The 55,794-nt window shown below is 66.8% G+C and carries 53 protein-coding genes and 2 tRNA genes (1 of these 55 only partly in view); 26 read left to right on the top strand and 29 right to left on the bottom strand.

The genetic code is table 11. The annotated features are described in order from the left end of the window. From MF270_RS07395 to MF270_RS07385, 3 genes are all read right to left on the bottom strand, one after another. Positions 1-367: the 5' portion of an MmcB family DNA repair protein gene (locus tag MF270_RS07395; RefSeq protein ID WP_238365237.1), read on the bottom strand. The gene continues 77 nt to the left of window position 1, outside the view; only the first 367 of its 444 coding nucleotides appear in the window; it begins with the start codon at positions 365-367; its stop codon lies beyond the left edge, outside the window. A 384-nt stretch (positions 368-751) separates the two neighbouring features. Beyond that, positions 752-1,084, bottom strand: a complete 333-nt coding sequence (locus tag MF270_RS07390; RefSeq protein WP_238365236.1) for a hypothetical protein — start codon at positions 1,082-1,084, stop codon at positions 752-754. Positions 1,085-1,180: 96 nt separating this feature from the next. Beyond that, positions 1,181-1,816: a DUF2238 domain-containing protein gene (locus MF270_RS07385; RefSeq protein WP_238365235.1), complete on the bottom strand. Its 636-nt coding sequence runs from the start codon at positions 1,814-1,816 to the stop codon at positions 1,181-1,183. Between the two features lie 74 nt (positions 1,817-1,890). Between MF270_RS07385 and MF270_RS07380 the strand changes: the two genes are divergently transcribed. Next, positions 1,891-2,628: an endonuclease/exonuclease/phosphatase family protein gene (locus tag MF270_RS07380; RefSeq protein ID WP_238365234.1), complete on the top strand. Its 738-nt coding sequence runs from the start codon at positions 1,891-1,893 to the stop codon at positions 2,626-2,628. A 126-nt stretch (positions 2,629-2,754) separates the two neighbouring features. Here MF270_RS07380 and MF270_RS07375 read toward each other — a convergent pair whose 3' ends face one another. Continuing rightward, complete coding sequence (locus tag MF270_RS07375) at positions 2,755-3,360, bottom strand: HdeD family acid-resistance protein (RefSeq protein ID WP_238365233.1); 606 nt, start codon at positions 3,358-3,360, stop codon at positions 2,755-2,757. Between the two features lie 162 nt (positions 3,361-3,522). On the opposite strand from MF270_RS07375, the gene MF270_RS07370 reads away from it, so the two are divergent. Beyond that, positions 3,523-4,017 (top strand): hypothetical protein, encoded by a 495-nt coding sequence (locus MF270_RS07370; protein WP_238365232.1) that lies wholly within the window; start codon positions 3,523-3,525, stop codon positions 4,015-4,017. 18 nt (positions 4,018-4,035) lie between these two features. On the opposite strand, the gene nusB is transcribed toward MF270_RS07370, so the two are convergent. The 5 genes from nusB to MF270_RS07345 all read right to left on the bottom strand — a co-directional run bounded on the left by nusB (position 4,036) and on the right by MF270_RS07345 (position 8,473). Then, positions 4,036-4,530: a transcription antitermination factor NusB gene (gene nusB, locus MF270_RS07365; protein ID WP_238365231.1), complete on the bottom strand. Its 495-nt coding sequence runs from the start codon at positions 4,528-4,530 to the stop codon at positions 4,036-4,038. Beyond that, positions 4,527-5,078 (bottom strand): 6,7-dimethyl-8-ribityllumazine synthase, encoded by a 552-nt coding sequence (locus tag MF270_RS07360; RefSeq protein ID WP_238365230.1) that lies wholly within the window; start codon positions 5,076-5,078, stop codon positions 4,527-4,529. Before MF270_RS07360 ends, nusB begins: the two co-directional genes overlap by 4 nt. Continuing rightward, a complete protein-coding gene (gene ribB / locus MF270_RS07355; protein ID WP_238365229.1) occupies positions 5,079-6,197 on the bottom strand; it encodes a 3,4-dihydroxy-2-butanone-4-phosphate synthase in 1,119 nt (372 codons plus the stop codon). Positions 6,198-6,266: 69 nt separating this feature from the next. Beyond that, the gene (locus tag MF270_RS07350; protein WP_238365228.1) at positions 6,267-7,217 is read right to left on the bottom strand and encodes a hydrogen peroxide-inducible genes activator; all 951 of its coding nucleotides are present in this window, start codon (positions 7,215-7,217) and stop codon (positions 6,267-6,269) included. A 197-nt stretch (positions 7,218-7,414) separates the two neighbouring features. Beyond that, the gene (locus MF270_RS07345) at positions 7,415-8,473 is read right to left on the bottom strand and encodes a DUF6456 domain-containing protein (RefSeq protein ID WP_238365227.1); all 1,059 of its coding nucleotides are present in this window, start codon (positions 8,471-8,473) and stop codon (positions 7,415-7,417) included. A gap of 231 nt (positions 8,474-8,704) precedes the next feature. Between MF270_RS07345 and MF270_RS07340 the strand changes: the two genes are divergently transcribed. Beyond that, positions 8,705-9,034: a DUF6477 family protein gene (locus MF270_RS07340; RefSeq protein WP_238365226.1), complete on the top strand. Its 330-nt coding sequence runs from the start codon at positions 8,705-8,707 to the stop codon at positions 9,032-9,034. Here the strand turns inward: MF270_RS07340 and MF270_RS07335 are convergent, their stop codons facing one another. Then, positions 9,035-10,573, bottom strand: a complete 1,539-nt coding sequence (locus MF270_RS07335) for a trimethylamine methyltransferase family protein (RefSeq protein ID WP_238365225.1) — start codon at positions 10,571-10,573, stop codon at positions 9,035-9,037. It abuts the gene before it with no gap. 195 nt (positions 10,574-10,768) lie between these two features. Between MF270_RS07335 and MF270_RS07330 the strand changes: the two genes are divergently transcribed. From MF270_RS07330 to MF270_RS07295, 8 genes are all read left to right on the top strand, one after another. After that, the gene (locus tag MF270_RS07330) at positions 10,769-11,680 is read left to right on the top strand and encodes a delta-class carbonic anhydrase (protein WP_238365224.1); all 912 of its coding nucleotides are present in this window, start codon (positions 10,769-10,771) and stop codon (positions 11,678-11,680) included. 73 nt (positions 11,681-11,753) lie between these two features. Beyond that, entirely contained in the window at positions 11,754-11,924 is a 171-nt protein-coding gene (locus MF270_RS07325; protein ID WP_238365223.1) for a hypothetical protein, read from the top strand. Positions 11,925-11,969: 45 nt separating this feature from the next. Further along, positions 11,970-13,535, top strand: a complete 1,566-nt coding sequence (gene guaA, locus MF270_RS07320) for a glutamine-hydrolyzing GMP synthase (protein ID WP_238365222.1) — start codon at positions 11,970-11,972, stop codon at positions 13,533-13,535. 63 nt (positions 13,536-13,598) lie between these two features. Further along, positions 13,599-15,563 carry an acyltransferase family protein gene (locus MF270_RS07315; RefSeq protein WP_238365221.1) on the top strand — a complete coding sequence of 655 codons (1,965 nt, stop codon included), beginning with the start codon at positions 13,599-13,601 and terminating at the stop codon, positions 15,561-15,563. Between the two features lie 95 nt (positions 15,564-15,658). Continuing rightward, on the top strand, positions 15,659-17,617 hold the full coding sequence (locus MF270_RS07310; RefSeq protein ID WP_238365220.1) for an acyltransferase family protein: 1,959 nt from the start codon (positions 15,659-15,661) through the stop codon (positions 17,615-17,617). 72 nt (positions 17,618-17,689) lie between these two features. Then, complete coding sequence (locus MF270_RS07305) at positions 17,690-18,571, top strand: DMT family transporter (RefSeq protein ID WP_238365219.1); 882 nt, start codon at positions 17,690-17,692, stop codon at positions 18,569-18,571. A gap of 15 nt (positions 18,572-18,586) precedes the next feature. Continuing rightward, positions 18,587-19,495 carry a DMT family transporter gene (locus MF270_RS07300; protein ID WP_238365218.1) on the top strand — a complete coding sequence of 303 codons (909 nt, stop codon included), beginning with the start codon at positions 18,587-18,589 and terminating at the stop codon, positions 19,493-19,495. 54 nt (positions 19,496-19,549) lie between these two features. Further along, positions 19,550-21,370, top strand: a complete 1,821-nt coding sequence (locus tag MF270_RS07295; RefSeq protein WP_238365217.1) for a M3 family oligoendopeptidase — start codon at positions 19,550-19,552, stop codon at positions 21,368-21,370. Positions 21,371-21,616: 246 nt separating this feature from the next. Here MF270_RS07295 and MF270_RS07290 read toward each other — a convergent pair. Beyond that, positions 21,617-21,693: transfer RNA gene (locus MF270_RS07290), tRNA-Arg, on the bottom strand. 176 nt (positions 21,694-21,869) lie between these two features. Between MF270_RS07290 and MF270_RS07285 the strand changes: the two genes are divergently transcribed. Next, positions 21,870-23,426 (top strand): class I adenylate-forming enzyme family protein, encoded by a 1,557-nt coding sequence (locus MF270_RS07285; RefSeq protein ID WP_238365216.1) that lies wholly within the window; start codon positions 21,870-21,872, stop codon positions 23,424-23,426. A 247-nt stretch (positions 23,427-23,673) separates the two neighbouring features. Continuing rightward, on the top strand, positions 23,674-24,069 hold the full coding sequence (locus MF270_RS07280) for a RidA family protein (RefSeq protein ID WP_238365215.1): 396 nt from the start codon (positions 23,674-23,676) through the stop codon (positions 24,067-24,069). A 127-nt stretch (positions 24,070-24,196) separates the two neighbouring features. Here MF270_RS07280 and MF270_RS07275 read toward each other — a convergent pair whose 3' ends face one another. From MF270_RS07275 to iscR, 11 genes are all read right to left on the bottom strand, one after another. Next, entirely contained in the window at positions 24,197-24,436 is a 240-nt protein-coding gene (locus MF270_RS07275) for an acyl carrier protein (protein ID WP_238365214.1), read from the bottom strand. Positions 24,437-24,580: 144 nt separating this feature from the next. Then, positions 24,581-25,801 (bottom strand): cysteine desulfurase, encoded by a 1,221-nt coding sequence (locus tag MF270_RS07270; protein ID WP_238365213.1) that lies wholly within the window; start codon positions 25,799-25,801, stop codon positions 24,581-24,583. Continuing rightward, positions 25,794-26,372 (bottom strand): Yip1 family protein, encoded by a 579-nt coding sequence (locus MF270_RS07265; protein ID WP_238365212.1) that lies wholly within the window; start codon positions 26,370-26,372, stop codon positions 25,794-25,796. Before MF270_RS07265 ends, MF270_RS07270 begins: the two co-directional genes overlap by 8 nt. After that, on the bottom strand, positions 26,369-26,869 hold the full coding sequence (locus MF270_RS07260; protein ID WP_238365211.1) for a YIP1 family protein: 501 nt from the start codon (positions 26,867-26,869) through the stop codon (positions 26,369-26,371). Before MF270_RS07260 ends, MF270_RS07265 begins: the two co-directional genes overlap by 4 nt. Then, positions 26,869-28,152 (bottom strand): SufB/SufD family protein, encoded by a 1,284-nt coding sequence (locus MF270_RS07255; RefSeq protein WP_238365210.1) that lies wholly within the window; start codon positions 28,150-28,152, stop codon positions 26,869-26,871. Before MF270_RS07255 ends, MF270_RS07260 begins: the two co-directional genes overlap by 1 nt. Then, entirely contained in the window at positions 28,152-28,907 is a 756-nt protein-coding gene (gene sufC / locus MF270_RS07250; RefSeq protein ID WP_238365209.1) for a Fe-S cluster assembly ATPase SufC, read from the bottom strand. The genes MF270_RS07255 and sufC overlap by 1 nt, the downstream gene beginning before the upstream one ends. A 44-nt stretch (positions 28,908-28,951) precedes the next feature. Then, positions 28,952-29,266 (bottom strand): heavy metal-binding domain-containing protein, encoded by a 315-nt coding sequence (locus MF270_RS07245; protein ID WP_238365208.1) that lies wholly within the window; start codon positions 29,264-29,266, stop codon positions 28,952-28,954. Further along, positions 29,263-30,048, bottom strand: coding sequence for an FkbM family methyltransferase (locus MF270_RS07240; RefSeq protein WP_238365207.1), 786 nt, complete (start codon positions 30,046-30,048; stop codon positions 29,263-29,265). The genes MF270_RS07245 and MF270_RS07240 overlap by 4 nt, the downstream gene beginning before the upstream one ends. Before the next feature lie 25 nt (positions 30,049-30,073). Further along, on the bottom strand, positions 30,074-31,597 hold the full coding sequence (gene sufB / locus MF270_RS07235; protein ID WP_238365206.1) for a Fe-S cluster assembly protein SufB: 1,524 nt from the start codon (positions 31,595-31,597) through the stop codon (positions 30,074-30,076). A 160-nt stretch (positions 31,598-31,757) separates the two neighbouring features. Continuing rightward, complete coding sequence (locus MF270_RS07230) at positions 31,758-32,804, bottom strand: cysteine desulfurase family protein (protein WP_238365205.1); 1,047 nt, start codon at positions 32,802-32,804, stop codon at positions 31,758-31,760. Positions 32,805-32,924: 120 nt separating this feature from the next. Further along, entirely contained in the window at positions 32,925-33,422 is a 498-nt protein-coding gene (iscR, locus tag MF270_RS07225) for a Fe-S cluster assembly transcriptional regulator IscR (protein WP_238365204.1), read from the bottom strand. A gap of 155 nt (positions 33,423-33,577) precedes the next feature. Here iscR and MF270_RS07220 point away from each other — a divergent pair, with 155 nt between their 5' ends. The 4 genes from MF270_RS07220 to MF270_RS07205 are packed head-to-tail and all read left to right on the top strand — an operon-like array spanning position 33,578 to position 35,513. Beyond that, entirely contained in the window at positions 33,578-34,231 is a 654-nt protein-coding gene (locus MF270_RS07220) for an alpha/beta hydrolase (protein ID WP_238365203.1), read from the top strand. Between the two features lie 19 nt (positions 34,232-34,250). After that, positions 34,251-34,508, top strand: coding sequence for a hypothetical protein (locus tag MF270_RS07215; RefSeq protein ID WP_238365202.1), 258 nt, complete (start codon positions 34,251-34,253; stop codon positions 34,506-34,508). Further along, complete coding sequence (locus tag MF270_RS07210; RefSeq protein ID WP_238365201.1) at positions 34,505-34,951, top strand: hypothetical protein; 447 nt, start codon at positions 34,505-34,507, stop codon at positions 34,949-34,951. The genes MF270_RS07215 and MF270_RS07210 overlap by 4 nt, the downstream gene beginning before the upstream one ends. Beyond that, on the top strand, positions 34,935-35,513 hold the full coding sequence (locus MF270_RS07205) for an HD domain-containing protein (RefSeq protein ID WP_238365200.1): 579 nt from the start codon (positions 34,935-34,937) through the stop codon (positions 35,511-35,513). Before MF270_RS07210 ends, MF270_RS07205 begins: the two co-directional genes overlap by 17 nt. A gap of 71 nt (positions 35,514-35,584) precedes the next feature. Here MF270_RS07205 and mfd read toward each other — a convergent pair whose 3' ends face one another. Together mfd and MF270_RS07195 are read right to left on the bottom strand one after the other, a co-directional pair. Then, positions 35,585-39,031, bottom strand: a complete 3,447-nt coding sequence (mfd, locus tag MF270_RS07200; protein WP_238365199.1) for a transcription-repair coupling factor — start codon at positions 39,029-39,031, stop codon at positions 35,585-35,587. A gap of 4 nt (positions 39,032-39,035) precedes the next feature. Continuing rightward, the gene (locus MF270_RS07195) at positions 39,036-39,563 is read right to left on the bottom strand and encodes a component of SufBCD complex (RefSeq protein ID WP_238365198.1); all 528 of its coding nucleotides are present in this window, start codon (positions 39,561-39,563) and stop codon (positions 39,036-39,038) included. 124 nt (positions 39,564-39,687) lie between these two features. On the opposite strand from MF270_RS07195, the gene hemB reads away from it, so the two are divergent. Both hemB and MF270_RS07185 read left to right on the top strand, forming a co-directional pair. Then, on the top strand, positions 39,688-40,683 hold the full coding sequence (gene hemB, locus MF270_RS07190) for a porphobilinogen synthase (protein WP_238365197.1): 996 nt from the start codon (positions 39,688-39,690) through the stop codon (positions 40,681-40,683). A gap of 128 nt (positions 40,684-40,811) precedes the next feature. Then, positions 40,812-41,372, top strand: coding sequence for a lipid-binding SYLF domain-containing protein (locus tag MF270_RS07185; RefSeq protein WP_238365196.1), 561 nt, complete (start codon positions 40,812-40,814; stop codon positions 41,370-41,372). Between the two features lie 136 nt (positions 41,373-41,508). Here MF270_RS07185 and MF270_RS07180 read toward each other — a convergent pair whose 3' ends face one another. Beyond that, on the bottom strand, positions 41,509-41,754 hold the full coding sequence (locus MF270_RS07180; RefSeq protein WP_238365516.1) for an usg protein: 246 nt from the start codon (positions 41,752-41,754) through the stop codon (positions 41,509-41,511). 216 nt (positions 41,755-41,970) lie between these two features. Here MF270_RS07180 and gyrA point away from each other — a divergent pair, with 216 nt between their 5' ends. Together gyrA and MF270_RS07170 are read left to right on the top strand one after the other, a co-directional pair. Next, positions 41,971-44,715: a DNA gyrase subunit A gene (gene gyrA / locus MF270_RS07175; RefSeq protein ID WP_238365195.1), complete on the top strand. Its 2,745-nt coding sequence runs from the start codon at positions 41,971-41,973 to the stop codon at positions 44,713-44,715. 127 nt (positions 44,716-44,842) lie between these two features. Next, positions 44,843-45,193, top strand: coding sequence for a DUF6614 family protein (locus MF270_RS07170; RefSeq protein WP_238365515.1), 351 nt, complete (start codon positions 44,843-44,845; stop codon positions 45,191-45,193). A gap of 95 nt (positions 45,194-45,288) precedes the next feature. Here MF270_RS07170 and MF270_RS07165 read toward each other — a convergent pair whose 3' ends face one another. Genes MF270_RS07165 through MF270_RS07150 form a run of 4 tightly spaced genes read right to left on the bottom strand, consistent with a single transcriptional unit; the run spans position 45,289 to position 50,780 of the window. After that, positions 45,289-46,764 carry a carboxypeptidase M32 gene (locus tag MF270_RS07165; protein WP_238365194.1) on the bottom strand — a complete coding sequence of 492 codons (1,476 nt, stop codon included), beginning with the start codon at positions 46,762-46,764 and terminating at the stop codon, positions 45,289-45,291. Between the two features lies 1 nt (position 46,765). Further along, positions 46,766-47,905 carry a heme A synthase gene (ctaA, locus tag MF270_RS07160; protein WP_238365193.1) on the bottom strand — a complete coding sequence of 380 codons (1,140 nt, stop codon included), beginning with the start codon at positions 47,903-47,905 and terminating at the stop codon, positions 46,766-46,768. A 57-nt stretch (positions 47,906-47,962) separates the two neighbouring features. Further along, entirely contained in the window at positions 47,963-48,694 is a 732-nt protein-coding gene (locus MF270_RS07155) for an RNA methyltransferase (protein WP_238365192.1), read from the bottom strand. 52 nt (positions 48,695-48,746) lie between these two features. Further along, a complete protein-coding gene (locus MF270_RS07150; protein WP_238365191.1) occupies positions 48,747-50,780 on the bottom strand; it encodes a ComEC/Rec2 family competence protein in 2,034 nt (677 codons plus the stop codon). A gap of 115 nt (positions 50,781-50,895) precedes the next feature. On the opposite strand from MF270_RS07150, the gene gltX reads away from it, so the two are divergent. The 5 genes from gltX (at position 50,896) to MF270_RS07125 (ending at position 55,758) form a co-directional block, all read left to right on the top strand. Next, positions 50,896-52,314 carry a glutamate--tRNA ligase gene (gene gltX / locus MF270_RS07145; RefSeq protein ID WP_238365190.1) on the top strand — a complete coding sequence of 473 codons (1,419 nt, stop codon included), beginning with the start codon at positions 50,896-50,898 and terminating at the stop codon, positions 52,312-52,314. 81 nt (positions 52,315-52,395) lie between these two features. Next, positions 52,396-53,694: a citrate synthase gene (gene gltA / locus MF270_RS07140; protein WP_238365189.1), complete on the top strand. Its 1,299-nt coding sequence runs from the start codon at positions 52,396-52,398 to the stop codon at positions 53,692-53,694. 360 nt (positions 53,695-54,054) lie between these two features. Next, entirely contained in the window at positions 54,055-55,104 is a 1,050-nt protein-coding gene (locus MF270_RS07135; RefSeq protein WP_238365188.1) for a hypothetical protein, read from the top strand. A gap of 212 nt (positions 55,105-55,316) precedes the next feature. Further along, positions 55,317-55,406 (top strand) — tRNA-Ser (locus MF270_RS07130). 40 nt (positions 55,407-55,446) lie between these two features. Further along, positions 55,447-55,758: a hypothetical protein gene (locus tag MF270_RS07125; RefSeq protein ID WP_238365187.1), complete on the top strand. Its 312-nt coding sequence runs from the start codon at positions 55,447-55,449 to the stop codon at positions 55,756-55,758. Positions 55,759-55,794 lie beyond the last annotated feature (36 nt).

Raw genomic sequence — 55,794 nt, 5'->3', positions numbered from 1 at the left:
GCACCTTGCGGCGGGCACCGGGCAGCTTGTCCTCGGGCGCCATGCGGATGACCTCTCCGTCATAGGCGTCGGCGAGGATCAGGCCAGTCTGCTCGGGCAAGAGCTCGCTCGGGAACTCGGGATCGACGGCCCAGAAGTAGCGGTCGCACCAGTCGAGATAGCCTTGCCATTTAAAATCGCTCATGAAATCGGCGCGACTGGATTTGCACTCGACGATCCAGAGCTCGCCCTTGGGCCCCAGCGCCATGACGTCGACGCGCAGGCCCCGGGTGGGCACGAATTCCTCGACCGTGACGAACCCCATGTGCGACAGGGCACGGCAGGTGCCGCGGGCGATCAGCTGTCCAGGGGCGAGGCTCTCCAACATGCGCCAAATATGAACGAAAGGTGAACGTCTTGACAAGGGGGTCGGCATCGCCGCTTGAGGAAAACTTGCCATGAGTGTCCGAAGAAACTTCGGACCGCCCCCCTTGTCAGCGGCCCTTCGCGCCTCTAGATCACGACAAGGCGGGTTTCTGCTCTTCCCGTACACGGTTGCATTCCGGTGGCCTTAAGCAATTCCGAGGGAGCTGGCTCTGCCTGGATCCTGGTCCAGGTACCTGGCGCCCACCTGTACATACAGGTCCTCGGGAATGAGATAACCCCACGGTTGCTGCGGTTCCCGCCACTTTACCCGTTCTCTTTCAGTACCCCAGACAGGAAAAAGCCCGCAACAGGCGCGGGCTTCGGTCGATTGCCTATCGGCAGGATCTCAGCGGCGGCGGTGCAGCTGGCGGTCGCGGCGGCTTTCGGCGCGGACGGGGACAAGCACCGGTTCGCGCAGGCGGACAGGCAGGCCCGGGCCGCGCGGCATGTCGTCGTCCTCCTCGGCCATGCGCATCACGCTGATCGCGAATTGCACGCCGGCAAAGACGATCCCGTTGGACACCCAGAGCATCACGACGGCCAGGATGCCGGCCGGATCATGGCTGACCAAGTGCCACAGCCCCGCCACGTCAAACCACAGCAGTCCGGCGACAAACACGGCAGAGATGCCGAACCCGATGGCGACCTGGGTGACGTAGAGCTTGATCAACGCTGGCATGGCAGATTCTCCTTGCTTCATCCTCTACATTAGACCGTTACAATCGGGTTAAAAGAGGGCGGGACGAAAAATCGCGCCCTCGGCCATTTCCGGCCGTCACCGCGCCTTTCGAAAGAGCCGCCGGTTCATGCGCACGAACTGGTCGATGACCCGGGCCGGTGTGCCTTCGCGGTGACCGCCCAGGTAAAGCCAGCCCGCGCTGGCGCCGACGGCCCCGCCGATCACATCGACGATCAGGTCCCACATCGTGTCCTGCAGCCCGCTTTTCTGCATGTTGGTGCCGAAGGTCTGGTCCATCGTGTACTCGAAGATCTCCCAGATCGCGCCGATGGTGACGGCAAAGCAGAAGGCGATCAGCGCCATCGCCCAGGGCGGCGCGGCATAGCGGTCGCCCTCGAACAGGTAGAAGACGAACAGGAACCCGACCATGCCGAAGGTCACCGCCGAGGCGCCGTGCAGCGCCACGTCCCACCACCAGTAGCGATTGTAGAAATCCAGCACCTCGCCCAGGAACAGCGTGCCGAAGACAAAGGCGACGATGGCCACGACGAAAGGCACCGGCAGGCGCAGGTTCAGCCGCTCGGCCAGCAGCGTGGGGGCGACCGACAGGCCCAGGGTCGCCAGCGCGACGAAGGCCACGGTCCAGCGCTGGCTCAGCAGCGAGCTGACCAGTTCGAAGACGAGGAAGGCCCAGATGAGCAGGACCGGCCAGGGATGGTTGCGAAGGCTCATGTATACCTATCTGAGGCGCCATGACGCTCTCGACAAGGGGTGACTTTGCCGGGTCGTCCCTTCAGATTGCCGCCATGACCCAGGCCATGCCACGAAAATCGGGCCTTCGGCTCGCCTCCTACAACGTCCGCAAGGCGCTTGGCCTCGACCGGCGGCGCGACCCGGCGCGCACGCTTGACGTGGTGGCGGGGCTCGAGGCGGACGTGATCGCGTTGCAGGAGGCGGACCTGCGGCTGGGCCGCCGCCCCTCGGCCTTCGACGCGGAGGAGATTGCCCGGCGCACCGGCCTTGTCCCCCTGCCCCTGGGCGGCACCGACGTCAGCCTTGGCTGGCACGGCAACGCGATCCTGGCCCGGCCCGGGATCAAGGTGGGCGAGACGCGGCGTATCGACCTGCCGGGGACCGAGCCGCGCGGCGCCGTGCTGACCCATCTGGAAACGACCCAGGGCGGGCTGATCCTGGTGGGCACGCATCTGGGCCTCTTGCGCCGCGACCGCGCCCGGCAGACCCGCGCCTTGCAGGAGGCGCTGAAGCAGATGCCCGACGCGCCGGCCGTGATCCTTGGCGATTTCAACGAATGGCGCGCGGTGGGCGGGCTGGCCCCGCTTGACCGCGACTTTCACCTGCTGGCCCCGGGCCGCAGCTATCACGCCGCCCGACCCATCGCCCACCTGGACCGTTTCGCGCTGTCGAAAGGGGTCACGGCAAGCAATGCCGGCGTGCGCCAGGACCTGCTGTCGCGCAAGGCCTCCGACCACCTGCCCATCTGGGCCGACATCGCCCTGCCGCCCGGCGGTCTTCACCAGGACTGATCCAGCTTCATTGTGCCGCTAAACTCCGGGGAGCGCGAGGGGCTGGCCCCTCGCCTTTTCCAACCGCCGCGCCTCCGGCACGAGGGGGGCTGCCGCGCCTCCGACCTGGCCTGACGGGTCGCGCGCTCACATCCTTCCGCCCATCGACGCCAGGGCCAGGAACGACACGCCCGAGGTCAGCAGGTTGATGCCCAGCAGCAGCCCGATCGCCCAAAGCGCCGTCCCCGGCAGGCCCGCCAGCAGCATCGCCGCCAGCACGAGGCTCACCGCACCCGAGAGGCCCATCCAGACCCAGCCCGGCCCCTCGTTGCCATGGCCCGGCCGGTGCTGCCAGCCAAGCGCGATCTCTCCCGCCCCCTGCAGCGCGAAGACCAGGGCGACCAGCACAGTCAACCCGATCAGCCCGGTCAGCGGGAAGAACGCCAGGTAGACGCCCACGGCCAGGTGCAACACGCCGATCAGGCCCGACAGGATCGCCGGCTGCCAGTCGCGGGCCTGGAAGGCGTGCCAAAGCACCAGCGCCCCGGCCACGAGGAACACCCAGCCGATCATCAGCTTGGCCGCGACCGAGGCGACCAGCGGGAACAGGATCGCCAGCACGCCGACGACGACCAGGGCGATCCCCAGCCAGCGGAACCGCCCGGCATTGTCACGGATCGCCTGCTGGAGGCGGGACTCGAGCGTCGAAAGGCCCTCGGGATCGGTCGGGATATGGGGATCGGGATCGGACATTGTCACATCGCCTTTCACGCGGCGGGCATGCCGCTGGTTCTCCTGACATATGCCCCCGCCGAAGCCGTTTCAACTTTTCACGAGTCCCCCCGCGCCACCGCTGCGATTGACCCGCTCCCGGCGCCTCGCTACCGTCGGCGCTTTGGTTTCAGGGATCGTCTCATGGTGCGGAAACTCGTTTTTCTACTTGCCCTCTGCCTGCTGTCCCTGCCCGTGCAGGCCGGGCCACGCGACGACAGGCTGCGGGCAGCGCTTGGCGCATGCCTGGCGGCCTACCCCGATGCGCGGGCGGCGCGGCAGGCGATCCTTGGCCTCGGGTTCACCAAGGCAGGCGAACGGGCGACCAGCGCCTTCTTCCAGTCGAGCAATTACACGGTCATGGCCATCGTGCTGACCAACCCGGCCGGGCGGATGACCGGCTGCGAGGCGGGGATCCGGTCGATGTCGACCTCGGCCGCGACGGGCCATGCGCAATGGCTGCAGAGCCAGGGCTTTTCCGGCACGCCCAAGCGGGGCCCCGGCCCGGCATCGCTGCGCATGACGGAGCAATGGACCGAGCTGACCTTCAAGGGCAAATCGGCCGCCATCGGCATCTTTGAACAGCAGAATTTCGGCCAGGTCTCGCTGGCGCGGCTCGGGTTCATCGTCGGACCCTGAGAGGGTCCGAAAGCCCTCTCAGAACGCCTCGGGCTTCAGCTCGCGCGCCATGTGGTCGAGCACGGCGTTGACGAATTTCGTCTCTTTCCCCTCGGGGAAGAAGGCCCGCGCCACGTCCACGTATTCGGTGATCGCCACCTTGGGCGGGGTGCCGCCATGGGCGATCTCGGCCCCGGCGGCGCGGAAGAGCGCGCGCAGGGTCGGGTCGATCCGGCCGATGGGCCACTTGGCCACCAGCGCCCGGTCGGTCGCCTGGTCCAGCATGGCCTGGTAGTTCACCGCGTCCTCGATGATCTTGCCAAAGAGCTCGGGATCGCCCTCCTGCATCTCGTCGCCCTCGTAGACCGCGCCGAACCGGTGATCGAGGAATTCCTTGATCACCGACCGCGTCGTCTGGCCCGAATGCTCCATCTGGAACAGCGCCTGCACGGCGTAAAGCCGGCTGGCCGAGCGCATCTTGCGTTTCTGGTTGCCCGAAGGGCCGGTCTTGGGGGTCGAGGCGTCGGTGGTCATCGAGAGGCGGAATCCTTGCCCAGGCCCGCCACCTGGTATTCGTCGGATGCGGGGCGGAATCCCACCCCCTTGCGGGAAGCGCCCCACTTACGGCCCAACGCGATCAGATGCAAGGCCGCCGCGGCCGCGCCGCCGCCCTTGTTCTGACCGGCCGCTTCGGCGCGCACTTCGGCCTGGCCGCGGGTCTCGACCGTGAGGATGCCGTTGCCGATGCAAAGCCCCTGCAGGCCCAGCAACTGCAGGGCGCGCGAGCTGTCGTTACACACCGTTTCGTAATGGGTCGTCTCGCCCCGGATCACGCAGCCAAGCGCCACGTAGCCGTCGAAATTGCTCAACCGCTCGGCGATGCCGATGGCCGTGGGCACCTCGAGCGCGCCGGGCACCTCGACCAGCTCCCAGGTCCCGCCCGCCGCCTCGATCTCGGCCTTGGCGCCGCCGACCAGCTGGTCGGCGATGTCCTTGTAGTAGGGCGCGACGACGATCAGCAGCTTGACCGGCTTGTCGAAGCTCGGGCGTTCGAGCACGTAATGCTGTTCATTGGCGGCCATTCATGCGCCCTCCGTGATGCGGCGCGTGCCGGTGATGGACAGCCCGTAGGCGTCAAGCCCGACCACCTTGGGCAGCGGGCTGTCGGTCAACAGGACCAGGTCATGCAGGCCCAGCCCGGCGAGGATCTGCGCGCCAAGGCCATATTGCCGCAACGTCTCGGGCGAGGCCTTGCCCTCGGACAGGCGCATGAGCGGGTCGCGCAGCATGACGACGACGCCGCGGCCTTCCTCGGCGATGATCTTCATCGCGTCGCGCAGCTCATCCGCCCGCGACGGGCCAAGGCCCAGCGCATCCTCGAGCGGGTTCAGCGCATGCATCCGCGCCAGGACCGGCTCTGGCGTGCTCAGGTCGCCCTTGGACAGCACGATATGCTCGGCATGCTCGGTCTCGTCGGTGTAGATCCGCATCATCCAGTCGCCACCGAACTCGGAATGCACCGACCGCGCGGCGGTTTCCTTGACCAGGTTGTCGTGGCGGCGGCGGTAGGCGATCAGGTCGGAAATCGTGCCGATCTTGAGCCCGTGCTTCTGCGCAAAGGCCACCAGCTCGGGCAGGCGCGCCATGGTGCCGTCCTCGTTCATGATCTCGCAGATCACACCCGAGGGGTTCAGCCCGGCCAGCCGGCTCACGTCCACGGCGGCCTCGGTGTGCCCCGCGCGGACCAGCACGCCGCCGTCACGGGCGCGCAGCGGAAAGACGTGGCCCGGGGTCGCGATGTCCTGCGCGCCCTTCGCTGAATCGATGGCCACCGCGACGGTGCGCGCGCGGTCATGGGCCGAAATCCCGGTCGAGACCCCTTCGCGCGCCTCGATCGACACGGTAAAGGCCGTCTCGTGGCGCGAGGAATTGTTGGTCGCCATGAGTGGCAGGCCCAACTGCTCGATCCGCGCGGCGGGCAGTGACAGGCAGATCAGGCCCCGGCCGTGCGTGGCCATGAAGTTGATCGCGTCGGGCGTGGCCATCTGCGCCGGGATCACCAGGTCGCCCTCGTTCTCGCGGTCCTCGTGATCGACCAGGATGAACATGCGCCCATTGCGCGCGTCGTCGATGATTTCCTCGATGGACGAGATCGCGTCGCGCAGGGAATCTTCGACCGGTCCGGGGGATTCATAAGTCATGGCAGGCCTCGTTTGCTTGCCTGCCAGATAACGCCTGTGCGCCCGCTTGACCAGTCAAAGCGTGCGGGATCAGCCCGCGTCACCGCCGCGCATCAGCACGCCTTCGGCCTCGGCGATGCGGCGCCGGCCCGAGCGGGTGAGAATCTCGGCCAGCTCGTCCAGCCAGGCGCCGGGGGCGGACCCCGCGCGGCGCACAAGGCCGATGCGGCGGCTGGGCTGCTCACCGCTGAACCGGCAGACGCGCAGCCCGGGGGCGCCCGTCACTTCCGATGCGGCGGCGAGTTCCGGGATCAGGGTCAGGCCGAACCCCGCCTCGACCAGCCGCGACAGGGTGGCCAGCGAGGTGGCGCCCATGTTGATCTTGGCATGGTCGCGCTTGCGCCCGCAGACTTCGAGCGCCTGGTCGGTCAGGCAATGGCCGTCCTCGAGCAGCAGAAGCTGGCCATTGCCCAGCTCGGTCGGGCGCAGGGCCGAGGTGTCGCGGCGCAGCCCCTCGATCCGTGCCTCGGTGCCGGCCAGCAGGAAGCGGTCCTCGAACAGCGGCAGCTCGACCATCGTGTCATCGCCGCAGGGCAGAGCCATGACGGCGACGTCCAGCTCTCCGCGCCGAAGCATGTCCAGCAGGCGCTCAGTCTTGCCCTCGCGCACCTGCACGTCAAGCGAGATGTCGCGGGCGCGCAGGTCCGACAGGGCGTCGGGCAGGATATAGGGCGCGATGGTGGGAATCACCCCCAGCGCCAGGTGCCCCGAGAGCCCGTCGCGCCACCGGGCCACCTGCCCCAGCGCATCCACCTCGGCCAGGATGCGCTGCGCATGGGCCAGCACCTGGCGGCCGAAGCCGGTCAGCACCACGTCGCGCGCCTGCCGCTCGACCAGGGGCGCGCCGAGGCTCGCCTCGAGATCGCGGATCTGGACAGACAGGGCCGGCTGCGACACGTGGCAGGTCTGGGCCGCGCGACCAAAGTTGCGCTGTTCGGCGAGGGCCTTGAAATAGGTGAGCTGGCGAAGGGTCACGTTCATAAGGCGAGCCTATGCGTTCTTCGGCAAAGCGCAAGGTTTACGTTATAACAACCTCGGCCGCGAAACGGACCCGGGGGGTCCGGTCCCCGGGTCCGCCGAGGCACCGGGCCGCCCGAGCCCGTTGCGCCTTGACGGCACGGTCCCCGACCTGCCGCCCGGCCGCCCTCCCCTTTGCGTAGCTGGGGCGGCCGTTGGTCCTAGCCGATCAGCACCGGGATATGTGCTGCCGTCGTCTCGTAATGGCGTTTGAGGCGCTGCAAGGCGATGCGCAGCACCACCTTGCCCGAGCGCGAGGCCCAGCCGAGGTTCCTTTCGGCGGTCGAGAGCCCCTCCATCAGGCAGCAACAGCGCAGAAGCACGCAGCCAAGGCCCGGCCCAAGTTCGCGCAGCGCCAGTTCGACCCGGTAACGCGCGGCGGCGGGGCCGGAGCGGGTGTCACCCGGCATCTGCTCGACCTCGTCGCCGTTGATGATGAGCGAAAAGTACAGCTCCCACCCCCGGCCGGGGGCCGCGTCGGCCATCCGCGCCAGCTCGAAATCCTCGCGCAGGCGTTCACCGGCAGCGACCAGGTCCTTGGAGAGGAACGGTTTTCCATCCTGGTCCCGGCGCCGCGCCAGCCCCTTGATCGGCGGCTCGGCCGGGGCATAGCGGGTGCGGCGGGGGATCAGGTCATCTTCGTCCCCGTCCGTACCATGGCGTCCGGAGAAATCGAACCGCGCGGCGCCCTCGGCCAGGCCCGGCACGCCCCCGGGCGCGCCCATGAGGCGCTGCAACTCGGCCCGCCCCGCGGCGGTCAGTCCATAGCGTGATACCCGCCCCGCCTTGCGGCAGGCAATCCACTCCATCAGCGCCAGCGCCTGGGCGCTCGCCGCCTCGACGATCAGCCGCGGATGGCCCGCGTCGCCCTCGACCTCGTGGACCACCACGGCCTTTTCGTGGTCGGGCGAGACGGCCAGCACCGCGCCGGGATGATCCAGCCGGCGCAACACGCGCCGCGCCTCGGCTTCGATCGCGGCGGCGGTCAGCGGCGGGCCGTCTCCCTCGCTCAGCCGCCGCAGACCGGCATCGACCAGCGGGTCGTCCCGCCGGCTCTCGGTGCGTCGCACCTGCCGCATCACGGTCGAGGCATGGTTGCCCGCCCGTCGCGCCAGTTCCCGTATCGGGATCCCGGAAGTTGTATGCGCAAGGTAGTTGCGCACGGCCTCGGGCAGCCAGCTTGGCCAGTAATCCATGTTGTCGCGCCCATTTCCAGTCATTGTCGCGCTTCCCTTCCCCCGGGCCCATTCGCTGCCCCCACAGCAAACAGGACCGAGTTATCAACACAACCATTGCTTGCACTGGTTAATTCAACATTAACGGAGCAGATAAAATTAGAGCTTTCCACCAAAAGGATAACCAAAAAGTTTACACGCGGGGCGGTATCTATAACGGCGCAACACCCGAAAAAAGGAGTCATCTTACCCACAGAATCGAAGAGGAGAGATCCGATGCAAGATGTCCTGAGCCTGCTTGCCAGCCTGCGCCGCCCCGGCCTGCTGATCCGCGCCGCCCGTCACGGGCAGGACGACTACAACCGCAAGGCACATCTGCCGCGCCACCTGGGCTACGGGGTGCTGCCGCGGCACGGCGCGGCACTGCTCAGGTTGATGGAGCTCGAGGCGGACCAGAACGCGAAACGCGCAGCGGGCGATGCCGGCTACGCGCTGTCCACCCACGTGGACCTGCTGATCGCGATGATGGGCGAGGCCCGGTTGTTGCGCCAGGCGCAGGCCGAGGCCCGGGCCGGGGGCGATTCCCTTGCCGCCCCCGGGGCCTGATCACATGAAGCTGTCGGGCATCTCGGCCTTGCGGCGCGCCATGTAGTCGACCAGCGCCTCGCGCACGGCCGGGTCCATCGGCGGCTCGCGGTACTCGGCAAGCAGCTTGTCGACCCGGGCTGCGGCCAGGGCGACGGTGTCGCGCGCGCCTTCCTCGGACCAGGTCTCGTAGGGCTTGTAGTCCAGCAGGTCGGATTTCCAGAAGGCGGATTTGAAATTCGCCTGCGTATGGGCGCAGCCAAGGTAGTGACCGCCCGGGCCGACCTCGCGGATCGCGTCCATCGCCTGGGCGTTTTCGTCGAAGGCCACGCCCCGCGCCATGTGGTGCAGCGTGCCCAGCTGGTCCGCATCCATCACGAATTTCTCGAAGCTCGAGACCAGCCCGCCCTCGAGCCAGCCGCAGGCGTGCAACATGAAGTTCACGCCCGACAAGAGGCCCATGTTGAGCGAGTTCGCAGTCTCGTAGGCCGCCTGCGCATCGGGCAGCTTGGAGCCGTTGAACGAGCCCGCCGAGCGGAAGGGCAGCCCCATGCGCCGCGCCAGCTGACCGGCGCCGTAGGTGATCTGGCTTGCCTCGGGCGTGCCGAAGGTGGGCGCGCCCGAATTCATGTCGATCGAGGTCACGAAGGCGCCGAAGATCACCGGCGCGCCTGGGCGGACCAACTGGCTGTAGGCGATGCCGGCCATGACCTCGGCCAGCACCTGGGTCAGCGTGCCGACGACGCTCACCGGCGCCATGGCCCCGCCCACGATGAACGGAGAGACGATGGACGCCTGGTTGTTGCGCGCGAAGACCTCGAGCGCGCCCATCATGACGTCGTCGAAGGTCAGCGGCGAGTTGATGTTGATGAGCGAGGTCATCACCGTGTTCTGCTGCACGAACTCTTCGCCGAAGAGGATGGAGCACATGTCGACGCTGTCCTGGGCCCGGCTGGGTTCGGTCACGGACCCCATGAAGGGCTTGTCCGACAGGGTCATGTGGGCGAACAGCATGTCGAAATGACGCTTGTTCACGGGGATGTCCGTCGGTTCGCAGACCGTGCCGCCCGAATGGTGCAGCCACTTGGACATGTAGCCCAGTTTCACGAACTTCTCGAAATCGGCCATGGTGGCGTAGCGGCGCCCGCCGATGCGGTCATGTACGAAGGGCGGGCCGTAGACCGGGGCCAGCACCAGCTTGCGCCCGCCGATCTCGACGTTGCGCTCGGGGTTGCGCGCGTGCTGGACGAAGGTCGACGGCGCGGTCTTGCAGAGCTCGCGCGCAAGGCCGCGGGGGATGTGCACCCGCTCACCGCGCACATCGGCGCCGGCCTCCTGCCAGAGCTTCAGCGCCCCGGGGTTGTTGACGAAGTTGACGCCGATCTCTTCCAGGACGGTGTCGGCATTCTGCTCGATGATGTCGAGCGCCTCGTCCGAGAGCAGGTCGAGGTTGGGGATGTTGCGGTCGATGACCTTGGCGGTGTCGAACGAGATCGCCCCGCGCTCTGCCCGGCGCGCCGCGCCGCCTCCGCCCCGTGCCTTGCGCCGTGTCTCGTTCATGGTTCTCTTCCCTCGGGTCTGCGCGAGTCGCCCCGCAACTTTGCCCCTTGCCTACCCCGCTTTGCCGGAACGGGCACGGCGGGTTTGCGCCATTTGAGACGCGAAAGCGACATATTGCCCGCCCCCGACTAACGGGACCTTAGCAATTGGCGGCCATTCTGCGGCCGTTCGGGTTGGGTACGGGACAGCATCACCATGCGAAACGGCATCAAGTCGGGCCTTCGGGCCGGGTTGGGGCACACGGCCCTTGCGGCCCTTCTGGCCCTCACCGCCGGAACGGCCCTTGCGGAAAGCGGCGGGCATGGCGCCGCTGCCCCGGACCACGGCGTCGCGGCGTCCGATCACGGGGCGTCCGACGACCAAGCCGCGACGGAAGACGCGGCGCCCAAGGGGCTGTGCGTGGGCTACGGCCCCCAGACCCCGCGCGACATCACCGCCCGGCGGGGCATGAACCGCACCGCATGGGCGCCCGCCCCGCCGTCGTCGGACATGACGCTGTGCAACATCCACACGCATACCTATGCCGAGCACAAGGGCCCCGGCTTCCAGGTCTTCATGGGCCCGGGCGAGCACGGCGGCTATGCCTGCAACGACACTGCATCGCTGACACCCGACGACCTGCGCCCCGCCGCCGATCCGCATTTCGAGGCGGTGCGCCCCGGCGATTCGATCGAGGTGCACTGGGTTTTCACCTCGTGCAACGTGCAGCCTGGGCCGGGGCTCGGGTCGTGCCTCTCGGACGGCTGCGCCAACCCGATCCTGCGGGTCGAGGCGCAGGTCTTCCTGCTGGTCAACGACCCCTCGGCGGCCAATTTCCTCGACTACATCTATGCCAATACCCAGGTCCGCGGCCGCGCCCAGCCGCGCAGCCTGCCTTCGGGCACCGGCAATCCCGTCGTCTTTGCCGGGTCCACCACGGGCACCAGCTACACCGATTCCGTCTGCTCTCCGCTGCTGGTGACCTGGTCGGTGCGGCCGCAATGCAAACGGCTCGACATCAACTCGCTGCACCAATGGGGCGCGCTGCGGAACGTGTTCGACGAACACCATTCGCACGGCGTCCGGCACCTTGTGACCGCGCCCGAACTGCTGTCGCCCATCGAATGAGGGTTTGATCCACCTCAAGGCCCTGTCCGCCAGCCCGTGTCACGCTGGCGGCATGGGCAACAGGAGGTCTGACATGAAACTTTCGGGAAAGAAAAAGCCCCTGATGGGCGTTGTCGGAGGCGCTGGTGTGGTCGCCGCGCTCGCCGGGTTCGTTGGCGGCTTCATGTCGCCCACCACGACCATCGTCGTGGCGTTCGGCATCTGGATTCTGGGCGCCACGTTGGTGAACCTGATCGCCGACTGACCCGGGGGCTTGCGCGGCGCGGCGGGCGGCACTAATGGCAAAGCCATGACCCAGCATGACCGCCTCCTCATCATCGACTTCGGATCCCAGGTGACGCAGCTGATCGCGCGCCGCCTGCGCGAGCTGAACGTCTATTGCGAAATCCACCCCTACCAGAACGTCACCGACGCCTCGCTGAAGGAGTTCGCGCCCAAGGCGATCATCTTCTCCGGCGGCCCGGATTCGGTGATGCGCGAAGGCTCGCCCCGCCCGCCGAAAGCGGCCTACGAGATGGGCGTGCCGATCCTGGGCATCTGCTACGGCCAGCAGGTGATGATGCATGACCTGGGCGGCCGGGTCGAGGCGGGCGAACATGCCACCGCCGAGTTCGGCCGCGCCTATGTCACGCCCACCGGCAAGACCACCGATTTCTTCAACGGCTGGTTCCTGGACGCCACCGGCAAGGAACAGGTCTGGATGAGCCACGGCGACCACGTGGCCGAGATCGCCCCCGGCTTCGAGGTCTACGGCACCTCGCCCGGCGCGCCCTTTGCCATGACCGCCGATCTCGACCGCCGCTTCTACGCCGTGCAGTTCCACCCCGAGGTGCACCACACCCCGAACGGCGCGACGCTGTACGAGAACTTCGTCAAGATCGCGGGCTTCACCGGCGACTGGACGATGGGCGCCTACCGCGAGGAGATGATCGCCAAGATCCGCGAGCAGGTCGGCGACAAGAAGGTCATCTGCGCGCTGTCGGGCGGCGTGGACAGCTCGGTCACCGGTATCCTGTTGCACGAGGCGATCGGTGACCAGCTCACCTGCGTCTTCGTCGACCATGGCCTTCTGCGCCTGAACGAGGCCGAGCAGGTCGTGGCCATGTTCCGCGACAATTACAACCTCAACCTCATCCACGCCGACGAGAGCGATCTGTTCCTGGGCGCGCTCGAGGGCGTTTCGGATCCCGAGACCAAGCGCAAGACCATCGGCAAGCTCTTCATCGACGTGTTCCAGAAATACGCCGACGGGATCGACGGGGCCGAGTTCCTGGCCCAGGGCACGCTTTACCCCGATGTCATTGAATCGGTAAGCTTTTCCGGCGGGCCAAGCGTGACGATCAAGTCGCACCACAACGTCGGTGGCCTGCCCGAGAAGATGGGGCTGAAACTGGTCGAGCCGCTGCGCGAGCTCTTCAAGGACGAGGTCCGCGCGCTGGGTCACGAGTTGGGCCTGCCGGCCAGCTTCATCGGACGCCACCCCTTCCCCGGGCCGGGCCTTGCGATCCGCTGCCCGGGCGAGATCACCCGCGACAAGCTTGAGATCCTGCGAAAGGCCGATGCGATCTACATCGACCAGATCCGCAAGCATGGCCTTTACGACGAGATCTGGCAGGCCTTTGCCGCGATCCTGCCGATGCGGACCGTGGGCGTGATGGGCGACGGGCGCACCTACGATTACGCGCTGGCGCTGCGGGCGGTCACCTCGGTCGACGGCATGACGGCCGATTACTACCCGTTCACCCACGAGTTCCTGGGCGAGACCTCGACCCGGATCATCAACGAGGTGAAGGGCATCAACCGCGTCTTCTACGACTGCACCTCGAAGCCGCCGGGCACGATCGAGCTGGAATGACCGGATACGGGGCGGGGCGGCCCGGACTGCCCCGTGCTGGCCCCAGGCAAGAGGGCATGACCCATGCAGTACAGAGCCGAAATTGACGGCCTTCGGGCCGTGGCCGTTCTGCCGGTGATCCTCTACCATGCGGGCATTGCAGGGTTTTCCGGCGGTTTCGTCGGGGTCGACGTCTTCTTCGTCATCTCGGGCTTCCTGATCACCTCGATCCTGGTCGAGCAGCACCGGACCGGCCGCTTCAGCTTTGGCGATTTCTACGCGCGCCGGGCGCGGCGGATCTTCCCCGCGCTCTTTCTGGTCCTGGCCTGCTGCCTGCCCTTTGCCTACCTCTGGCTGCCGCCGACCGAGCTGCGGGATTTCGCCCAGAGCCTGATCGGCGTCGCGACCTTCACCTCGAACGTCCATTTCGCCAACAACCAGGACTATTTCGCGCCCGCGGCCGAGCTGAGCCCCCTGCTCCACACCTGGAGCCTCGCCGTCGAAGAGCAGTTCTACATCCTCTATCCCGTCCTGCTGCTGGGCCTCTGGCGGTATGCGCGGTCGCATATGCGCGTGGCGGTGGCGGTGCTGGCCCTGGCAAGTTTCGGCGCCGCCTTGGTGACGACCGCACGCGACCCTGATGAAAGCTTCTTCTTCCTGCACACACGCGCCTGGGAGCTTTTGCTGGGTGCATGGGTTGCCATGAGCAGGCCCGCAGAGACACGCGGCCGCATCGCCGAGTTGGCGTCTTTGGCCGGGCTTGCGCTGATTGCGCTGAGCGTCGTGCTGTACGATGACACGGTGCCCTTCCCAAGCGCCTATACGCTCGCCCCGGTCGCAGGGACGGCCCTGGTGATCTGGGGCGCGGTTCCCGGCACCATCGGTCATCGGGTCCTGTCCTGGCGCCCTGTCGTGGCCGTCGGACTGATCTCCTACAGCGCCTATCTCTGGCACCAGCCGCTCTTTGCCTTCGCCCGGCACCGCGCCCTGCTGCATCCCTCGGATCAAACGATGCTCGCCTTGGCGGTCAGCGCGCTGATTCTGGCCGCGCTGACGTGGAAGTTCGTGGAACAGCCGTTCCGCTCGGGCGCCGTGGCGCATCGGACCGGCACCCGGGCCGTAGTCGTCCTGACGATTGGCTGCCTGCTTGGATTCATCGGGTTGGGTCAGCTGGCCAGCGTCACGCAAGGCCTTCCCGGGCGGTTCGCCGGGAACGAGGCGTTCCAGAAAGCCAGCGGCGCCGGCCTGCGCAGTCTTGACAGCCATGCGTGCCATCTTCGGAACATCGACGCGCAGACAGACAGCCGCCTTCGGGAGATCCTGGAAGCCTGCTACGATCCCGGGCGGACCGTGTACCTGATAGGCGATTCTCACGCGATCGAGGTCTCGGCGCATCTGCGCCGACGCCTCGCGGAGCGGGGCGAAACGTTGATCACGCTGGTCGATCCCGGATGCATGCCGGTTCCGGGCCTTGTCCGTCCGGACGATTCCGGAACCTGCCTCGCGTTCAAAGCGCTGGTCTACACGGCCACCGCGCCTTACCCCGCCCCTCGCGTGTTGATGGCACGCTGGCGCCTGGGCCTCGACGGAGACCGCTATGACAATGGCGAAGGCGGCGTTGAACTGGGCGGCGCTGCGCAGAATGTCGTGGCCGATGATCCGTCGGCGGATGTCTACACCTATGCCGCTGAGCGCCTGCTTGAGCTGAGCCAGGCCACCCCGATGGTGATCGTGGACCAGATTCCCGAAGCCGGCTGGGACGTGCCGCGTCAATTGCAGAAGATGGCCATGAGCGGCGTCAAGAACGCCCCGCTCTCCACCAGCCATGCCCGGTATCGCGCTGCGAACGCGCGGGTGAACAGCTGGCTGGACGCACTCGTCAGCGCCCCCAACGTCACACGGGTCCGCACGGCGCCGCTGGTCTGTTCCGAGACGACGGGCCGATGTGCGAATGAGGTCGATGGCGTGCCACTCTATCGGGACACCAACCACCCGTCCGCGCTGCTGGCCGATTCCGTGGCTCAAGCGATCGTCGCACACCTGCCGTGACGCGCCGAGGCGCAATCGCCCTGCCATGGCACCGCCCGGGCCATCAATTCGCCCAATTGCCGCGCGACTGTCCCCGGAACGGAAACGGGGGCGGCATGAAGTATCGGCCGGAAATCGACGGGCTGAGGGCACTGGCCGTGCTGCCGGTGATCCTGTTTCACGCAGGGTTATTGGGCGTACCGGGCGGATTCCTCGGCGTCGATGTCTTCTTCGTCGTCTCGGGGTTTCTCATCACCGGCATCCTCGCGCGCGAACTGGACGCCGGCGACTTCTCCATCGCGCGGTTCTACGAACGGCGGGCGCGGCGCATCCTGCCGGCGCTGGTGGTCGTGATCCTGGCCACCCTGCCCTTCGCCTGGGCCTGGATGCAGCCCGCGCGGCTGGCCGACCTCGGGCGCAGCCTCGTGGGGGTGGCGACCTTCACCTCGAACATCCAGTTCTGGTCCGGCACCGGCTATTTCAACACCTCGGCCGAGCTGAAGCCGATGCTGCACACCTGGTCGCTGGCCGTCGAAGAGCAGTTCTACATCCTCTACCCGCCGCTGCTGTGGCTGATCTGGAAGCGCAACGTCGCGCTGGTGCTGGCGCTGATCGCCGTGGCGAGCCTTGCCGCCGCGATCTGGACTGTGGGGCATGCGCAATCGACCGCCTTCTACTGGCTGCACACCCGCGCGTGGGAGCTGATGGCCGGCGCGCTGGCCGCGCTGTGGCTGCGCCGGCTTGCCGCCCCCTCCGGATCCGTCGCGCAGGCGGGCAGCCTGCTGGGGCTGGCAGCGATCTGCGCCGCGATGGTGGTCTTTGACGAGACCACACCGACGCCGGGTGCCTGGACGCTGGTGCCGGTACTGGGGACCGTGGCCGTGCTGCTGTGCGCGCAACCGGGGACTCTGGTGCACAAGCTGCTGACTCTCCGGGTGTTTGTCGGGATCGGGCTCATCTCTTACAGCGCCTACCTCTGGCACCAGCCGGTCTTTGCCCTGGCGCGACTGCGGCTGATGGATGCGCCGTCGCTGCCGGTGATGCTGGGGCTGTCGGCCCTGTCGCTGGCGCTGGCGGGGCTGACCTGGTGGCTGGTCGAACAGCCCTTCCGCACCGGCGCCTTCCGGTCGCTGCCGCAAAAACGGCTCTTTCGCGCCTCGGCGCTGGTGCTGGGGGCGACCTGCGTGGCGGGCATGGTGTCGCTGCGCGCCGACGGCTTTCCCGACCGCGCGCCGGTGGCGGCCCGGGTCGAGGCCGTGACGACCGGCTGGGAAGACCGCGACCCCTGCTACATCCTCGCCGATGACCTGGGCGCGGGCGAGAGCATTGCCGCACGGGTCCGGGCCTGCCAGCCCGGGCCGGACAGCGTGCTGATGATCGGCGACTCGCATGCCGGGGCGATGTCCAAGGCGATGCGCGCGGTGCTGGCAAGCCACGGCCGGCGGCTGATCACCCTGTCGAACCTCGGCTGCTACCCGGTCCCGGGCGTCACACAGGAACCCGACACGCCCAGCTGCGCGGGCTTCCGCGCGGCGCTGGACGACGTGATCGCGACGACAGATGCGCCCGTGGTGCTGACTGCGCGCTGGCGGCTCTACCTGACAGGCCAGCCCTATGACAACGGCGAGGGCGGCGTGGACGGGGCCTATCACCTTGACATCGCCGTGGCCGAGGGACCCCCGATGTCGCTCGACGCGCACCTTGGCCTGACCCTCGCCCGCTGGGCCGAGGCGCGGGATGTCATCGTCATCGACCAGATCCCCGAACCGGGCTGGGACGTGCCCTCCCGGATCTTCAAGCGCGACCGCTTCACCGATGACCGCACGCCCGTCACCACCGACCTCGCGCGACGCCGCGCGGCCAATGCTCCGCTTGACGCCCTGCTGGACGCGGCCGAGACGCTGCCGCGCCTCTCGGTCCTGCGCACCGGCCCGCTGGTCTGTTCCGAGGCGACCGGGCGCTGCGCGGCCGAGGACAACGGCCAGCCGCTCTACCGAGACGACAACCACCCCAGCCCGGCCTTCGCCACCCGCATCGCCGAGGCGCTGATCCCGCTCCTGCCCGCGCCGCGGTAACGTCCCCCCTCGCGCCGCCGCGATTTGCATGCTACGGGCATGTTCCAAGGCGGAGAAAAGGACCACAGGCGCATGTCGCATACTCTCAAGGCCGCGCTTTGGATGACGGGTGCGATTGCGTCCTTCTCGTCCATGGCGGTGGCGGGCCGCGCGGTGAGCTTCGAGCTCGATACCTTTGAAATCATGATGTATCGCAGCCTCGTGGGCGTGGTGCTGGTGCTGACGGTCTCGACCTTGCTGGGCACGCGGTCCCAGATCCGGGCCACGCGACTCGGCACCCATGCGATCCGCAACCTGGGCCATTTCGCCGGCCAGAACCTGTGGTTCTACGCCATTACCGTGGTACCGCTGGCGCAGGTCTTCTCGGTCGAGTTCACGGCGCCGATCTGGGCGATGCTGATGGCCGTCGTGATCCTGGGCGAGGCGCTGACCCGCGCGCGGATCGTCGCCGCCGGGATCGGCTTTGTCGGCATCCTCGTGGTGGCGCGGCCCTGGGGCGACGGGTTCGACCCGAACATCGTCTTTCCGGCGCTGGCGGCCATCGGCTTTGCCGTCTCGGCCGTCTTCACGCGCTTGCTGACACGGACCGAGACGATCACGACCATCCTCTTCTGGCTCACCGCGATGCAGGCGGTCTTCGGCCTGGTCTGCGCGGGCTTTGACGGCGACATCGCCCTGCCCTCGGCCACCACCGCGCCCTGGCTGGCGCTGATCGCCTGCGCGGGGCTGGTCGCGCACCTGTGCCTGACCAAGGCGCTGTCGCTGGCCCCGGCCTCGGTCGTGATGCCGATCGACTTTGCCCGCCTGCCGGTGATCGCCATCGTCGGCATGGTCCTTTACGACGAGCCGCTGGATCCTTGGGTGATCCTTGGCGCGGCGCTGATCTTTGGCGGGAATTATTACAACATCCTCAACGAGACCCGCAGGAACCGGATTGGCGCCACCCCGGCCTGAGCGCCATATGCCGGCATGGCCCCGCAAAAGATCCTCTCTGCACGCGCGCTGGCGCTGCTGCTTCTGCTCGCCCTCCTGTGGGGCGGGTCCTTCCTGTCGATCCGGCTGGCGCTGAACGAGATCGGCCCGCTCTGGGCCGTGGCGCATCGGACGGTCTGGGCGGCGCTGATCCTGTGGGGCTGGGTGCTGTGGCGCCGCATCCCGCTGCCCGCCGCGCGGGACTGGGTCGGCTTTGCGGGCATGGGCCTGCTGAACAACGTGATCCCCTTTGGCCTGATGGCCTGGGGGCAGCTCTATATCGAAAGTGGGCTCACCTCGATCCTGAACGCCGCCACCGCGCTTTTCGGCGTGCTGGTGGCGGCGGCGATTTTCCCGGACGAGCGGCTGACTCCCGCACGCCTTGCCGGCGTGCTGACCGGCCTTGGCGGCGTAGCCCTGGCCATCGGGCCCGAGGCGCTGGCGAGCTTCGACCTGCGCAGCCTGGCGCAGCTGGCGGTGCTGGCGGGCACGATCTCTTACGCCTTTGCCAGCGCCTGGGCCCGCGTGCACCTGTCGGGCCTGCGCCCCGAGGTGGCGGCGGCCGGCATGCTGACCTGCGCGTCGCTGATCGCCATTCCGGCGGCCCTTGCGCTGGAAGGCCCGCCCGAGCTCACGCTCTCGACGACCACCCTCGCCGCCATCGCCTATTACGCCGGGGCGGCCACGGCGCTGGCCTACCTGCTGTATTACCGCGTGCTGGCGCTGGCGGGCGCGGGCAACCTGATGCTGGTCACCCTCCTGATCCCGCCCATCGCGATCGTCCTTGGCGCGCTGGTGCTGGGCGAAGCCCTGCCGCCCCGCGCCTTTGCCGGCTTTGCCCTGATCGCCGCCGGGATGGGCCTGCTGACGGGGCGCATTCCCCTGCCCCCGCGCTCGGGCCCTTGAACAGGGGCGCATGGGGGTCTACCTCGGGACAACAGACTTCCGATAGGAGAGACCATGTTCCACCTGCCGTTCCCCGTGCGCGACGCCAATGCTTCCTCCAGCACAAAGGACCTGGGCGATCTGCCCGAGTGGGACCTCGCGGATCTCTACGCCGCGCCCGATGCGCCCGAGATCAAGCGTGACCTCGACTGGCTGGAAGAGGCTTGCACCAGTTTCGCGACGGATTACGAGGGCAAGCTGGCGGATCTGGATGCGGACGGGATGCTCGAGTGCATCCTGCGCAACGAACGCATCAGCACGGTCGCGGGCCGGATCATGTCCTACGCGGGCCTGCGCTACTACCAGCTGACCACCGACGCGGAACGGGCCAAGTTCCTGTCGGACTTGCAGGAAAAGATCACCAACTACACCACGCCGCTGGTCTTCTTCACGCTCGAGCTGAACCGGCTGGAGGACGACGCGCTGGACACCCGCTTTGCGGAAAACGGCGAGCTGGCGCGGTACAAGCCGGTCATCGACCGCATCCGTGCAATGAAACCCTACCAGCTGTCGGACGAGCTGGAAAAGTTCCTGCATGACCTCGGCGTGGTCGGCGACGCCTGGGAAAAGCTGTTCGACGAGACCATCGCGGGGCTGACCTTCGAGGTCGACGGCGAAGAGCTCGGCATCGAGGGCACGCTGAACCTGTTGACCGAACAGGACCGCGACCAGCGCGAGGCCGCCGCGCGCGAACTGGCCCGCGTCTTTGCCGAGAACATCAAGATCTTTGCCCGGGTGCACAACACCTCGGCCAAGGAGAAAGAGATCATCGACCGCTGGCGGGGCATGCCCTCGGCCCAGATGGGCCGGCACTTGTCGAACGACGTGGAACCCGAGGTGGTCGAGGCGCTGCGCAACGCGGTGGTCGCCGCCTACCCGCGCCTCAGCCACCGTTATTACGAGCTGAAGCGCAAGTGGCTTGGCCTGGACCGGATGCAGGTCTGGGACCGCAACGCGCCGCTGCCGATGGAAACCACCCGCATCGTCGGCTGGGACGAGGCCCAGAAGACAGTGATGGACGCCTATGCCGGCTTCGATCCCCGCATGGCCGAGATCGCGGAGCCGTTCTTTACCAAGGGCTGGATCGATGCGGGCGTCAAGCCTGGCAAGGCGCCCGGCGCCTTTGCCCACCCCACCGTCACCGAGGTGCATCCTTACGTGATGCTCAACTACCTCGGCAAGCCGCGCGACGTGATGACACTGGCGCATGAGCTGGGCCATGGCGTGCACCAGGTGCTGGCCGCCGGTCAGGGCGAGATGCTGTCCTCAACCCCGCTGACGCTGGCCGAAACGGCAAGCGTGTTCGGCGAGATGCTGACCTTCCGCTCGATGCTCGACAAGGCCAAGGACCAGGCGGAACGCAAGGTGATGCTGGCCGGCAAGGTCGAGGACATGATCAACACGGTCGTGCGCCAGATCGCATTCTACGATTTCGAGTGCAAGCTGCACGAGGCGCGCCGGGGCGGAGAGCTGACCCCCGACGACATCAACGCCCTGTGGATGTCGGTGCAGGCCGAAAGCCTCGGGCCGGCCTTCGATTTCATGGACGGGTACGAGACTTTCTGGGCCTATATCCCGCATTTCGTGCATTCGCCCTTTTACGTCTATGCCTATGCCTTCGGCGACGGCCTGGTGAACGCGCTGTACGCGGCCTACCAGGAGGCGCCCGAGGGCTTCCAGGAGAAGTATTTCGACATGCTCAAGGCGGGCGGGTCCAAGCACCACAAGGAGTTGCTGGAACCCTTCGGCCTCGACGCGTCGGACCCGACCTTCTGGGACAAGGGCTTGTCGATGATCGAAGGCTTCATCGACGAGCTGGAGGCGATGGAGGGGTGATCCACCGTCCTGCTCCGCCCTTCGGGCGATGCGCCCGGAGCGCGGAGCAAGGAATGCGACCGCCGCTGCCGCCGACCGCTCGGGGATATGCGCGAGCGCGTTGACCGAACACAGGCCCGATTTCGTCGGGCCGTTCCTGTATCCGAACCACGGCATAGCAGCTTTTGGCCCCGGCAACGGAAGTGCCGGGCCTACGCACATGGGCGCATGAACCAGACGCAGCGCCGAGACCTGTCAATGAGAAGGTGGCGCACCCGACAGGATTCGAACCTGTGGCCTCTGCCTTCGGAGGGCAGCGCTCTATCCAGCTGAGCTACGGGTGCCTGCGCGACCTCGTACAAGAGCCATCTGGCGCATGCAAGCCCCTTCGGCCTTGTGTGGCGCGTGAAAAGGCAGGGGGGTGCAAACTTCGGCCCGGACCCGAACTGACGCATGACAAGGACCGCCGCGCAGGGTAGCGTGACGCAAAGACAGCCGGCCGGCACGAAGGAACAGACCCATGATCGACGTCGACAAGATCAAGCCCATCAGCGCGTTGATCCGGGCCCAGGCCGAACAGCGCCCCGACAAGATGGCCTTTGCCGACCGAAACCGGCGTATCACCTTTGCTGAGCTCGATACCGAGACCGAGAACCTGGCCAAGGGCCTGCGCGCGCTGGGGCTCGAACCCGGGGACAACGTCGCCGTACTGCTGCCGAACTCGGTCGACCAGGTGGTGTCGATGCTGGGGATCGTGCGCGCAGGGCTGACCTGCATGGCAATGCCCTACGACGCAGTCGCCAAGGAAGTCGCCTTCAAGATGACCGATGCCGAGACGCGCACGATCATCACCCGGGCCGGGCGGCGCGAGCTGCTGGCGGGGCTCGAGGAGGTGCCGATCGACACCGTGCTGGTGACCGACAAGCCCAAGGACGCCGAGCTGCCCTTCCGCGAGATCGTCGCCACCCCGCGCGACATCGAGCTGCCGGTCGAGGACCTGCAGGCGCTGGCCTTCCTCGGCTATACCTCGGGCACCACGGGCAATCCCAAGGGCGTGCAACTGCGCAGCTACTCGGCGGTCTACATGAATGCCGGCTGCATGGCGCCGATCCTCGGCCTCAGCGACCGCGACGTCATGGTCTGCCCCCTGCCCCTGCTGCATGCCTTCGCGCTCTTCTGCTGCGTGATCCCGACGGTGGCGCAGGGCGCCTCGACCTATATCATCGGTCGCTTCACCCCCGGCGAGATGGTCAAGCGCATCGCCGAGGAAAAGGCCACCGTCGCCTTCGGCGTGCCGACCATGTACCATCACATGCTGCTCCATGCCGAAGAGCACGGGCTGTCCGACCTGTCCTCCCTGCGCTTTTGCATGTCGGCCGGCGCGCCGCTGGGGCCGGCGCTGTTCAACAAGTTCCAGGAAGAGCTGGGCGTGCCGCTGCTCGACGGCTTCGGCTCGACCGAGACGGCGGGCCAGGCGACGATCAACTGGCTGGGCGGCAAACGCGTGCCGGGCAGCTGCGGCATCCCGATCCTGGGCGTCATGGTCCGCGTGGTCGATCCCGAGACCGGCGTCGACAAGTCCTACGGCGAGGAAGGCGAGATGATCGTGCGCGGCCCGAACCTGATGACCGGCTACCACAAGCGCCCCGAGGACACCGCCCGCGCGCTGCGCGGCGGCTGGTATCACACCGGAGACCTCGCGCGCTACGACCGCGACGGCTATCTCACCGTGACCGGGCGGCTGAAAGAGATCATCATCCGAGGCGGCCAGAACATCGCGCCGGTCGAGATCGAGGAATGCGTGCTGCAGATGCCCGGCGTGCGCGACTGCGCCGTGGCCGGCATCCCCGACGAAGAGATGGGCGAGGTGCCCGCCGTCTTTGTCATCGGACACGAGGGCAAGCCCGCCCCGACCCATTCCGAGATCGTCGACTGGTGCACCTCGCGCCTGACGCCTTACAAGATCCCGTCGATCTCGATGGCCGTTCCGGAGATCCCCCGCACGCCTTCGGGCAAGGTGAAACGGTTCCTGCTGGTCGAGGCCTACGAGAAGCAAGGGCTGGAAGCCGAGGCCTGACCCTTCGTTCCCATGCTACAGAATAGCGCCGGGGCCGCCCTTTCGCAGGAAACGGGTCAGCCTTGAGCTCTTGGCCAAGCAGGCACACCGCACTGTCGGGCGCCAGCTCGCCCGGGCATTCTCGCGGACAGCTGGCCATGGATGTCGGCCACGCGGACGACGCTGCCGCCGACAGGTTTGCATGGATGAATACTTGGACGCTGCAAAATGATACTCTTCCTCCGAAAGATGTGCCGGAGGAGATTTCATGGGACAGGAACGTACACTGATATCCAACGGGAACCCCATGGAGAGTATCGTGGGGTTTAGCCGCGCTGTCCGCGTGGGAAACTTCATCGCGGTCGGTGGCACTGCGCCGGTCGACGCCAACGGCCAAACTGTGGGTGTCGGGGATGTTTTCAAGCAAACGAAGCAATGCTTCGAGATCATCAAGACCGCATTGGAACTAGCCGGGTCCGGTTTACAGGACATCGTCAGGACACGGGTCATCCTGACGGACATCGACACCTGGAAAGACGCCATAGAGGCGCGAAAACTCTACTGCCTCGATGCGCGTCCGGTTGACACGATCATGGCAATCAATCGCTTTGTGAACCCCGAATGGCTTGTTGAGATCGAAGTGGACGCCGTGGTCGCGGATTGACCCCCGCCGGATCGAGAAAGCTCAACGCCGTTAACCCGCTACGTGCGCGCCCGAGTTCCTCGCATGCACGCTGAACTGAAAAGCCCCGGCAGTACGACCGGGGCTTTCTGGTTCCACGCCAAACCGTTCACTCGACCATGCTGGCCAGCTTGTCCACCAGCTGCCCGGCGGTCTTGATGTCGGCCCCGAGGTCATCGACCAGGTCCTCGCCGCCGAACTCGTCTTCGAATTCAAGCACGAATTCGGTGAACGAGATCGAGGCCATGTTCAGCCCGTCGCCAAAGATCTTGTCGTCCGGCGCGATCGGGCCGGCCTTCTTGGAATACTTTTCGAGCAGGGCGTAGATCCTGGCCTTGGTGTCCGACATGGGGAATCCTTCGTGAAACACAGCGACGACACTTTGATCCCAAGTGAGCGCCTTGCGCAAGATGTGGCGATCCCCCTGCGGCACCGGGCCGCCGCAGTCGGCTCTGCCGGGATGCGCCGCCGACCCCGACATACGGAGGCAAGATCAGCCGAAAAGCTCGTGCGCCAGTTCGAGCGCATCGACTAGAACGTCGACCTCGGCCTCGGTGTTGTACATCGCGAATGACGCGCGGCAGGTGGCCGTGACCCCGAGGTGATCCATCAGCGGGCCGGCGCAATGGTGGCCGGCGCGCACCGCGACCCCCTTCTTGTCGAGGATGGTCGAGATGTCATGCGCATGGGCCGCCCCGTTCAGCGTGAAGCTGAAGATCGCCGCCTTGGTCGCGGATTTCCCCTGCACGTTCAGCCAGTTGAGCCCGTCCAGCCGGGTGCGGGCATAGTCGCGCAGGCGCGTCTCGTGGGCGGCGATGTTGTCCATCCCCACCTCCATCATGTACTCGAGCGCAACGCCAAGGCCGATGGTCTGCACGATGCCGGGGGTGCCCGCCTCGAACTTCATCGGCGGGTCGTTGTAGGTGACGGCATCCTTGGTCACCTCGCGGATCATGTCGCCGCCCCCCATGAAGGGGCGCATCTCGGCCATCCGCTCCTTGGCGATGTAGATCGCGCCCGAACCCGAGGGGCCATAAAGCTTGTGGCCGGTGATGGCGTAGAAATCGCAGCCGATTTCCTTGACGTTGACCGGCATGTGCACGGCGCCCTGGCTGCCGTCGACCAGCACCGGCACGCCCTTGGCCCGCGCACCATCACAGATCGCCTTGACGTCCACCACAGTGCCCAGCACGTTCGACAGCTGCGTGACGGCGACGAGCTTGGTCCTGGGCCCGATGGCGTCGATCACCTTCTGCGGGTCGAGATCGCCGTTGGCGTCCACATCCACCCATTTCAGCACCACGCCCTGCCGTTCGCGCAGGAAGTGCCAGGGGACGATGTTGGCGTGATGCTCCATCACCGACAGCACGATCTCGTCGCCGGCTTCCATGCGCGGCATTGCCCAGCCATAGGCGACCGTGTTGATCCCCTCGGTCGTGCCCGAGTTCATCACGATCTCGTCCTCATCCCGAACGCCAAGGAACCGGGCGATGATCGCGCGCGTGCCCTCGTATTTCTCGGTGGCGAGGTTCGACAGGAAATGCAGGCCGCGGTGCACGTTGGCATATTCCTGCGAATAGGCTTGCGTGATCGCGTCGATCACCACCTGCGGCTTCTGCGCCGAGGCGCCATTGTCGAGGTAAACCAGCGGCTTGCCGTTCACCTCGCGCGACAGGATCGGGAAATCGGCGCGGATCTTTTCGACGTCAAGCAAGGGGAAGCTCCGACATTTGCGGCGCGGCAAGCGACCAGAGGAAAGACAGAAGGATGGCAACGGCGATGCCACCCAGCACCACGGCGATCAGGGCCGGGACCGGCTCGATCTCGTGCACCGCGGCGACGAAGTTCACGGCGACCCATACGCCGATCAGCATGACAAGGACCCCCACAAGAAAGGCAAAGGCGTCGCCCAGCACGAGGCTGCCGATCAGCAGCGTGATCTGCGCGGTGACGCGCAGGCCCTGCATCCAGGTGACCACGGCCAGCAACTGCTCGAACGTGCCGGTGCCGCCGAAAAGCCGCCCGGAGGCGGTGAAGGCGGCAACCAGCCCCATCATGCCCGCCGCGACAAAGGCGACAAAGCCAACGGGGCCGCCAAGGGTCGGGAAGCCCTCGATCGGGGTGAGATACAGGCTGAGCTGGGTGGACACGCCGCCCAGGATCGCGACCAGCCAGAAGGCCGGCCATGTCAGCGCGGACGGCAGGTGCTTGACCTCGGCCCCCGCCGCGCGCGGGTCGGCAATGCTGCGGATCGCCAGCTGCACCCAGTCCTGAACCGCGTTCATGCCGCCTGCCCCACCGCGTTCGTGGCCCGAAGGCCGCCAATCCAGAACCAGGCGAAGACGCCCAGCCAGGCGTAAAGCAACAGAGACAGCTCCATCCCCTGGCCCACAAGGCCCGCGACCAGCCCCATCAGCAGCGTGAGCGGAGAGATCGCCAGGAGCGCCCAGAAGAGCGCGAGCCGCGCGCCGGAAAAGCCGCCCTGCCCGGCACCAAGCAGCCGCGCGACGCCGTGGCTCAGCGCCGCAAAGCCATAGGCCAGCATCGGCACGAAGGCGAGGATGCCAAGCGCCGAAAAGAACAGCCGCGCCGGAAGCGGCGGGCCCTCGGGGTCCAGCGCCGCCATCCGCGCCTCGGTCGGGGCGCGGGCCACGAACAGCAGGATGCTGGCCATCATCAGGAAGTAAAGCGCGCGGCTTTCGCGCGCCTCGAGCGTCATGAGACGCGCAACCACCCGGCCGGGACCCCGCCAGGTGGCCGCGATATCCTGCGTCAGAGACATCAGCCCCGACGCCGCTCCAGCCACTCGCTGAGGCGGGTGTTGATGCATTCCTGCAGGCGTTCGTCCTCGATCTCCTGCACCGCTTCAGCGAGGAAGGCGAGCGTCAGCAGGTCGGTCGCCAGCCCCTCAGGCACCCCGCGCGAGCGCAGGTAGAAGAGGCCGGTTTCGTCGATCGCGCCCGAGGTGGAGCCATGCGAACAGGCCACGTCATCGGCGTAGATCTCAAGCTCGGGCTTGGCATAGAACTGGCTGTCGTCGTCCAGCAGCAGCGACTGGCTCAACTGGTAGCCGTCGGTCTTCTGCGCGCCCGCCTTGACCAGGATCTTGCCCTGGAAGACACCCGTGGCGCCGTTGCGCAGCACCTTCTTGAACACCTGCCGGCTTTCGCAACCGACCGCGTCATGGGTGATGAACACCGTGTCGTCATGCAGGAAATCGCCATCCCCGACACAGGCGCCGGCCACATGGGCCACGGCATCGTCGCCGGTGAACTCGACTACGACCTCGTTGCGGGTCAGCACTCCGTTGGCGGTCGAGGTGAAGGACTTGAAGACCGATTCAGCACCCAGCCGCGCAAAGATATGCGTGGCGGCGCGGCGCTGGTGGTCGCGGCCCTGCGCGCGGACATGGTGGAAGGTGGCGCCATTGGCGACCTCGACCTCCATCACCTTGTTGAACCGCGCGGCGGCGGGGCCGTTTTCCAGCAGCGTCATCTGGGCGCCCGGTTCCAGCTTGATGACGTGGTGCAGCATCGCGTCCGAGGTCGTCGCACGGTGGAAGTAGCGCAGCAGGATCGGCTTTTCGACCTTGCCGGTAACGCGGATCAACACGCCGTCGGTGGCAAAGGCGGTGTTCAGCGCGGCCAGCGTGCGCGGCACCGGGACCTGGCCGGCGGCTTCCAGCGTGCCGTAAAGGCCCTGCGCCCAATGGATATCTGCGCCGGCCACCTCGGCCAGGCGCGTGATCTCGAGCCCCTCGCCCGCGATCTCGTCCGAGGCCTCGGCGTCGAAGACACCGTCCACGAAGACAAGGCACAGGCGGTCGACCTCGTCGAAGAGCAGCTGCTCATCCATCTCGTAGACCTGGGCCTCGGGCGTCTCGGGGGCGACCAGAGTGTCGGGGCGAGTGTATTTCCAGTACTCGTCGCGCCGCGCGGGCAGGCCCATCGCCTGCACGCGGGCCAGCGCCTCTCGCCGGGCCGTGTCGGTCCAGCCGCCGATCGGCAGCTCGAGCGTTGCCAGCCGCGCCTCGGTCGCGTCCGCTTTCAGCTTGGGAAGGGCCATCACGCGGTCTCCGCCAGGATGTCGGCATACCCGTTGTGCTCAACCTCAAGCGCCAGCTCTGGCCCGCCGGTCTTGATGATCCGGCCGTTCGCCATGATGTGCACCACGTCCGGCTTGATGTGGTCGAGCAGGCGCTGGTAGTGCGTGATGACAAGGAAGCCCCGGCCCTCGTCGCGCAGCGCGTTCACGCCATCGCTGACCAGCTTCATCGCGTCCACGTCAAGGCCGGAATCCGTCTCGTCCAGGATGCACATCTTGGGCTCGAGCATGGCCATCTGCAGGATCTCGTTGCGCTTTTTCTCGCCGCCCGAGAAACCGACGTTCACGGGGCGCTTGAGCATGTCCGCGTCGATCTTGAGCGTCTTGGCCTTTTCGCGCACGACCTTGAGGAACTCGGTCGCCGACATCTCCTCCTGCCCGCGCGCCTTGCGCTGCGCGTTCACGGCTGTCCGCAGGAAGGTCATATTGCCGACGCCGGGGATCTCGACCGGGTACTGGAACGCCAGGAACATGCCGGCGGCGGCGCGCTCCTCGACTTCCATCGCCAGCAGGTCTTCGCCTTCCAGCGTCGCGCTGCCCTCGGTCACCTCGTAGCCGTCGCGGCCCGACAGCACGTAGCTCAGCGTCGACTTGCCCGACCCGTTGGGGCCCATGATGGCATGAACCTTGCCGGCCTCGACCGTCAGGTTCACACCATTGAGGATCTGCTTGTCTTCTTCTTCAAGTTTGACGTGCAGGTTCTTGATTTCCAACATGTATCTCGTCCTTTATCGCGCGGGGGCCAGGCCCCTTTTATCTCTCAGGCCAGGGTGACGGCGGTGCCACTGACGGACACCATCAACATCGAATCCCCGACCACCTCGTAATCCAGGTCAACGCCGACGACGGCATTGGCCCCCATCGCCGCGGCCCGCTGTTCCAGCTCGCGCATGGCGGTGTCGCGCGCGTCCTGCAGCTTGCTTTCATAGGCGCCCGAGCGGCCGCCGATGATGTCCGTGATCCCGGCAAAGAAGTCGCGCACCACGTTGGCCCCCATGATCGCCTCGCCCACCGCGATGCCGTGGTAGGTGGCGATCTTGCGACCTTCTACGTTGTGGGTCGTCGTCAGGATCATGTCGCGTCCTCCGGGATCGGTTCGATCAGGTAGTTTTCGTTCACGCCGTAATGGCGCAATTGGCTGCGGGTGCGGTAGCCGGCCTCGGAAAGCCAGACGCTGAACGCCTCGGCGTTGTCGTCGTCCACCTCGATGAACATCATGGGCTTGCAGCGCTGGATCGTCTTCTCGAGCCCGGCGAGCACCTTCATCTCCATCCCTTCGACGTCGATCTTGATGAAATCGAAGTCCTCGCCGTCAAAGAGGTCGTCCCCCGCATGCACCTGCAGATCGCCCTTGCCCGGCCGCATCCGCGTGGCGCCCAGGTTGCGGTCATGCCGCTTCATGCCGAAGCCCCCTTCCGAGGTGTTCGACAATCCGATCCCCAGCGCCGACATGTCCACCACGTCCTGAACCCCGTTCATGACGATGTTGGCGACCAGCGGCGCCAAGGCGAGCGGGTTGGGTTCGATCACCACGATGCGTGTCGCGCCGTGGAAAAGGGCGAAGAACAGCGCATGGTTGCCCACATTCGCGCCCACGTCCAGCATCCGCATCCCGCGCGGCAACAGGCCCCGCAGCTGTGACAGTTCCTCGGCCTCGAAGAACGTGCCCGCCCGGTGCTTCTTCTGGATCGGGTCACGGTGCATGTTGCAGCAAAAGGTGACGTCCCGCTCCTCGATCCGCGCGCGGACGACGTTCATGGGGGGAAATTCCACGGCTGCGCCCTGCGCCAGACGGCCAAGCGTCTCGCGCAGGTCAAAGTAATCCGGCCCCGTCTTCTGGGTCAGGGGAAGATCCATCGCACCCGTCATGGGAAGCCCCTTGTCAGCCCACCGAGCCTTCGAGGCTGATCGCCACAAGCTGCTGCGCCTCCATGGCGAATTCCATCGGCAGCGCCTGCAGCACGTCTTTGCAGAAGCCGTTCACGACCAGCGCAACCGCCTCTTCCTCATCCATGCCGCGCTGGCGGCAGTAGAAGAGCTGGTCGTCGTCGACCTTGGAGGTCGTCGCCTCGTGCTCGACGCGGGACGAGTTGTTGCGCACCTCGATATAAGGCACCGTGTGGGCCCCGCATTTGTCGCCGATCAGCAGGCTGTCGCACTGGGTGTAGTTGCGCCCGTTCTTGGCCTTGGGATGCATCGACACGAGCCCGCGATAGGTGTTCTGCGCATGGCCCGCGCTTATCCCCTTGGACACGATCCGGCTCTTGGTGTTCTTGCCCAGGTGGACCATCTTGGTGCCGGTATCGGCCTGCTGGTAATTGTTGGCAATGGCGATGGAGTAGAACTCGCCCTGGCTGTCGTCGCCGCGCAGGATGCAGCTGGGATACTTCCAGGTCACGGCCGAGCCGGTTTCGACCTGCGTCCACATCACCTTGGCCCGGTCGCCCCGACAATCGGCGCGCTTGGTGACAAAGTTGTAGATCCCGCCCTTGCCGTTCTCGTCGCCCGGATACCAGTTCTGGACGGTCGAGTATTTCACCTCGGCATCTTCCTCGATGATGATCTCGACCACGGCGGCGTGCAGCTGCGACTTGTCGCGCTGGGGCGCCGTGCAGCCCTCAAGGTAGCTGACGTAAGAGCCCTTGTCGGCGATGATCAGCGTGCGTTCGAACTGGCCGGTGTTCTCGGCGTTGATGCGGAAATAGGTCGACAGCTCCATCGGGCAGCGCACGCCCGGCGGAACGTAGACGAACGATCCGTCGCTGAACACGGCCGTATTCAGCGTGGCATAGAAATTGTCCGACGCGGGCACGACGCTCCCGAGGTACTTGCGCACCAGCTCGGGGTGTTCGCGGATCGCCTCGGAGATCGAGCAGAAGATGACGCCCGCGGCCTTCAGCTCCTTCTGGAAGGTGGTGCCGACGCTGACAGAGTCGAACACCGCGTCCACGGCCACCTTGCGGCCCTCGGCCGGCATGTCCTCGGCGCCCTCGACCCCGGCCAGGATCATCTGTTCCTTCAGCGGGATGCCCAGCTTTTCATAGGTCGCCAGCAGCTTGGGGTCGACCTCGTCCAGGGACTTGGGCCTCACTTCCATGCTCTTGGGACGGGCGTAGTAATACTGGTCCTGGAAATCGATCTCGGGGTAATCGACCATGGCCCAGTCGGGCTCTTCCATCTTGACCCAGCGCTCCAGCGCCTGCAGGCGCCAGTCGGTCATCCACTGGGGCTCTTCGTTCTTCTGCGAGATGAGGCGCACGATATCGGGGGTCAGGCCCTTGGGGGCGTAATCCATCTCGATCTCGGTTTCCCAGCCGTACTTGTACTTGCCGCCGACCTCGCGCACGGCATCCACCGTCTGCTGGTCGACGCCTTCCTTGACCTGGGTCTCGTCCGTCATGGCCATGTCGGCGTCCTTTCCTCGGGCCCCGCGTACCGGGGCTGATCGTTTCCTCGCGGGGACCGGCCCCGCGTCCTGTCGCATTCGGGCCCCGTTGCCGGCGCCCTTCTCGGGGCCTCGCGCAGCCCCGTCAATCCCTGTCGGCGCGTCCCCGCGCCACGTCACGTCAGCCCCGCCGCCGCGCCACGAACCGCGCCCGTTGGGCCAGCCAGGCCTCGGCAAACCGCATCACCTGCGCTTCGGTCACCTGCGGGCCCAGGCTGATGCGCAGGCTGCTGACCGCCGCCACGTCATCGAACCCCATGGCCTGCAAAACGTTGCTGGCCTTGACCTTGCCGCTGGAACAGGCCGAGCCCGCGGATACGGCGAACCCCGCAAGGTCCATCTGCATCACCTGGGTCTCGCCCTTCCATCCGGGCGTCAGGATCATCGTGGTGTTCGGCAGCCGCGCAGAAGCATTTCCGACAAAAATAGTCTCCTTCGCTTCGGACGCAAGCACGTTTTCTAGAATCTTTCTAATTGCGGCGACCCGCTCCCAGGTGCCATCCGCCAGGTCCCGCGCGGCTGCCTCGGCAGCGGCGCCGAAACCCGCGATCCCGATCACGTTCTCGGTGCCCGAGCGACGCCCCATTTCCTGCCCGCCGCCCCGGATCTGCGCCGGCACCTCGGTGCCGCGCTTGACCACCAGGGCACCCACGCCCTTGGGCCCGCCCAGTTTGTGGGCCGAGACCAGCGCCATCTGCGCGCCCGACCAGTTGAAGGCCAGCGGCACCTTGCCGAAGGCCTGCGTCATGTCGCTGACCGCCAGCCCCTCGGGCAGATCCTGCAAGACGCCCGTCTCGGAATTGGCCGCCTGCAACACCGACCGCGCCGGATCGACGACCGTCACCCGGCCATCCGCATCGACCGGCAGCGCCTCGTCGATCCAGGCGCGCACGGCATCATGCTCGACCGCCGCGCCCATCAGCCCCCGGCCCGCACAGGCCAGCGCCGCCGCCTCGGTCGCGCCCGAGGTGAATATCACGTCGGCCCCCTCGGCCCCCAGCGCCGCCGCCACCTGGGCGCGGGCCTTTTCGACGATCCCCTTGGCCGCCCGCCCCTCGGCATGGACGGAAGAGGGGTTCCCGACGACCGCCATCGCGGCGATCATCGCATCGCGCGCCTCGGGCCGCAAAGGCGCCGTGGCATTCCAGTCCAGGTACACCCTTTGCATCAGGCCCCTACTTCACTGTTCCGAAAATACTCCGGGAGGTCTGGAGGGCAGCGCCCTCCAGGGCCTGCGTGGCGGATACGCAAACCGACCGGCGTGCGCAGCACTCCGCGCGGGGCAGGCTCACGCCTCGTCCGCCACCGGCGCGATGGCCTCGGCCCCGGCCTCGTCCACCACGGCAAAGATGCCCGGCACCGCCGGACAGGGCGCCAACCCGTTGTCTATCACGTCCGACAGGCGCGTCTGGTGCAGGAAGACATAGACATGGGCCGACAGGCTCTGCCACAGCCGGTTGGTCAGCGATTGCGCCCGGCTGCCCGAGAGGCCCCCGCTGGCGCCCGCGCCGGTGTGCATGGCATCCACGGTCTCGTCCACCGCCGACAGCACCTCGACCACCCGGATCTCGGACGCCGGCCGCGCCAGGCGGTAGCCACCGCCCGGCCCACGCACCGACACGACCAGCTCGGCCCGCCGCAGCTTGACGAAGAGCTGCTCGAGATAGGGCAGAGAGATGCTCTGCCGCCGCGAGATGTCGCCGAGGTTGACCAGCGATCCGTCGGGCTGCATCGCCAGGTCCGTCAGCGCCACCATTGCATAGCGGCCCTTGGTGCTCAGCTTCATCGACCTGCTCCCCCACAATTCATTGACCTTCGCGCCCTCAGCGACTATCTGCCGAAAGGCCCTGCCGGCAGGGTCCCGCGATTTGGAATTGTTCTAAGGTGGTCGAGCGTTTTCGTCAAGAATGCGCACCCACCCAGTCAGGAGTGACGCACCGCATGCCCGAGGTGATTTTCCCCGGCCCCGAAGGCCGCCTGGAAGGCCGCTACCATCCGCAGAAGGAACGGGACGCGCCCATCGCCATCGTGCTGCATCCGCACCCGCAATTCGGCGGAACGATGAACAACAAGGTCGTCTACAACCTGCATTATGCCTTCTACAACATGGGCTTCACCGTGCTGCGGTTCAATTTCCGCGGCGTTGGGCGCAGCCAGGGCGAATACGACCAGGGCATCGGCGAGCTGAGCGATGCCGCCTCGGCGCTCGACTACCTGCAGTCGATGAACAACAACTCGAAACATTGCTGGGTCGCCGGATTCTCCTTTGGTGCCTGGATCGGCATGCAGCTGTTGATGCGCCGGCCCGAGATCACGGGATTCGTCTCGGTCTCCCCGCCGGCCAACATGTACGACTTTTCTTTCCTGGCGCCCTGCCCGTCGTCGGGCCTGATCATCAACGGCACCGGCGACCGCGTGGCCCCGCCCGCGGACACCCAGTCGCTGGTCGGCAAGCTGCAGGAACAGAAGGGAATCACGATCACCCACCAGGAGGTCGAGGGCGCGGGCCACTTCTTCGAAGAGCCGCACATGGACACGCTGACCGAAAGTGTCACCGATTACGTCAAGCGCCGCCTGACCGAATCCACCCGCTGAACCTGCCCCGGAGGCCCAGATGTCGAAAACCATCGAGACGCTCGCGTCGAAACTGGCCGATGACACGATGAAGGCGATGAAGGAGTTGGGTGAGGACCGGCTTTTCGTCGAGGTCGGCAACGTGCTTGCCGCCGCCTCCCAGACGCTGGAAGAAGCCTATATCACCGAGATCCGGGTGCGAATGGCCGAGGAAAAGGCCCGCAAGTTCCTGGTCGACAAGGTCAAGGCCGCGCGGGCCGAAAAGGCCGCCGCGGCCGCGCCCCCGACGGCGGAGTGACCCGCGCCGCGCTGCCCATCGGGCTGCTGCTTGGTTCGGCCCTCACCCTGTCGCTGCTGCTGCAACTCGGCGAACAGGGCTGGCGCCAATGCCTCGGGCAAGCGTCGGAGGTCAGCCGCCTGATGGCCGACACGGCACTGACGCCCGTGTCGTCGCTCATGGCGGCGGGCCTGCTCTTGGGCCCCTTCGCCGGTTTTGCGCTGTTTCTTGCCCTCGCGCGCAACCCACGCCAGCGGAAGGTCCTGCTGGCCGGCGCGGCGCTCTTCGGCCTGTTCTGCGCCTGGGCCCTCCTGCCGCCCGCGTCCCAACATGACTGCGACCGCAAGGGAACCCATGGGGCCTTTGTCCTTCCGGTGCTGATCGTCGCCGGCTGGATTGCAGCCCTTTTCACCAACAAGATCACCTGCCTGTGGGGAGCCTGCGCCCATGACCCGACGCCTTGATGCCCAGATGGCCTTCCTGCTGGAAGCCGACAAGCTGAAATCGGTGACCCGCGCCACGCGGCTCTGCGACAACTCCCGCCACGAAAACTCGGGCGAACACTCCTGGCACATCGCGCTTTACGCGCTGATCCTGGGCGAACACGCGCCCGAGGGCGTCGACATCGACCGGGTGATCCGGATGCTGCTGATCCACGACCTGGTCGAGATCGACGCGGGCGACCACCCGGTCTTTGGCGACCACGACCCGGCGCAGCAGGAAGCCGAAGAGAAAGCGGCGGCCGACCGGATCTTCGGCCTGCTGCCTGCCGACCAACGGGACGCCTTGCGCGCGCTCTGGGACGAGTTTGAGGCGGCGGAAAGCGTGGACGCGCAATTCGCCAAGGCGATCGACCGGTTCCAGACCCCGAACCACAACATCGCCTCGGGTGGCGGGTCCTGGGTGGACTACAAGGTGGCGCAGGAAACGGTCGAGGCCCGGGTCGGGTCCGGCATCAAGCGCGGGGCGCCGACCCTCTGGGCCTGGCTGCAGCCGCGCATCGCGGCCTGGTTCGCCGCCCGCTGACCGGGTGCCCCCCGCGAAAAGTCTTCTGACGAAGACTTTTCAGTCCGCCCGCCCCCGCGGAAAAATCTTCTTCACGAAGATTTTTCGGCCGCGCGCACCTTCTTGGCCAGGTCCTGGGCGATGGCGAAGGCGCCCTTGATCTTGTCGCTGTCCTTCTTCCAGTCGCGCCGGACGACGATCTTGTTGTCCTTGACCTTGGCGAGGCCCTTCTGGTCCTGGATGAACTCGACCAGCCCCTGCGGATTGGCGAACTTGTCGTTGTGGAACTGGATCGTCGCGCCCCGCGGCCCGCCGTCCAGCTTGGCGATCCCGGCCCGCTTGCACATGTCCTTGATCCGCACCACCAGCAGCAGCGTGTTCACCTCGCGCGGCAACTTGCCGAAGCGATCGATGAGCTCGGCCGCAAAGCCTTCCAGTTCCACCTTGGTATGCAACTCGCTGAGGCGGCGGTAGAGGCCGAGGCGCACGTCGAGGTCGGGCACATAGTCCTCGGGGATCAGCACCGGCACGCCAAGGTTGATCGTCGGTGCCCAGTGGTCGTCGACCTCCGACAGCCCCTCGAGCGCGCCCGACCGGATCTTGGCAATCGCCTCTTCCAGCATCGACTGGTAGAGCTCATAGCCCACGTCGCGCATCTGACCCGACTGCTCTTCGCCCAGCAGGTTCCCGGCCCCGCGGATGTCGAGGTCCTGGCTGGCCAGCGTGAACCCGGCGCCGAGGCTGTCGAGCGAGCCCAGCACGCGCAGCCGTTTTTCCGCTGTGGCCGTCAGCTTGGTGCGCGGCTTGGTCGTGAGATAGGCATAGGCGCGGGTCTTGGAGCGCCCCACCCGGCCGCGGATCTGGTAAAGCTGCGCCAACCCGAACATGTCCGCCCGGTGCACCACCATCGTGTTCGCCGTCGGGATGTCGAGGCCGGATTCCACGATCGTCGTCGCCAGCAGCACGTCGTACTTGCCGTCGTAGAAGGCGTTCATCCGGTCGTCGAGCTCTCCGGCCGCCAGCTGGCCATGGGCGACGATGACGCTGACCTCGGGCACCTGGGTCCGCAGGAACTCCTCGATCTCGGGCAGGTCGGCGATGCGCGGCACCACGTAGAAGCTTTGCCCGCCGCGATAGCGTTCGCGCAGCAGCGCCTCGCGGATCGTCACCGCGTCGAATTCACTCACGTAGGTGCGGATGGCCAGGCGATCCACGGGGGGCGTGCCGATGATCGACAGGTCCCGCACGCCCGACAGCGACAGCTGCAGCGTGCGCGGAATCGGCGTCGCGGTCAGCGTCAGCACATGGATATCGCTGCGCAGCTGTTTCAGCCGTTCCTTGTGGGTGACGCCGAAATGCTGTTCCTCGTCGATCACCAGCAGGCCGAGGGTCTTGAACCGGATGCCCTTGGCCAGGATGGCATGGGTGCCGATGACGATGTCCACCGTGCCCCTGGCCATGCCGTCGCGCGTCTCGGCCGCCTCCTTGGCCGGCACGAAGCGCGACAATTGCCGCACTTCGAGCGGGAAGCCCCGGAACCGTTCGGCGAAACTCTTGGCGTGCTGCCGCGCCAGCAGCGTCGTCGGCGCGATCACCGCGACCTGCACGCCCGACATCGCGGCGATGAAGGCGGCGCGCATCGCCACCTCGGTCTTGCCGAAACCGACGTCGCCACAGATCAGCCGGTCCATCGGCTGGCCCGACTGCAGGTCGTCCATGACCTCGCCGATGGCGCGCAGCTGGTCGTCCGTCTCTTCGTAGGGAAAGCGCGCGCAGAAGGCGTCCCACATCCCCGTCGGCGGCTCAAGCATCGGCGCCTTGCGCAGCGCCCGTTCGGCCGCGACGCGGATCAGCCGGTCGGCCATCTCGCGGATGCGTTCCTTGAGCCGCGCCTTTTTCGCCTGCCAGGCGCCCCCGCCCAGCTTGTCCAAAAGCCCCTCGTCATGGCCGTAACGGCTGAGCAGCTCGATGTTCTCGACCGGCAGGTAGAGCCGCGCGTTTTCGGCATATTCCAGCTGCAGGCATTCATGCGCGGCGCCGGCGGCGGTGATGACCTCGAGCCCGTGGTAGCGGCCGATCCCGTGGTCCACGTGGACCACCAGGTCGCCGGGGCTGAGGCTTTGCGCCTCGGTCAGGAAGTTCTCGGCCCGGCGTTTCTTGCGCGGGGCGCGGATCAGCCGGTCGCCCAGCACGTCCTGTTCCGAGATGACCGTGAGGCCCTTGGCCTCGAACCCCGCATCCAGCGCCCAGACCGTCAGGTAAAGCCCGCGCTTGCCGACGCGCGAGAAGTCCGAGACATGGATCGTCTCGGACAGGCCCTCGTCCTCGATCAGACCCGAAAGGCGTTCGCGGGCGCCCTCGGAATAGGAGGCGATGACCACCGGCCCGACTTCGAGCTTTGCCTTCACGTGATCCGCCAAGGCCGCAAAAAGGCTGACGTTTTCCAGTTGACGCTCGGGCAAGAAATTGCGCCCGATCCGCCCGCCCGCATCCTTGACGCCCGGACCCGAGGCCTGCGCCAGCGGATGGAACTGCAACCGGCGGCGGCCGGCCACCGCCTGCTCCCACGCCGCGTCGTCCATGTAAAGCAGCCCCGGCGGCGCGGGCTTGTAGACGGAATCGAGCGAGGCCTTCTGTTCAAGCGCATGCTTGCGCGCGCCGTATTGATCCTCCACCTGCTCCCAGCGGCTCAGGCGCGCGGCGGTCAGCTGGTCGTCCTGCGTGATCGTGGCGCCCGGCAGGTAGTCGAATAGCGTCTCGAGCCGGTCGTGGAAGAACGGCAGCCAATGCTCGACCCCCGCATGTTTCCGCCCCGCGCTGACGCTTTCATACAGCGGGTCCGAGGCGCCGCCGGCCCCGAATTCGATCCGGTAATTCTGCCGAAAGCGCGTGATGGCGCTGTCGTCCAGGATCACCTCGCTGACCGGCGCCAGTTCGACCACGTCGAGCTTTTCCGTCGTACGTTGCGTCCCCGGATCGAACCGCCGCGCCCCGTCGAGGATGTCGCCGAAGAGATCCAGCCGCACCGGCCCCAGATCGCCCGGCGGATAGATGTCGATGATCCCGCCGCGGATCGCGTAATCGCCGGGCTCTGTCACGGTGGGCGCCTGGGAAAAGCCCATGCGCACCAGGAAGTTGCGCAGCGCGCCCTCGTCCACGCGGTCGCCCACCCGGGCGGCAAAGGCCGCCTCGCGCAGCACCTCGCGGGCGGGCACCCGCTGGGTCGCGGCGTTGAGCGTGGTCAGCAGTACGAACCGCTCGGGCATGCCATGCACCAGCGCCGCCAGCGTCGCCATGCGCTGCGCCGAGATGTCGGCATTGGGGCTGACGCGATCGTAAGGCAGGCAATCCCAGCCGGGAAAGACCACGACCGGCATGGCGGGGTCGAAGAACCGCAGCGCGTCCCGCATCGCCGCCAGCCGCTTGTCGTCGCGCGCCACGTGGATGACGGGGCCGTTGGCGGCCACCTCCTCGAGCACGAGACGGGCGTCGAACCCCTCGGGCGCGCCGCCGACGGTGATATTCTGAACCGCGTTCATCGCCTCAGTAGCCGGGGATCGCCAGCGAGAGGTTCTTGAACATGCCCCAGGCGGCGGTGAAGAAGATCGCGACCATGCCGATGATCTGGGTGTAGACGCGGTGGCGCATCAGCTGCTTGCGCAGCGCCTCGCCGGTCGGCTGCTTCCGCTCGATGATCCGCGCGGTGTTGAGGCTGAGCCCGCCGACAAGGCTCATCGGGAAGCCCAGAAGGAACAGTGCCTGGGCGAATTCGACATTGTACCAGAAGCCGCCGATCGCCAGCGAGGTCAGCACGAAACAGGTGATGGCCAGCATCCAGATCCCTGCCACGCGCCCGATATAGAGCATGCGGTTGGTGTAGATGCGCACCAGGTCCTCGAGGTCCTTCTCGGCCTCGCCCCCGCGCCGCCGGGCCCGGTTCAGCATGTCGAAGGGCACGCCGATGATCCAGTGGCTGGCCGTCGACCACATCACCGCAAGCGCGATCCAGAACCACAGGTTCGAGAACGAGCGCATGTCGATGACTTCCAGGATGGTCTGGTAAATGTCCAAAGGTCGGTCCCTGTCCCCGGGTGCGGCGTGTCGCCGGTCATTAGCGCAAGGCGCGGCAAAAGCCCAGACTTGCGGATTGTTTCATTCCATGCCACCTGATCCCGGCAGGATCAAGGAGTTAGACATGACCCAGGGCCCCTTCCCCGCCACCCGGTTCCGCCGCGCCCGGTCAAGCGCCGCGCTGCGGGCGCTGACCTGCGAAAACACGCTGTCGACCGGCGACCTGATCTGGCCCGTCTTTGTCCGTGACGGCGTGGGCGTGCAGGAAGAGGTCCCGTCCATGCCCGGCGTCTTCCGCCGATCGGTGGACCTGATCGCCGAGGCCGCGCAGGAGGCGGAAAGCCTTGGCATTCCGGCCATCTGCCTTTTTCCCTACACGGATCCCGCGCTCAAGACCGAGGATTGCGCCGAGGCCTGGAACCCCGAGAACCTCAGCAACCGCGCCACCCGCGCGATCAAGGCCGCCGCCCCCGGCATCGCGGTGATGACCGACGTGGCGCTCGACCCCTACAACATCAACGGCCATGACGGCTTTGTCGTGGACGGAGAGATCGTGAACGACGATACGGTCGAGGCGCTGGTGAAACAGGCGCTGTCCCAGGCCGAGGCCGGCGCCGACATCATCGGCCCCTCGGACATGATGGACGGCCGCATCGGCGCGCTGCGCGATGCGCTCGAAGGCGCGGGCCACAAGAACGTCTGCCTGATGAGCTATTCGGCCAAGTATGCCAGCGCCTTCTACGGGCCGTTCCGCGACGCGGTGGGTGCCTCGGGCGCGCTCAAGGGCGACAAGGCGACCTACCAGATGAACCCCGCCAATGCCGCCGAGGCGTTGCGGCTGGTCGAGCGGGACCTCTCCGAAGGCGCCGACATGGTCATGGTCAAGCCCGGGATGCCCTACCTCGACATCTGCCGGCAGGTAAAGGACGCCTTCGGCGCGCCGACCTACGCCTACCAGGTGTCGGGCGAATACGCGATGCTCAAGGGCGCCGCATTGAACGGCTGGGTCGATGGCACCAAGGTGATGATGGAGAGCCTTCTGGCCTTCAAGCGCGCCGGCTGCGACGGCATCCTGACCTATTTCGCGCCCGAGGCCGCCCGCCTGCTGCGTCAAGGTTGATCTCTGCGGGTCGCGTGATCCCGCCGACATGGACGGTTTGGGGTGACTTGGCCGCACTTGGCATGTAACCTGACCCCTGAACCGGCCGGACACAGGCCGGGCAGGACACGAGCAACGAGAGCAGACCCATGACCCATATGACAAGACGGGCCGTCACCCTGATGGGGCTGGCGGCGGCAGGTACGACGGCCGCCTGCGGCAACGGCTTTGGCGGCGGCAATGCCGCGCAGATCGACGCGCGGGTGCAATCCACCCTTGGCCAGCTTTACGCGCAATACCCCTCGGCGAGCCAGGTCGCCGCGAAGGCGACCGGCGTTCTGGTGATGCCGCTGATCACCGAGGCCGGCCTGGGCATCGGCGGCGGCTACGGCCGTGGCGCGCTGCTGATCGACGGGGCGACGGTCGATTACTACTCGGCCGCCAAGGGCAACATCGGGCTGCAGATCGGCGCGCAGCAATATAGCCACGTGCTGTTCTTCATGACCGACGATGCGCTTCTGAACTTCCGCCGCTCGCCCGGCTGGGCCGCGGGCGCGGACGTGGAATATGCCGTGCCCACCGAGGGCGGCGCGCTGGCGACCGAGACGACCACGGCGCTCGCGCCGGTCATCGCCTTTCTCTTCGGCCAGGCCGGCCTGCGGATCGGCGCGACGCTCGAGGGGACGAAGTACACGCGGATCATTCCCTGATCCGCGCAGCGCCGGCGGGTCGGCCCGTCGGGGCAATCCCCACATGCAGGGTCAAGTGGGGGGCAGCCCCCACACCCCCGGAGTTTACGGGCACAATGAAGACCGGATCGGGGGCCGCGCGGCCCCCGTCCCCGCGTCAGTGGTAGCGGAATTCGCCGACCACCTGGCGCCATTCGCCGGGCGAGACCATCTTGCGATGGGTGAAGCGCACCGAATGCAGCGGCCCTTCGATGCTGTCTTGCCAGAACTCGATGAAGGAAAAGAGCTTCTTGTGATCCGGCGCCAGATCGTAATCCTGCCAGATGTAGCTGTTCAGCACGTTGCGGTAATCGGGCATGCGGTAGAAGAATTCCGCCGTGGTCAGCCCGTATCCGCGCAGCATCAATTCCGTTTCGCTTGTCACGAAAGACACTCCTTGTTCGTTGCTCGTAACGTCATGATGCGACACGGGATTTAATTTTCAACAAAAACAGTGTGTTGGCACTGTCGGAGGCTGGCTGCCAACCGGGGGCGGGATCGGCCATTGCACCCCATATCGTGGCTCTGATATACCTCTGCCAACCAGATATAGTATGACGCAGAGAGCAGGTATCCAGACGTGAGTGATACGCCGGAAACCCCTGAAAACGAAGGGGAAAAGCCGCCCAGAAGCAGCTGGGGCGGCCCCACGATTTCGATCTCGGCCGAGATGAAGACCAGCTATCTCGACTACGCCATGAGCGTGATCGTCAGCCGGGCCATTCCCGACCTGCGCGATGGCCTAAAACCTGTGCACCGGCGCATCCTCTACGCCATGCACGAGACCTCGAACACCCACGACAAGCCCTACCGCAAGTCCGCGCGCCCGGTCGGCGACGTGATGGGGAAATACCACCCCCACGGGGATTCGGCGATCTACGACGCGCTGGTGCGGATGGCGCAGGATTTTTCCATGTCGCTTCCGCTGCTGGACGGCCAGGGCAACTTCGGCTCGATGGACGGCGATAACGCGGCCGCCATGCGCTACACCGAGGTGCGCATGGACAAGCCGGCCGCCTACATGCTGTCGGATATCGACAAGGAAACCGTCGATTTCCAGGACAACTATGATGGCAAGGACCGCGAGCCCACGGTCCTGCCCGCGCGCTTCCCGAACATGCTGGTCAACGGCGCGGGCGGCATCGCCGTCGGCATGGCGACCAATATCCCGCCGCATAACTTGGGTGAGGTCATCGATGCCTGCCTCGCGCTGATCGCCGAGCCGGACCTGAGCTCGGAGCAGCTGATCGAGTACATCCCCGGCCCCGATTTCCCCACGGGCGGCCTCATGCTGGGCCGGTCGGGCGCACGCAAGGCGTACCTGGAGGGGCGCGGCAGCGTCATCATCCGCGCCAAGACCCGCGTGGAAGAGATCCGCAAGGACCGCTATGCCATCGTGCTGGACGAGATCCCCTACCAGGTGAACAAGGCCTCGATGATCGAGAAGATCGCCGAGGCCGCCCGCGACAAGAAGATCGAGGGCATCACCCATGTGCAGGACGAGAGCGACCGCAACGGCGTGCGCGTGGTGGTCGAGCTCAAGCGCGATGCCACCGCCGAGGTGGTGCTGAACCAGCTGTTCCGCTTCACGCCGATGCAGACCTCGTTCGGCTGCAACATGCTGGCGCTGAACGGCGGCAAGCCCGAGCAACTGACGCTGCGGCGCTTCCTGACCTCCTTCCTCGATTTCCGCGAAGAGGTCGTGGCCCGCCGCACCGCCTATCTGCTGCGCAAGGCGCGGGAGCGGAGCCATATCCTTTGTGGTCTCGCCGTCGCCGTCAGCAACGTGGACGAGGTGGTCGCGACCATCCGCGCCTCGGCCGATGCCGCCGAAGCCCGCGAGAAGCTGATGGAACGGCGCTGGCCGGCGGAAGAGATCGCGCCCTTCATCCGACTGATCGACGATCCGACCCACACGATGAACGACGACGGGACATACAACCTTTCGGAAACGCAGACCCGTGCCATCCTCGACTTGCGCCTGCAACGCCTGACCCAGCTGGGCGTCAAGGAAGTGACGGACGAGCTGGAAGAGCTGGCGGGCAAGATCAAGGACTACCTCGCCATCCTCGCCAGCCGCGAGCGGATCATGCAGATCATCTCGGACGAGCTGACCGAGGTGAAGGAGCTGTTCGCCGTCCCCCGCCGCACCGAGATCGTCGACTGGTCGGGCGATATGGAAGACGAGGACCTGATCGAGCGCGAGGACATGGTCGTCACCGTGACCCAGTCGGGCTGGATCAAGCGCACCGCGCTGGCCGATTTCCGCGCGCAGAAGCGGGGCGGCAAGGGGCTGTCGGGCATGGCGACCAAGGATGACGACGTGGTCACCACGTTGTTCGTCGCCAATACCCATACGCAGCTGCTGTTCTTCACCACCGACGGCATGGTCTACAAGCTGAAGACCTGGCGCCTGCCGCTGGGCGGCCGGACCGCGCGGGGCAAGGCGATCGTCAACATCCTGCCGATCCCGACGGGCGTGTCGATCGCGGCCATCATGCCGGTGGACCGGGACGAAAAGGACTGGGACGATCTGCAGATCGTCTTTGCGACGTCGAAGGGCTCCGTCCGCCGCAACCGACTGTCGGATTTCACCAATGTCATGCGCAACGGCAAGATCGCGATGAAGTTCGAGGGCGAGGACGAGAACACGCGTCTCATCAACGCGCGCATCTGCTCCGAGGATGACGACGTCATGCTGGTGACCAATGCTGGCCGGGCGATCCGCTTCCCGGTGCCGGATGTGCGGGTCTTCAACTCGCGCGCCTCGACCGGGGTGCGGGGGATCAAGCTGTCCAACGGTGACGAGGTGGTGTCGATGTCCGTCATCCGGCATTTCGACGCGACCTCGGACGAACGGGCCAGCTATCTCAAGATGCGCCGCGCGATGGCCGGGCTCGCCGACGATGCCGAGGCCTCGGACGAGGAAGAGGGCGACGCCAACGCCGCCCTGCCGCAGGAGCGCTATGCCGAGATGTCGGCGGCCGAGAACCTGATCCTGACCATCACGGCGCAGGGCCTGGGCAAGCTGTCGTCCTCGCACGACTACCCGGTGCGCGGACGCGGCGGCATGGGCGTCACGGCCTGGGAAAAGACCATGCGCGGCGGCGAGATCATCGCCTCCTTCCCGGTCGAGATGGACGACCAGATCATGCTGGCGACCTCCAAGGGCCAGTCGATCCGCGTGCCGGTGGACGGGATCTCGTTCCGCTCGCGCTCGGCCGGCGGGGTCAAGGTGTTCAACACCGGCAAGGGCGAAGAGGTCGTGTCCGTGGCCTGGATCGCCGACCAGGGCGACGAGGACGACGCGGTCCCCGAAAGCTGAGCCTTTCGGTCATGGAATTGCAGGCGGCCCCGGAGCGATCCGGGGCCGTTTTGTGTTCCGGGGCGCGTTAATCGAACGGCAAGGGCTTGGTGGCAGCATGGCCTCTGCCATGGGAGCGGAGCCGCCGATGAACCTCTATTGCTGCACGATCGACCTCAAGGACGATGCCAAGGCGCTGGCCTTTGCCCATGCGCTCGACGAATGGATGGGCCTGCTGATGGAGCGGAAGGTGATCCTTGACTGGCAGCTCTACCGGCGCAAGCTGAACCTCGCAGACGGGCTTTACCGCGATTTCATGCTGCAGATCGCGGTAAAGGACCTGGCGCAACTGGACGCCGCCTTCCGCGTCTCGGGCGAGGATGACGATGCGATCAGCACCCGCTACCGGTCGGTGCACGGGCTGATCAAGCACGTGGATTTCGGGCTCTACCGCCCCTTCCCCGACCCCGAGCGGGTGGAACGGATGGGGCTGCTCTGACCCCTGCCAAAGCAGATTGTTCTGACGAACAATCTGCGGTGCCGGGCACCCGGCCCCAAGATTTTTCGTCGAAAAATCTTGGGGCTCACGCGGTGTCAAAGGTCGTAAAGCGCGGTGAACTTCGCCTCGATGTAATCGAGCAGCGGCGCCTCAGTCGGCGCGCCGCCGGTCGCGCGGGTGATGACGTCGCGCGGCGTGTAGAGTCCGCCGTGCTGCTGCACCGCATTGCGCAGCCAACCCGTCGCGCCCGAAGTGTCGCCCGCCGCCAGCTGCGCGTCGAGGTCCGGCACCGCCTGTCGCAGCGACGCATGCAGGCAGCCAGCATAGACATTGCCCAGCGAATAGGTCGGGAAATAGCCGAAAAGCCCCAGCGACCAGTGCACGTCCTGCAACACGCCGTTGGATGCCTTGTCCACCGCATAGCCGAAATCGGCGAGGAAGCGGAGGTTCCACGCCTCTTCCATGTCCGCCGCTTCCAGCCGGCCGGCCATCAGCTGGCGTTCAAGGTCGAAGCGCAGCAGGACGTGCAGGTTGTACTGGATCTCGTCCGCCTCGGTGCGGATGTAGTTCTGCGTCACCCGGTTGACCGCCTTGAAGAACGCCTCCGGCCCCTCGAGGCCCAGGTCACCAAAGACCTCGGTCATGCGGCCATGCAACCAGGCAGCAAAGGCGCGGCTTCGGCCCAGCTGGTTCTCGTAGATCCGGCTTTGGCTTTCATGCACGCCCATGGACACGCCCTGCCCCAGCGGGGTCAGCAGGTAGGCCTGGTCGATGCTCTGCTCATAGCTCGCGTGGCCGACCTCGTGAATGGTCGAATAGATGCAGTTGAACGGGTCATGCGGCGCCGTGCGCGTGGTGATCCGCACGTCGTTGCCAGACCCCGAGCTGAACGGGTGCACCGCCTTGTCGACCCGCCCGCGCGCCATGTCGTAGCCGAAGGTCTTGGCGATCTCGCGCGTCAGCTTCATCTGCGCGGCCTCGTCGAAGGTCCCCGTGAGAACCGGCGCCGGCGTCGCGCCCAGCACCTTGTCGCGCAGGGCCACCAGCCGGGGCCGCATCGCGCCGAACATCGCCTCGAGCTGGGCCGCCGTCGCCTCGGGCTCGTAGCCGTCGAGCAGCGCGTCGTAGACGTCTCCGCCATCCGCGAGCGCCGCGCCCTGCTCGCGCTTCAGCTTCACCACCTCGGCCAGGACGGGGGCGAAGGCGGCGAAATCGTCCTCGGCCCGGGCGGCGGCCCATTTGCCCTGGCTCAGCGCCGTGACCCGCGCCACCTCGGAGGCGAGTTTCGCCGGCACCTTCTGCTGTTTCTCGAAATCACGGCGGATGTGGCGCAGGTTGGCGCGGCCCACCTCGTCCAGCGCGGCCTCGTCCACCGCCCCCAGCCAGTCGCCGATGCGCGGATCGGTGCGGCGGGCGTGCAGGACGGATTCCAGCGCCGCGACCTCTTCGCCGCGCTGTTCGGCCGCGCCGCGCGGCATCATCGTCTCCTGGTCCCAGCCCAGCCGGCCGGCGACCTGCGCCAGTGCCTCGGTCTCGCGCTGGAACGCCATCAGGTCGGTATATGCTGTCATTTCAGCCTCTTACGGATTGGGCCGGCGGATAGGCCGCCAGGAAACGGGCGCGCAGGATCAGCACCCACAGAACGACGGCGCCCAGCTGGTGCAGCAGCCCCAGCGCCAACGGCGCGGAATAGAGCACGGTGACGATGCCCAGCACGACCTGCACGCACATCATCGCCAGCACGGCGTTGAAGCCGAAGCGCACCGCCGGAGAGGCCGAGCGCCGCCCGCGCGTCCAGGCGAAAATCCCGAAGGCGAACAGCGCATAGCCCACCATCCGGTGCCAGAACTGCACGAAGCCGTCGTTCTCGAAGAAGTTCCGCCACCACGGCGTCATGTCGAAGAAATCGGGCGGCAGGAAGCCCCCGGCCATCAGCGGCCAGTCGGTGTAACCCCGCCCGGCGTCGATGCCCGCGACGAGCGCGCCGATGAGGATTTGCAGAAAGGCGAAGTGCATGAGGCCGGTGCCCATGCCGAACGCCTTGCGGTCGCGATGGCGACGGGCCTGCATCAGCTCGCGCTCCGCCCGGCCCAGTTCGAACACGTACCAGGCGATGAAGCCGAGGATGACGAAGGCAAGGCCAAGATGCGTGGCCAGGCGATAGCTTTGGACGTCCACGCGGTCTCCGACCAGGCCCGAGGAGACCATCCACCAGCCGATCGCGCCCTGCAGCCCGCCAAGCGCGCCGATCCACAGCAGCTTGCGGGTCCAGCCGGTCGGGATCTGCCGCGCCAGCGCGAAACCGACGAAACCCAGCGCCCAGACAAGGCCGATCACCCGGCCCAGCTGGCGATGGCCCCATTCCCACCAGAAGATGAACTTGAACTCTTCCAGCGACATGCCGGCGTTCTGGTTCAGGTATTCGGGGCTTTGGCGGTAGAGCTCGAACTCGGCAGCCCAGGCTTCGGCCCCCATCGGCGGCAGCGCGCCCGAGATCGGTTTCCATTCGGTGATCGAGAGCCCGCTGTCGGTCAGCCGGGTCAACCCGCCCACGGCGATCATCGCGAAGACCATGGCGAACAGCACCATCAACCAGATGCGGATCGCCCCGCGCGCGCCGCGCCGGCCCTTGTCGATCATGCCGCCCTGGGGCTCTGGCTTGCGGGTCTCGGTCCCGACCTCTTCGAAGATGCTGCGTTTGCCTGCGGCCATGGCCTGCCTCCTGTTCGTCGGGCGGAGATTAGGCCCCGCCCCGCCCGCCTTCAAGGTTCAGCCCCGGTCCTTCCAGCGGACCATCTGCCGCATCATCCCGTGCAGCATGCGCACGTCGGCCTGGGTCAGGGGCATACGGCTCCACATGTTGCGCAGGTTCTGCTTCATGCTCTGCGCCTTGTGGTCCGGGAAAAAGAAACCGGCGTCGTCCAGCCTCTCCTCGTAATGGCTGACCAGCGCCTCGATCTCTTCGCCGTTGGCCCAGTCGGTGCCGGCCATCTCGGTGACCTGCGGCGGGGTCTCGTCCGCACCGCGCCGCCATTCATAGGCGGTCAGCAGCACGCATTGCGCGAGGTTGAGAGAGGCGAAGTCCGGGTTCACCGGCACGGTGATGATCGCGTTGGCACGGCTGATGTCGTCGTTCTCGAGCCCCGCGCGTTCGGGGCCGAAGAGAACCGCGATCTTCTCGCCGTTGGCGATGCGCTGGCGGGCGTCCCGCATCGCGCCCTCGGGGGTGAAGACCGGCTTGGTCAGGTCGCGCGAGCGGGCGGTCGTGGCGTAGGTATAGGTGCGGTCGGCCAGCGCTCCGGGCAGGTCCTCGGCGATCTGCGCCTCGTCCAAGAGCCGCCCTGCGCCCGAGGCCATGGCGACGGCCTTCTGGTTCGGCCAGCCGTCGCGCGGCGCCACGATGCGCATCCGGTCGAGGCCGAAGTTCCACATGGCGCGGGCGGCGGCACCGATGTTTTCGCCCATCTGCGGACGGACGAGGACGAAGGCGGGTTGCGACATGGGCGGCTCCGGGATTGGGGTCGCGCCCTCTTACTGCGGGACGCGGCCCGCCTCAACCCGGGGACCAGAGGCGGCGGCCAGTGCGGTCGCGCGCGGTGATGACGCGGCCGTCCCGGATCGCGAGGCTGCCGGTTTCGCGCAGGCGGTCGGGGTCGTAGACCTCGCATCCGGCGAACTCGGCCGCGACCGAGGCGACGATGACGTCGCCGGGCCCGCATCCGGGGAAGGCCGCGACGGCGCGTTTGCCCGACAGGTGGACGATGCGCCCCGTGCCCGTCGGGTAGGACCAGACCAGCCCGGCGGGCGCGGCGGCACGGGCGGCGGCGTCCTGTTGCCAGGCGCGGTCGCCGTCGTTCTCCAGCCAGACCGAGGCGACAAAGCCCGCGCCTTTCGCCCGGCTCAGCGCGCGGCCGTCTTCCGTCATGACGCCGACCAGCGTGCCGCCTTCGGCCACCAGCACCTCGGGCCGTTCGGCCAGGGGCCAGAGCGCCAGGGCAAGCGCGGCGGGGGCGAGGCCGGCCAGCCGACTGCGCCCGGGCCAGAGCACCAGCCAGAGCGCGCCCAGGCTCAGCAGCGGCAGCACCCATGGCCCCGGCGCGGGGATCGCCATGACCGCGCCTTCGACGCCGGCGGCCCAATGGGCAACCGACAGGATCCAGCCCGTCCCCTGCCCCATGACCCAGAGCGGCGCGGCCTCGAGCCCGACCGGCATGGCCAGCAGCGCCACGACGCCCGCGGGGATCACGATGGTGCCCATGAGAGGCACCGATGCAAGATTCGCGATCAGCCCGTACTTGACCATGATGTTGAAATGCGCGGCCGCAAAGGGCGCTGTCGCCAGCCCCGCCACGCCCGAGGAAATCACCACGGCCATCACCGGCCGCGTCCATTTCGGCAGGCGCCAGGCATCCTGCGGCCGGTCGCGCAGGACCGAAAAGACCGCCACCAGCGCCGTGGTGGCGGCGAATGACATCTGGAAGCCGGGGCCCAGCAGCGCCTCGGGCCGGAACGCGAGGATGAGGGTGGCGGCGATGGCCACGGCGCGCAGCGAGATGGCCCGCCGATCGGCCAGGATCGCGCCAAGCGCCACGGCCACCATGACATAGGCGCGCTGGGTCGCGACGTTGCCGCCCGAGAGCGCGAGGTAGCCTGCCCCCGCCGCCAGTGCGACCAGCGCGGCGATCTTGCGCCGCCGCCAGCCGGGGGGCGAGACGGTCAGCGCCAGCCGCGTCGCGGCAAAGACGAAGCCCGCCAGCAGCCCCATGTGCAGGCCCGAGATCGCCAGCAGATGCGCCAGGTTCGACTCGCGCAGGTCCGTCAGCACGTCCTGGCTGACGGTGGACCGGTCGCCGGTCAGCAGCGCCGCCGCCATGGCCCCGCGCTGGCCCGGCAGGGCCGTGGTGATGCGGGTCGCCAGCGCCATGCGGGCGCGGCCCAGCCAGGCGCCCTCGGGCGCGGGGGCGAGGGCCACGACCGGGTCACGCGTGTAGCCGACACCGCCCAGCGACAGGAACCAGGCGTGGCGGCGGAAATCGAAGCCGCCGGGCTCGACCGGGCCTCCCGGGGGCGACAGGTGCCCGGTGAGGCCGATGAGCTGGCCGGGGATCAGCGGCACGCGCGGCTCGGGCCCATGCAGCGAGACGCGGACATGGGTGGGTGTGCGATCCGGGGCGAGGTCCTCAAGCACCACCGCGTCCAACATCAGCCGCACCGCGTCCGAGGCCGAGCGGTCGACGGCCACGATGCGCCCCTCGATCGGGCCGAAGTAGCGGAAGGTCAGCACCGGCGCGGCCTTCACGTGCGTGCGCGCACCGGCCAGCGCAAAGCCCCCCACCAGCAGCACAGGCACCCAGAGCGCCACCGCCAGCACCGGCCCGGCCCGCCAGGCCGCCCAGAACCCGCCCACCAAGGCCACGAAGCCAAGACAGCCAAGCAGCCAGACCGGCGGCTCGACCCGCAGGGAAAAGAACGCCGCCACCCCCAGCCCCATCAGGACCGGGACGAAGGGGAACAGCTGCCCCCGCTTTTCCAGCACGCCCGCCGCGATCCGCGCGCGCAACCCGGCAGGCCCCATTGGCGGCCCCATGCTTGCCCCCATCTGCGCGCTGTGCTTAATCACGCGCGTACCTAGATACCCCTCCGTAGACCCTCCGTGGTTACCGAAAGGTTAACGGCCGCGGTGACCGAAAGGCGAAATTCCCATGTCCGAGACCGTCGTCACCCGATTTGCCCCCTCGCCCACCGGCTACCTGCACATCGGCGGCGCGCGCACCGCGCTGTTCAACTGGCTCTATGCCCGCGGCCGCGGCGGCCGGTTCCTACTGCGGATCGAGGATACGGACCACGAGCGATCCACGCCAGCCGCGACGCAGGCGATCCTGGACGGGATGACATGGCTTGGCCTCGACCATGACGGAGAGGTGGTCAGCCAGGCCGCCCGCGCGGATCGCCATGCCGAGGTCGCAAACCAGCTGCTGGCCGAGGGCAAGGCCTACAAGTGCTTTTCGACGCAGGAAGAAATCCAGGCCTTCCGCGACCAGGCCCGCGAAGAGAAGCGCTCGACCCTGTTCCAGAGCCCCTGGCGCGACGCCGACCCCGCGACCCACCCGAATGCGCCCTTTGCCGTGCGCATCAAGGCGCCGCGCGATGGCGCGACGGTGATCGCCGACCAGGTGCAGGGCGACGTCACCATCCGCAACGACCAGCTCGACGACATGATCCTGCTGCGCTCGGACGGCACGCCCGTCTACATGCTGGCCGTGGTGGTGGACGATCACGACATGGGCGTGACCCACGTGATCCGCGGCGACGATCACCTCAACAACGCCGCCCGCCAGCAGATGATCTACGACGCGATGGGCTGGGACATCCCGGTCTGGGCGCATATCCCGCTGATCCACGGCCCCGACGGCAAGAAGCTGTCGAAACGCCACGGTGCGCTTGGCGTCGAGGAATACCAGAAGCTGGGCTACCCCGCCGCCGGCATGCGCAACTACCTGGCCCGGCTGGGTTGGAGCCATGGCGACGACGAGTTCTTTACCGATACGCAGGCGCAGGCGTGGTTCGACCTGGGCGGGATCGGCAAATCGCCCGCCCGCTTCGACTTCAAGAAGCTGGAAAACCTCTGCGGGCAGCACATGGCGGTCATGGAGGATGCTGCAGTGCTGCAAGAATGGGCAGATTACCTTGCGGCAACAGGGCAGGACATACCGTCTTCGGCCCAGATGACCCGGATGGAGCAGGCCATCGGTTTTCTCAAGTCCTCGGCCAAGACTTACCCGCAACTGATTGACAAGGCGGCTTTTCTACTGAACGATCGCCCCATCGAGCCGGACGAGAAATCGGCCCGGTCGCTCGACACGGTATCCATTGGTATACTATCTGAATTGACGCCGCAGTTGCAAAATGTTAGCTGGACGCGCACCGATCTGGAGACCATCCTGAACGGCGTGGCCGAGGCGCATGGCATCGGCTTTGGCAAGCTGGCCGCGCCGATGCGCGCCGCCCTCGCCGGTCGTGCGGCCACGCCCAGCGTCTTCGACATGATGCTGGTGCTCGGACGGGACGAAACGCTCGCCCGCCTCGACGACGCGATTTCTCGCGCCGGACAGACGGGTTAACCACCCGGCAGGTATTGTCGGGGTAACGAAGGCCACCGCGCAGTCCGCGCACGGCAAAACGGAGAGAATGAGGGGACCATCATGACCAATGACGCGAAGACTGCGACGCTGACCCTTGACGGTGCGACCTACGAGTTGCCCGTGTACAGCCCCAGCGCGGGGCCGGATGTGATCGACATCCGCAAGCTCTATGGCCAGGCGGGCGTCTTCACCTACGACCCCGGCTTCACCTCGACCGCGGCCTGCGACAGCACCATCACCTTCATCGACGGCGAGGAAGGCGTGCTGCTGCACCGCGGCTACCCGATCGACCAGCTGGCCGGCAAGTCGCATTACCTCGAGGTCTGCTACCTGCTGCTCTACGGCCACCTGCCCACCGCATCCGAGCTGGAGAAATTCGAGGCGACGGTCACCCGCCATACGATGATCCACGAGCAGATGATGAACTTTTTCCGTGGCTTCCGCCGGGACGCGCATCCGATGGCTGTCATGGTGGGCGTGGTCGGGGCCATGTCGGCCTTCTACCACGACAGCACCGACATCAGCGACCCGCGCCAGCGCGAGATCGCGTCGCACCGCCTGATCGCCAAGATGCCGACCATCGCGGCCATGGCCTACAAGTACTCGGTCGGTCAGCCCTTCGTGTACCCGCGCAATGACCTCGATTACGCCGGGAACTTCCTGCACATGTGCTTCTCGGTCCCGGCCGAGGAATACCACGTGGACCCGATCCTGAGCCGCGCGATGGACCGGATCTTTACCCTGCACGCCGACCACGAGCAGAACGCCTCGACCTCGACCGTGCGGCTGGCCTCGTCCTCGGGCGCCAACCCCTTTGCCTGCATCGCGGCCGGCATCGCCTGCCTCTGGGGGCCTGCCCATGGCGGCGCCAACCAGGCCTGCCTCGAGATGCTCAAGGAAATCGGCACCGTCGACAAGATCCCCGAGTACATCAAAAAGGCCAAGGACAAGAACGATCCGTTCCGCCTGATGGGCTTCGGCCACCGGGTCTACAAGAACATGGACCCGCGCGCGACGGTGATGAAGCAGTCGGCCGACGAGGTGCTCGAGCTGATGGGCGTCGAGGACAACCCGCTGCTGCAGGTCGCCAAGGAGCTCGAAGCGATCGCGCTGTCGGACCCCTACTTCAAGGAAAAGAAGCTGTTCCCGAACGTGGACTTCTATTCCGGGATCATCCTCGAGGCGATGGGCTTCCCCACCTCGATGTTCACGCCGATCTTCGCCCTGTCGCGGACCGTCGGCTGGATCTCCCAGTGGAAAGAGCAGCTTGCCGATCCGCAGATGAAGATCGGCCGCCCCCGCCAGCTTTACCTTGGCGAGAAGATGCGCGACTACACGGATATCGAAACCCGCGGCTGACCGGCCCCGGATGAACCCATCGCAAAGGCCCGCCCGTTTCGGCGGGCCTTTTGCTTTGGATAAATGCGGCAACATCGGGGGCTTTTCCGAAAATTGGAAACAATGCCTGCGGTTCCGGTACGAAAGACGCCTTATTCCCGCCCCAAGTCAACCAATGGCGGGACGAAGGCGGCCGTAACTTAATTATATATCTTTCAAATACTTGCTCACTTCCCCAACCCGGAATCCGCCTTGGTTTCCGGAATGCGAACGCTCCGTTTCGCCACAATTGGGCCAAGGTCTTTGCAATCTTTTGCCTCCGAGGCGATTCCGGGACCATGGGGCACACCAAGACGCATTCTTACCTTTAGGGGACAATCCATGACTGCCATCACCGACACCATTCCCGACGAGCTGACGACGATCGCGCCCAAGCAGACGATCGTGTTCGAGACCACCTCCGGGGATTGCCCGCTCACGATCACGCTGCAGGACAATGGTGACGGCAGCATCTTCTGCCAGATCGCGCCGACCGATCCCGAGCAGGACATGCCGGACATCGACGGCCTGCTGTTCGACATGAACGACGACGACACGCTGGTGAACATCGGCATCTACGGCGGCCAGGTCACCGATTCCGGCTTTCAGGCCGACGGGTTCGACAGCCTGCCCGACGGCACCGACGCCGGCGGCACCTACGACGCCTTCGTCACCTTCGGCACCGAGGGGTCTGGCACCGAGGGCAACGTGGCCGTGGGCAACTTCACCCTCTGGGACGACAGCGGCAACCCGCTTTCGCTCGAGGATTTCAAGGGCGCCGACCTGTCGGTCATCGTGAACTGCGACACCGAAGAGGACACCGGCGGGGACGATGGCGGCTCGGGCTGCGACTGGTCCTGGGGTGACTGGTCCTGGGGCAACTGGGGCGACAAGGACGACGACGATGACTCCCACGACTGGTGGTCCTGGGGCGACGACGACAAGGACGACGGTCACGACTGGTCCTGGGGCAGCTGGGGCGATGACGACAAGGACGACACAGGCTCGTGCAGCTGGTCCTGGGGCGACAGTTGGTCCTGGGGCGACAAGGAAGACGACAGCCACCACGACGACGGCGGCTCGTCCTGGGGCGACCACAGCTGGTCCTGGAGCGGCTGGTCCTGGGGTGACGACAAGGATGACGGCCACGACAGCGGCTGGGGCGATGACGACAAGGATGACGGCCACGACAGCGGCTGGGGCGATGACGACAAGGACGACGGCCACGACTGGCCCTGGAGCGGCTGGGGCGACGACGACAAGGACGACGGCGGCTCGGACTGGAACGACTGGTGGTCCAAGGACGACGAGGAAGAAGAGGACGACTCGAGCTGCGACAACTCCGATGATGACGGCGGCTGGAGCTGGGGAAGCTGGAGCTTCTGGGGCTGATCCCGCGCCAGGTCGGCCCATGATCGGACCACCCCGCCCCTCGGCGGGGTGTTTCGCGTTTCGCTCCCGGCGCCGCGGGCCCGAGGCGCAAGGCGTCAGCCGGACGACTTTCTTCGAGCGTTTTCAGGTTATTGGAACATATGTCCACGACGGCCACGTTTTCTGAACTTTCGCCTTGTGAAACCGCCAAGAGCCGCGCTATACGCGTCGGCGGAGACGTGGCCGAGTGGTCGAAGGCGCTCCCCTGCTAAGGGAGTAGGCGGGAAACCGTCTCGAGGGTTCGAATCCCTTCGTCTCCGCCATTTCACCTAAGGCATTGATGCCAAAGGCGAAAATCGAGCGATGTCCAACAAGCCGTTGTCCATGATGGACCACACGAACACGGCTGAAGGCATGCACTACCTTCGACAACCTCGTGGACCCGGAACCGGATGGGTTTTCCGCGCGCAGAACCGCGCAAGCCAACCGCTGCTGATCCTGGCCTGCGGGCTGGTCATCGACGCACGGATCCTGCTGGTCATCGTCATGCTTGTCCGGGCCAACCAGAACGCCCCGTCCTCCGCGGAGCAGCTCACCCGGACGCTGCGCGCCAGGACCGTGCGGCTGGAAAAGGGTAACCACCCGGTTGCTACCGCCTGCCGGATTTCGCTGTGAGGCCCTAAGACACGTGCATAGCGACGTCGCAAACGA

Source organism: Mesobacterium pallidum, assembly GCF_019966535.1.
Taxonomy (GTDB): domain Bacteria; phylum Pseudomonadota; class Alphaproteobacteria; order Rhodobacterales; family Rhodobacteraceae; genus Mesobacterium; species Mesobacterium pallidum.
Note: the sequence above shows the minus strand (reverse complement) of the source record. Positions and strands in the feature narration are given on the sequence as shown.

What these genes read in the sequence shown, in the direction of transcription:
- MF270_RS07390 (WP_238365236.1), bottom strand. Translation starts at nt 1,084, where the DNA reads ATGCCAGCGTTGATCAAGCTCTACGTCACCCAGGTCGCCATCGGGTTC.
- MF270_RS07385 (WP_238365235.1), bottom strand. Translation starts at nt 1,816, where the DNA reads ATGAGCCTTCGCAACCATCCCTGGCCGGTCCTGCTCATCTGGGCCTTC.
- MF270_RS07380 (WP_238365234.1), top strand. Translation starts at nt 1,891, where the DNA reads ATGACCCAGGCCATGCCACGAAAATCGGGCCTTCGGCTCGCCTCCTAC.
- MF270_RS07375 (WP_238365233.1), bottom strand. Translation starts at nt 3,360, where the DNA reads ATGTCCGATCCCGATCCCCATATCCCGACCGATCCCGAGGGCCTTTCG.
- MF270_RS07370 (WP_238365232.1), top strand. Translation starts at nt 3,523, where the DNA reads ATGGTGCGGAAACTCGTTTTTCTACTTGCCCTCTGCCTGCTGTCCCTG.
- nusB (WP_238365231.1), bottom strand. Translation starts at nt 4,530, where the DNA reads ATGACCACCGACGCCTCGACCCCCAAGACCGGCCCTTCGGGCAACCAG.
- MF270_RS07360 (WP_238365230.1), bottom strand. Translation starts at nt 5,078, where the DNA reads ATGGCCGCCAATGAACAGCATTACGTGCTCGAACGCCCGAGCTTCGAC.
- ribB (WP_238365229.1), bottom strand. Translation starts at nt 6,197, where the DNA reads ATGACTTATGAATCCCCCGGACCGGTCGAAGATTCCCTGCGCGACGCG.
- MF270_RS07350 (WP_238365228.1), bottom strand. Translation starts at nt 7,217, where the DNA reads ATGAACGTGACCCTTCGCCAGCTCACCTATTTCAAGGCCCTCGCCGAA.
- MF270_RS07345 (WP_238365227.1), bottom strand. Translation starts at nt 8,473, where the DNA reads ATGACTGGAAATGGGCGCGACAACATGGATTACTGGCCAAGCTGGCTG.
- MF270_RS07340 (WP_238365226.1), top strand. Translation starts at nt 8,705, where the DNA reads ATGCAAGATGTCCTGAGCCTGCTTGCCAGCCTGCGCCGCCCCGGCCTG.
- MF270_RS07335 (WP_238365225.1), bottom strand. Translation starts at nt 10,573, where the DNA reads ATGAACGAGACACGGCGCAAGGCACGGGGCGGAGGCGGCGCGGCGCGC.
- MF270_RS07330 (WP_238365224.1), top strand. Translation starts at nt 10,769, where the DNA reads ATGCGAAACGGCATCAAGTCGGGCCTTCGGGCCGGGTTGGGGCACACG.
- MF270_RS07325 (WP_238365223.1), top strand. Translation starts at nt 11,754, where the DNA reads ATGAAACTTTCGGGAAAGAAAAAGCCCCTGATGGGCGTTGTCGGAGGC.
- guaA (WP_238365222.1), top strand. Translation starts at nt 11,970, where the DNA reads ATGACCCAGCATGACCGCCTCCTCATCATCGACTTCGGATCCCAGGTG.
- MF270_RS07315 (WP_238365221.1), top strand. Translation starts at nt 13,599, where the DNA reads ATGCAGTACAGAGCCGAAATTGACGGCCTTCGGGCCGTGGCCGTTCTG.
- MF270_RS07310 (WP_238365220.1), top strand. Translation starts at nt 15,659, where the DNA reads ATGAAGTATCGGCCGGAAATCGACGGGCTGAGGGCACTGGCCGTGCTG.
- MF270_RS07305 (WP_238365219.1), top strand. Translation starts at nt 17,690, where the DNA reads ATGTCGCATACTCTCAAGGCCGCGCTTTGGATGACGGGTGCGATTGCG.
- MF270_RS07300 (WP_238365218.1), top strand. Translation starts at nt 18,587, where the DNA reads ATGGCCCCGCAAAAGATCCTCTCTGCACGCGCGCTGGCGCTGCTGCTT.
- MF270_RS07295 (WP_238365217.1), top strand. Translation starts at nt 19,550, where the DNA reads ATGTTCCACCTGCCGTTCCCCGTGCGCGACGCCAATGCTTCCTCCAGC.
- MF270_RS07285 (WP_238365216.1), top strand. Translation starts at nt 21,870, where the DNA reads ATGATCGACGTCGACAAGATCAAGCCCATCAGCGCGTTGATCCGGGCC.
- MF270_RS07280 (WP_238365215.1), top strand. Translation starts at nt 23,674, where the DNA reads ATGGGACAGGAACGTACACTGATATCCAACGGGAACCCCATGGAGAGT.
- MF270_RS07275 (WP_238365214.1), bottom strand. Translation starts at nt 24,436, where the DNA reads ATGTCGGACACCAAGGCCAGGATCTACGCCCTGCTCGAAAAGTATTCC.
- MF270_RS07265 (WP_238365212.1), bottom strand. Translation starts at nt 26,372, where the DNA reads ATGAACGCGGTTCAGGACTGGGTGCAGCTGGCGATCCGCAGCATTGCC.
- MF270_RS07260 (WP_238365211.1), bottom strand. Translation starts at nt 26,869, where the DNA reads ATGTCTCTGACGCAGGATATCGCGGCCACCTGGCGGGGTCCCGGCCGG.
- MF270_RS07255 (WP_238365210.1), bottom strand. Translation starts at nt 28,152, where the DNA reads ATGGCCCTTCCCAAGCTGAAAGCGGACGCGACCGAGGCGCGGCTGGCA.
- sufC (WP_238365209.1), bottom strand. Translation starts at nt 28,907, where the DNA reads ATGTTGGAAATCAAGAACCTGCACGTCAAACTTGAAGAAGAAGACAAG.
- MF270_RS07245 (WP_238365208.1), bottom strand. Translation starts at nt 29,266, where the DNA reads ATGATCCTGACGACGACCCACAACGTAGAAGGTCGCAAGATCGCCACC.
- MF270_RS07240 (WP_238365207.1), bottom strand. Translation starts at nt 30,048, where the DNA reads ATGGATCTTCCCCTGACCCAGAAGACGGGGCCGGATTACTTTGACCTG.
- sufB (WP_238365206.1), bottom strand. Translation starts at nt 31,597, where the DNA reads ATGGCCATGACGGACGAGACCCAGGTCAAGGAAGGCGTCGACCAGCAG.
- MF270_RS07230 (WP_238365205.1), bottom strand. Translation starts at nt 32,804, where the DNA reads ATGCAAAGGGTGTACCTGGACTGGAATGCCACGGCGCCTTTGCGGCCC.
- iscR (WP_238365204.1), bottom strand. Translation starts at nt 33,422, where the DNA reads ATGAAGCTGAGCACCAAGGGCCGCTATGCAATGGTGGCGCTGACGGAC.
- MF270_RS07220 (WP_238365203.1), top strand. Translation starts at nt 33,578, where the DNA reads ATGCCCGAGGTGATTTTCCCCGGCCCCGAAGGCCGCCTGGAAGGCCGC.
- MF270_RS07215 (WP_238365202.1), top strand. Translation starts at nt 34,251, where the DNA reads ATGTCGAAAACCATCGAGACGCTCGCGTCGAAACTGGCCGATGACACG.
- MF270_RS07205 (WP_238365200.1), top strand. Translation starts at nt 34,935, where the DNA reads ATGACCCGACGCCTTGATGCCCAGATGGCCTTCCTGCTGGAAGCCGAC.
- mfd (WP_238365199.1), bottom strand. Translation starts at nt 39,031, where the DNA reads ATGAACGCGGTTCAGAATATCACCGTCGGCGGCGCGCCCGAGGGGTTC.
- hemB (WP_238365197.1), top strand. Translation starts at nt 39,688, where the DNA reads ATGACCCAGGGCCCCTTCCCCGCCACCCGGTTCCGCCGCGCCCGGTCA.
- MF270_RS07185 (WP_238365196.1), top strand. Translation starts at nt 40,812, where the DNA reads ATGACCCATATGACAAGACGGGCCGTCACCCTGATGGGGCTGGCGGCG.
- MF270_RS07180 (WP_238365516.1), bottom strand. Translation starts at nt 41,754, where the DNA reads ATGCTGCGCGGATACGGGCTGACCACGGCGGAATTCTTCTACCGCATG.
- MF270_RS07170 (WP_238365515.1), top strand. Translation starts at nt 44,843, where the DNA reads ATGAACCTCTATTGCTGCACGATCGACCTCAAGGACGATGCCAAGGCG.
- MF270_RS07165 (WP_238365194.1), bottom strand. Translation starts at nt 46,764, where the DNA reads ATGACAGCATATACCGACCTGATGGCGTTCCAGCGCGAGACCGAGGCA.
- ctaA (WP_238365193.1), bottom strand. Translation starts at nt 47,905, where the DNA reads ATGGCCGCAGGCAAACGCAGCATCTTCGAAGAGGTCGGGACCGAGACC.
- MF270_RS07155 (WP_238365192.1), bottom strand. Translation starts at nt 48,694, where the DNA reads ATGTCGCAACCCGCCTTCGTCCTCGTCCGTCCGCAGATGGGCGAAAAC.
- MF270_RS07150 (WP_238365191.1), bottom strand. Translation starts at nt 50,780, where the DNA reads ATGGGGCCGCCAATGGGGCCTGCCGGGTTGCGCGCGCGGATCGCGGCG.
- gltX (WP_238365190.1), top strand. Translation starts at nt 50,896, where the DNA reads ATGTCCGAGACCGTCGTCACCCGATTTGCCCCCTCGCCCACCGGCTAC.
- gltA (WP_238365189.1), top strand. Translation starts at nt 52,396, where the DNA reads ATGACCAATGACGCGAAGACTGCGACGCTGACCCTTGACGGTGCGACC.
- MF270_RS07135 (WP_238365188.1), top strand. Translation starts at nt 54,055, where the DNA reads ATGACTGCCATCACCGACACCATTCCCGACGAGCTGACGACGATCGCG.
- MF270_RS07125 (WP_238365187.1), top strand. Translation starts at nt 55,447, where the DNA reads ATGTCCAACAAGCCGTTGTCCATGATGGACCACACGAACACGGCTGAA.